The following is a 57671-nucleotide window of genomic DNA, read 5'->3' on the forward strand; positions in this document are numbered from 1 at the left end:
GCGCTTGTATAGTGGTCTGCGACAGGCAATCCGTTGGTATTAACAAAATGCGTATTTTCCATACCAAGCTCTCTTGCTCTTGCATTCATATTCTCAACGAAAATTTCTACACTGCCGGACAAATACTCTGCCACTGCAACACAGGCATCATTTGCGGAAACCATGGAGATCCCTTCCATCAATTCTTCTAAAGAATGCTGCTCACCCGGTTCCATATACATTTGAGAACCTCCCATGGATGCTGCACGTTCAGAGATTGTGATCATGTCGGAGCAAGAGACCCTACCTTGATCGATAGCCTCCATAGCCAGAAGCATGGTCATAACTTTTGTAACAGAAGCAGGCGGCAAAGGATCATCTCCGTTTTGCGAAAATAGAATCGTACCGCTGTCAGCATCCATGAGAACAGCGGATTTTGCGTCCACAGTCATTCCGCTTGGATTAATATCGCCGCTTTTCGATGCTGCATTATTGCTATTATCTTGATTCTGCGAAGGTTGTTCCGTCTTCGCAGTCGTCACACTTTCACTTGCTGCCTTGTCTCTCACGCTATCAACAGCAGCCATGGCCGGTGTTTCGGATAAATTGATCGAACGCTCCTCCGGGATGAAAGAGCTAATACCCATAAATCCGCCTCCTACCACCAAAACTGCCACCATCGCTATCGATAGAAATCTTACGATAGGAAGCTTATATTGACTTTTCGCCACAATGGCTGTTTTTTTCCATCTGGTTAGTCTTTTTTTTATTTTATTCTTATTACCACTTCTATTAAAAATACTCATAATTCCCCTCCCCGTCCCTCAGCTGCTGCTTTAGCTAAGCAGCTACAGGTATGCTATTATTATGATATTTTTAATGGTGGGTTAATATTCACACAATCTTAGCCAAGCGCAGAAAAATAGTGATAATATAAATACAAAAATTGCGCTTCAATGACACTATGATGAACTTCCGTGTTTTCCACCATGATATGAATATCCGGTACATAATCGAAAAGCTCATCTCCATGCAACGTTTTAAATTCATGATAAAGCAGGCAGTCATCAATTTCTTTTACCAATTTTTCTTCCGCCGGCGTCAGCGCAGGAAGCTTCAACGCCTTTAAAATGGTGTTTTGCAAATTTTTTTCATAAACCACATAATCGGAAAGCTGTCTCTTTAAAGGACTAATTACATCTCCAATATAGGCTTCCGATGCGTCATGCATCAGACAAGCCAATTGAACTTCCTTCGAATAACCCCTAGCCTCTGCCTCTTTTGCACAATTGATACTATGTTGTGCGATGGAATAAAAGAGGTTAAAATGTCCGTTCGCTCTGCAAATCAATGACAGGGCATGAGCAATATCCTCTATAAAAATGTCTCCTATTTTCGCTTTCGTAGGGTTAAACCGTTTACCGCTAATGGTTGAAAGATTATGTTTATCTATCATTATTGATTCGTTTCTCCTTATTTTCAAATAAAAAAAGTGGAAATGACGGAATCAAAGATTCCTATTTCCACATGTCGCCTCAAGGGCGACAACGGTTAAGGTGCTTTCTTTGATATTCCGTCAATATCGCTGAAGCGATATTTCCTACATAATAAAAAAGTCCTCTTCGAGGAATCTTTACCTTCAAAATGTTTCTTAATCCATTTGCCTATTATAGCACTTTTTGCTTGTTCCTGCTATGAAGATTTTCGTTTGACCAGCTTTACCTTTTAAAAAAAGAAGCGGAAGTTAAACCGCTTCTTTTTTATAGTTTAGAAAATCATCAACAATAGATTTATCCCTGATTTTTCAGAATATGTTCCACCGTATATCCGCGCTCATTTAGTTGTTTTTCAATCTGATCGGTGTTAATTGTATTCGTACGAATGACTACATCACTCTTTCCATTGGAGCCTCTATACACTGCAATACGAGTAATATTGGAGTCAAAAGATCGGAAGATTTCAGCAATATCTGCAAGGGCACCTGGTGCATCTGCAGCTTGAATGGTAATTCTGCTTCCTACTTCTTTAAATCCTAGCAGGTCAATAAAAGAATCAAAAATATCGCTCTCGGTGATAATACCGACAATCCGATTATCTTTAACCACTGCCAATGAACTGATCCTGTTTTCACGCATGAGTACAGCGGCCTCTTCTAAGAGGGCATCCGGAGATACGGTGATTGCATTTTTCGTCATGGCATCCTTTACCAGCGTTTTAGATAACAAGTAATTTAGTTCATAAATGCTTAAAGTAGTGGCTTTTGTCGGCGACACTTTCTGAATATCGCTGTGAGTGAGCATCCCAACAACTTTCTCCCCGTCAACAACTGGGACTCTTTTTAGGTTCTTTTCACGCATCAGTTCAATGACTTCCGTAATCGGTGCATTATACGCGATGGTGTATGGATTTGCGGTCATTTTGCTTTTTACATACATACTATTCCCCTCCTAAATAAGCTTTTTGAATTTCATTGCTCTTAGCCAGCTCTTCACCGGTTCCGCTTAATACAATAGAACCGGTTTCGACAACATAGGCTCTATGGGCAATAGACAGTGCCATACTGGCATTCTGCTCTACAAGCAAAACCGTAGTTCCTGTACTATTGATATCTTTTATAATTTCAAAAATTTCTCGAACTAATAGTGGGGCAAGACCCATAGAAGGTTCATCCAGTAAAAGAATTCTCGGTCTTGACATCAATGCTCGACCCATTGCAAGCATCTGCTGTTCTCCTCCGGAGAGGGTTCCAGCCATCTGTTTTTTACGTTTCCCTAAAATAGGAAAACGTTTATAGATGTTTTCAATATCTTTTTTTATCTCCGCTTTATCATTTCTTAAAAAAGCGCCTAATTCTAAATTTTCCAGTACACTCATTTGAGGGAAAATTCTTCTGCCCTCCGGTACTTGAGAAATACCCATTACTACCCTTTCAGGCGCAGTGAGTTTGGTGATATCTTTTCCTTCCAGCAGAATTTCCCCGCTGGTTGCTTTATTTAAACCTGAAATCGTACGCAATGTAGTTGTTTTTCCGGCGCCGTTTGCACCGATAAGTGTAACAATTTCGCCAGCGTTTACCGTTAATGAAACATCCTTCAGGGCATGTATTACGCCATAATGTACATTAAGATTTTTTATCTCAAGCATTGTTTACATCCTCCCCTAAGTACGCCTCAATAACTTTTTTATTGGCTCTGATTTCTTCCGGTCTTCCGGAAGCAATCATCATACCGTAATCCAATACATAAATGCGTTCACAGATTTTCATAACCAAGGACATATCATGCTCAATCAAAAGAATAGCGATATTAAATTCCTTACGAATCCATTCGATGGTTTGCGTCAGTGCAGCGGTTTCATTCGGGTTCATACCGGCTGCCGGTTCATCGAGCAGCAGCAAAGATGGCTTTGTAGCCAACGCTCTCACAATTTCTAAGTGGCGCTGCTCTCCATAAGGTAAATTTTTAGCCAGTTCATTTTTTTTATGCGATAAATGAAAAATATCCAGTAATTTTTCTGCTTCCACAACGATTTCATCCTCTTCGCTATGAAATTTATCCAAATGCAAGAACGCAGAAGCAAGTCCATATTTCACATTTTGGTGCATGGCAATACGGACATTATCTAATACGGTTAAATCTTTAAATAATCGAATGTTTTGGAACGTTCTGGCAAAACCTGCTTTTGTTACATTGTATGCCTTTAGTCCTCCGATTTCTTTAATTTGTCCGTCAATATCTGCTTTGATTGTTCCTGATGTCGGTACATACACTCCGGTTAGAAGATTGAATAAGGTGGTTTTTCCTGCTCCATTCGGGCCGATAAGTCCTACCAATTCTCCTTTTTCGATATGCATACTTACATTGGATACCGCTGTAAGACCGCCAAAGGACTTTGTTAATTTGTCAACTGTAAGTAATGACATTATTGGCTCCTCCTTTACCCTATTTTATTTTTTTTGCCGAATTTGAAAAGATCATTGATCTCTTTTGTCCCCATGATACCTTGTGGTCTAAAGATCATAATCAAAACCAAAAGCAATGCATAAACAATCATACGTACCGCAGTAAATGACTGTAAGAAAGTCGTTAAAACAGCAAGTGCTATGGCGGCAATCACCGAACCGGTAATGCTTCCCATGCCTCCTAATACAACGATTACTAAGATGTCAATCGACTTCAGGAAACCAAATAGGTCGGGCTTTAAGAAATAGAAGTAAGAGGAATAAAGGGCACCTGCCACTCCTGCAAAAAAAGCACCGATAGCAAAAGCCATAACCTTATATTTTGTTGTGTTGATACCCATCGATTCTGCGGCAATTTCGTCTTCTCGAATGGAAATGCATGCACGTCCATGAGAGGATTTAATAAAGTTATTGATTAATACAATCGTCACAACCATAAAGAAGTATAACCATAGCCAGTTTGTAAATCTCGGAATACCATTTAATCCGGCTGCTCCATTGGTAATGTCTAAATTTAGGAAAACAACACGAATGATTTCAGCCATGCCCAATGTAGCAATAGCCAAGTAGTCTCCTTTTAATCGAAGCGTTGGAATGCCGATTAAAATACCGACAATAGCAGCTGCTACAGCACCTGCCAGTACGCCAAGCAAAAATCCTGCAGTTGAATTCATCTGCATATTGATGATGGCACAAACATAGGCACCAATGGACATAAATCCTGCATGCCCTAGCGAAAATTGCCCGGTAAAACCGGTTACTAGGTTTAAACTTACGGCTAAAATGATATTAATACAAATTAATGCAATCGTAATTTCATAAAAACTGTTTAAAATACCTACGGACAGCAAGCCCTGTACAATAGCAAAGGTCAATAAAATCGCACCTAGAATGAGTAGATTCTTTTTTGTTAATGATCTCATTTATTACACCTTCTCTCTTGTATTTTTGCCAAGAAGCCCTGCTGGTTTTAGAATCAAAATAATAATTAAGAACGCAAATACTGCTGCATCTCGATACATTGAATTACCGTAACCAGAAACAAGGGTTTCCATAACGCCAATGGAAAGTCCGCCGATCATTGCACCCGGAATACTTCCAATGCCGCCGAATACCGCTGCGACAAAGGCTTTTAATCCCGGCATAATTCCCATAAGAGGGTCGATTGAATTGTAATATATTCCTACTAAAACACCTGCTGCACCTGCAAAAGCAGAACCGATTGCAAAGGTAAATGAAATCGTTTTATCTACCTTAATGCCCATTAACTGAGCTGCATCCTGGTCGATGGATACCGCACGCATGGCTTTGCCTGTCTTAGTTTTATGTACAATAAATTGAAGTAATATCATTAGAGCAACGGCAGTTAAAACGATATAAATCTGCTGCATGTTGATAATAACACCACCTAAATGGAATTTTTGATCCGACAATAATTTCGGATAGGAACGAACCTCTGCTCCCACGAAGAACATCATTACATATTCCAAAAGTAAGGACACACCGATAGCGGTAATAAGTACGGCTATTCTAGAAGAAAGTCGAAGCGGCTTATACGCTATCTTTTCAATCACAACCCCTAAAAATGCACAAGCTAACATGGATATAATAAGTGCTGGTAAAAACCCTAGATTCGCATAAGTAGTAGCTGCAAATCCTATATATGCACCTATCATATACACGTCTCCATGCGCAAAGTTGATAAGTTTAATAATTCCGTAAACCATTGTATATCCTAAGGCAATCAATGCGTAAATACTGCCTAAAGAAATACCATTTACCATCTGTTGTAAAAATTGATCCAAGGTTTGCACCTCCAAAAAAACTTAATGCACTAAACAACAATTAAGTTAGAGCAGAAAAATACTCTAACTTAACTATTATATCTTATACCAATTAAAAAATCAAACAAATATAAATCACAGCGTTGATTTAATTTGAATGGAAAGAAGTGCCTCGCCGTACATGTCCGCCAATAAAAGCTTGTCCATTTCCGACTGGGCACTTGATCTAACTACGTTAGAAATTTTTTTGTCATAATCCTCGATACCTATACAGGTTATGAGTTTTGACTAATGTAAACGGTCACGCCTATTTAGGATCTACCTTAACACTTGTTGACTGAACACCATCTTTTAGTCCGATTACTACGATCGACTTAATTGGGTTATGATCCTTACCCATGCTGAAAGAACCAGTTACACCCGCAAAGTTTTCTGTAGAAGCAAGGGCTTCCTTGATTGCTGTAGGGTCCGTTGATCCAGCACGCTGAATAGAATCTGCAATATATTTTCCAAGGTCATATCCAAGTGCGTTGAATGCATTTGGTTCTTCACCGTACTTTTCCTTATACGCTTTAATAAAGTTCTGAACCATTGGATCCTGATCAAGTGAAGAATAATGGTTGGAGAAGTATACATTGTTTAAAGCGGAAGTTCCTGCAAGTTCAAGAAGAACCGGAGAGTCAAATCCGTCTGCACCTAAGATAGGAGCATCAATGCCAAGTTCACGAGCCTGTTTGATTACAAGTCCAGCTTCCTGATAGTATCCTGGAAGGAAGATTACGTCAAAATCTTTGCCCTTAATGCTAGTAAGAATGGAGTTGAAGTCCTTATCCTTTGTTACATAGCCTACCTTAGCAACGATTGTTCCACCGGCAGCTTCAAATGTCTTCACAAAGTTCTTAGCAAGACCTTCGGCATAGTCACTAGACTTATCCTGAATGATAACAGCCTTCTTTGCCTCTAGATTGTTAGAAGCGAAGTTTGCCATTGTAACTCCCTGGAAAGAGTCATTGAAGCAAAGACGGAACACATAATCATTTACCGTTCCGTTTTTATCTGTCGTAACGCCTTCATCTGCAGTTGCAGAAGCGGAAATGATAGGAACCTTATTTCCCATTGCAACCGGAATGGTTGCCATAAAGTTTCCTGATGTTGCAGGTCCAAGACAAGCTACAACACCTTCTTGTGTCATCAGTCTGGTAGCTAAGGAAGTAGCTTCAGCTGCATCGGACTTATTATCAACCTTTACCGGAACGATTTTCATTCCGTCGATACCACCGGCTGCATTGATTTCATCAAAAGCCATCATAATACCTTTTGCGGAAGCTTCACCATAGGAAGCTACGCCTCCTGTTAATTCATAGTTAAGACCGATCTTGACTTCCTTCGCATCAGTATCACTGCCTTCCGTAGCTTTGCTGCCGCAACCAGTGAATAATCCGGCTACTAAGACAAAGACTAGCGATAAAATAAGAGAACATTTTTTCATCTTTTGTACACCACCTTGATTTAATTTAAAATAACTTAAATACTATATTATGTTTTTTTTAAATAATGTGCAACATTTTTTTTAATTAACCAATGTTTTTTTTATTTTTTTGTATAGTCACACAAAAAACACTCTGGTTCATAAAGATTAATAGTTACTTTCAAATAATTGACTATTCTATAGGTTCGACTACTATGCTTTGTGCAGGGACACCATTTTCTAATTTGATCACATAAATCTGCTTTATCGAATTGTGATCCTCGCCTATGCTAAACATACCGGTTACACCTGGAAAATTCTCTGTTGAAGCCATCGCATTTCTGATCGCCTCCGGATCTCCCGATCCTGCACGCTGAATGGCATCGGCCACAAACCTAGCCGCATCATATCCAAATGCACTGAATGCATTTGGGTCCCTTCCATATTTCTCTCTATAGTCAACAATAAAATCTTGGGTCAATGGATTTTGATCGAGAGGTGAATAACCGCTGGTATAGTAGACATTATTTAAGGCAGATGTCCCGGCCAGCTCAGCTAACATCGGTGAATCGTAAGCATCTCCACCCAAAATCGGTTTTGTAATACCAAGTTCACGAGCCTGTTTAATAAAATCCCCCGCATCTTGATAGTATCCGGGCATATAGATCACATCAAAATCTTCCCGTTTAATTCTGTTAACGATAGGTTCAAAATCTCTACCATTGCCTGTATAATTTATTAAATCTACAATCGTGCCTCCGTTTTCTCTAAAAATTCTCACAAAATTTTGTACAAGATCCTCCGAATAAACGCTGTTTAGATCTCGGAGAATGACAGCATTTTTAGCCTCTAAATTATTGATTGCAAAGTTTGCCATACTCTTTCCCTGTACGGAATCCGTAAAGGTAATGCGAAATACATAGTCATAGGCATCTCCATATCTATCTATAGTAATTGTGTCTGCAGTAGCAGTGGCGGAAACAATAGGAATTTCATTATATACGGCAGCAGGAATGGCCGCTATAAAGTTATTCGATGTAGCCGGTCCAATAACAGCGGCTACCCCTTCTTGTGTCATTAACAGATTTGATAAAAATGCAGATCGAACCGCATCGGATTGATTATCAACTCTAAATGGAACAATTGTTATTCCGCTTAGTTCATCTGCTCGGTTGATCTCTTCAAAAGCCATTAACGCACCCATTGCTTGCTCTATACCATAGGATTCAAGCGGACCAGTCAGTTCTAAATTAAGACCGATTCGTACTTCCTCATCAGATCCATTTATCGTTTGTCTATCTTCCTTAAAACTTTCTATGCAACCCCACAATAAGCCTGCCGCAGCGACGACGATAAATAATATTATAAGAGAATATTTTCTCATGTTCACACCACCAAATTGTTTATTACACGCTCTAATAAAATTTTGAATCTTTGTGATGGAAATAAAATCTTAATAACTGATTTAATAGATTTTTCCAAATAACTGGTTATTGTGTAGACTCTGCTACTATTCTTTGAGTTGGAATACCGTTTTCCAAACCAATTATATAGATCGTCTTAATCGGATTATGTTCTTCGTCCATGCTGAATGTACCGGTCACGCCAGTGAAATTTTCAGTGGACGCCATGGCGTCTCGAATCGCCTGCGGATCGTCTGAACCTGCCCTTTTCATAGCATCCACAATAAAATAGGCACTATCATATCCTCGGGCACTATCCATAAAGGGTTCCACGCCGTATTTTTCTTTATACGCAGCAATAAAGTTTTGAACCTTTGGATCTGGATTTGATCTTAGAAAATCAGTAGTGTAATATACATCATTTAAAACAGATGCCCCTGCTATTTCAAAAAGTTCGGGTGTGTCGTAAGCCTCGCCACCCAAAATCGGTTGTGTTATACCAAGTTCACGAGCCTGTTTAATAAAATTTGCTGCTTCCGAATCATATCCAGGTAAATAAATGATATCAAAGTTTTCTCTTTGAATTCTTCTGAGGTACGGCTCAAAATTTGTCTCATAACTGGTGTAATTTATTAAATCAACAATGTTCCCTCCATTTTCTTTAAATACTTTCATAAAAGTTTGAGCAAGCCCATTTGAATAAATGTTATTAAGCTTTCGAACAACAACTGCATTTTTAGCTCCTAAATTATTTAAAGCAAACTTTACCATCTGATCTGCTTGAGACGAGCTGTTAAAATTAATACGAAACACATAGTCATAAGCATTACCGCTTCTATCAACGGTAATTTCATCAGCAGTAGCAGTAGCCGAAACAGCAGGAATCTTATATCGCATAGCGGCAGGAATTGTTTGAATAAAGTCATCGGATATAGATGGGCCTATCACTGAAACTACCCCTTCTTGAGCTAATATATTTGCTAGAAATGCACTTCTTACCGGATCGGATACATTATCCACTTTCAATGGAACAATTTTTATCCCGTTGAATCCGCCAGCTTGATTAATTTCTTCGAATGCTAATAAAGCACCATTTGCTACTGAAATTCCATAATATTCAAATGTGCCTGTTAATTCTAAATTCATACCAATCTTCACTTCTTCGGCAGAATCATTTACCGCTGCTACATTACTCTTAAAGTTTCCTATTCCCCAAAATAACCCCGCTGCTGCAACAACGATAAACAATATTATAAAAGAATATTTTTTCATATTCACACCACCTAATTTGTTTTATTGTTGAGGTTGAGGTTGAGGTTGTGGTTGTGGTTGTACTTCAACGCTGGTAGTAGGAACTCCATTTACGAGACCTATTACCAAAATTGATTTAATCGGATTATGTTCTGGCCCCATACTGAACGTGCCGGTTACTCCGTTAAAATTTTCAGTAGTCGCGTATGCATCGGTCAGAACTTGAGGATCAAGTGAGCCGGTACGTTCGATTGCATCTGCAATGAAATAGGCTGTATCATAGCCTCGGGCATCGGAAGAGATCGGTTCCGTTCCAAATTTTTTCTTAAAATCTGCAATGAAATTTTGAACCTTAGGATCGGTATTCAGACTCGAAAAGTCCGTTGTCAAATAGACGTTGTTTAAAGCTGAAGGTCCTGCAATCTCCAATAAAACCGGAGTGTCCACCGCGTCTGTAGCAAGAATAGGCTGCGTGATTCCGGCATCCCGAGCTTGTTTGATGATAAGTCCCGCCTCCTGGAAATAAGCCGGCAAGAATATCACATCATACTCTTCTTGTTTAATTTCATTTAACATAGACTCAAAATCTTTATCTCCTTTTTGATAAATTTTACTAGAAGCAATGGTGCCTCCGCCTTCCTCAAAAGCTCTCGTGAAGCTTCTCACAAGGCCTTCGGAATAAACATTATTTTGTTCTTCAATAGTGACCGCTCTTCTGGCACCGAGATTATTTAGAGCAAAGTTCGCCATTGTGGTTCCTTGAAAAGAATCATTAAAAGTCGTACGAAAAACATATGCATAGACGTTTCCGTTTCGATCTACGGTTACTTCATCTGCAGTAGAGTGACTTGCAATCGTAGGAATTCTATTTTCCATGGCCGCAGGAATTGTCTCTATAAAGTTGAAGGAGGTAGAGGGTCCTACAGTAGTAATTGCACCATCTCTTGTTAATAGTCTATTTTGTAGATAAGCCGCTCTAACCGGATCTGATTTATTATCGGTTACAATCAAATTAATTTTCATTCCGTTGATACCGCCAGCTTGGTTAATTTCATCAACAGCCATCGTCATTCCATTCAATGTACCTTCGCCGTAATAAGCAAGCGGGCCTGTCAATTCTAAATTGAGACCAATTTTAGCTTCTGCCTGGGTCGCCTTAATTGTCTCTTTATCTCCTCCACAGCCTGAAAGCAATCCAATTAATAAGACAACGATCAATAATAAAGCAAGAGAATATCTTTTCATGTTTTTTACATCACCTCGATTTTCTGTCAATACTAATTTTATGTTTTCTAAATTATGTGCATTGGCTTTTTCATTTATGTTCAATATTTTCTTTTTATCTCTTATTTATAGTTTATGACAATACAAAACGTCTCCGGTAACGATATTTCCTAGCAGATAAAAAAACTGCTTAATTCTTCTGAATTTAAGCAGTTTTTTTGTGAATCAAAATAATTATATTACAAATGAAATTTCTTTTTCATTTCTCTATACGCTGCATTTCTGTTAAAGGATACAATCCCCGACGTCAATATAATATTGCACGTTATGCAAAGGATGGATGGTATAGCCATTTTTACCAGGTTTAGTGCAATAAGCAGGATGGGAACATATCCTAAAACGTGTACCAAAATGGAATAAATCATATATTCTCTTGGCGTTTTTTTCAAAACGCTGGATAATATAGTCATTAAAATCATTGTCATGCCGCAAGCATAAGGCAGTACGAATTCGATAGACCATCTGTGCCAACCCGTAAAGATATCCCATAGGATGGCAAGTGTGCAAGTAATATATAATTCCCACTGAAGAGTTTTCATTATATTCGCTTTTCTTGGCAGTCCTATGCCGATAATGATCCAGCCGCATAGAATTCCGGCTACTACAAAAATAGACCACCAAGTCCCGGAGAAATCGGCATAATTGATTATTACGCAAATTATCGCTGTAATCGCTGATATCAGCATGGAAATATCCAACAGTGTTTTCATCAAATTTTCATCCACATCAAGTACGGGATAGTTCCTTTGCTTTTGATCTGTTTTTTCTTCCAGTTTGCATTGGCATAACGGACAAACCGTATGAAACCCGGTAATGTGAATTTTACAATGTTTACAGTACAGAATGATCCGCCTCCTTTTCAAGTATGAAGAAACGTCTTCTAATATTCGACATTACTTCTGATTTCTACCTCAACCCCCATTTCCGTGAGGCTGCGGTAAAAATTTTTCTGTATATTGGTATCTAAAAAAACAGAAGAAAACGTAGTACTTAGACTGTCTCTATACGAGCATGTACACAGCTGCAAACCTCCGGTACTAACAAATACATTAATGCGGCGAACATAAGGTTTTAACGGTTCCGGCAATCGGACATTTCCGACATTTGAATATACCGTAGTCTCTTCTAAATCAGACAATTTTCTAGCAATACGTAAAATCCATCCTTTCATAAATAAAGGAATAAGCCTTAAAGCTTTATGATTTTCGTAAGCCATTAATCGGCTCAATCGCTGATTTAATTTCTTTTCAGTCAATTCTTCCGCGAAACCCATTTTAGTCATTCTAATCAGATCTTCAATTTGATCTCCATCTTTGGACACATTATAGGTCACTCTGATATTTCCAAAGAAGTTTCTGGCGGTATCTGACGGGAAATATTTTCTCAAGTCTACAGGCACTGTCAATACAATAGGCTTGTCTTCTTTCGACCGGTGTCTTTCTTTATGAATCGCTTTTATTAACAAGGCGGCTAAAAATACAGTTAGGGTTGCATCATATTTTTTGGCGAGTGTTAAGACCGCTTGACAGGACATGATGCCTTCTATCATCTGATAATTGCCGCTATAAGTCTTTTCTCCTTTAATCCGGTAGGCCTTTAAATGCTTTAAAGATCGAGTACGCTTCTCTACACCATAATATTTTCGGAAACTATCTTCCGTACGACCCGAAAAAGAAGCATTATACGGTTTTACATAAAAAATTTCATTATCAAGTTCAGGATGTAACAGGCTGAAATAATAACAGATTAGAGTCTTTAGAAAATGTAAAACGCCGGTGCCGTCTGAAAGAGCATGATATACCTCAAGATTCATTCTATTTTCGTAAAATGAGACATCGAAAAGTAATCCGTGCATATTTCTATTATAAATCGGACTGCAGATCCCTCTATTTTCTTTATGTACAGTCGGTCTTAAAGGACTGCTTTCAAGATAATACCAGAATAAGCCGCTTCTCAATACACTTAAAAAATGTGGAAATTCTTCTATCGTAAGATTTAAGGCTTTTTGAAGGGTATCTGCTTCTACCGGCTCAAATAATTCACAAGAAAAACGAAATACACTCGTATTTCGTTTTCCGCTTGTAGCCGCAAAAATTTTACCCGCATTATCCAGTTTTAACCAATCTAAAGTCTGTCCTTTATACATGTCCTTCACTTTCATTTAAAAAACGATTTATCAAATCATACGTTTTTTTCACATGTACATACCGAGGTCCTAAATACATATATCCATGTAAAGCATCCTGCATTCGATAAATCTCTACTTCATTCCCTGCCTCTATTAATTTCTTCCCGTATTCTTCACCCTCATCCCGCAATGGGTCAAATTCCGCCGATATGATGAGGGTTCTAGGCTGGTTGCTGAAATCGTCTGCCATTAACGGTGCAAAATAAGGATTGAACAAATCTCTATCCGTACTTTTATAAAGCGTCATATAATCGCATATCTTTTTGGCGGTCAAAATGTATCCGGTTCCGTTCTCCCTAATTGAATCAAAAGGTGAGGATGGACTATGGTCAAAATAAGTTGCCGGATACAGCAATATTTGTACCTCCACATTAAATTCCCCTTTGTCTCTTGCTTTTAAGGCAACAGCTGCTGCTAAATTTCCGCCTGCACTGTCTCCCATAAGAATAATCTTCCCTGGCAAATTTCCAATCTCCGCTTGAATTTGATGTACCTGTTTTGCCACGGCGTAACAATCCTCAAAGCCTTGCGGAAAAGGATGTTCCGGTGCAAGCCGGTATTCAACGGAAATCAATTTGCTCTTTGTGTATGTCGATAAGTTTTTGCAAATATTATTGTAGCTATCAATATTTTCAGTTACCCATCCGCCGCCATGAAAAAATACAATCGTATGCTTTGGAATGTCTTCTTTCGGAGTAAAAACCCGAGTTAATATCTCTCTTTTTCCTTCAAAAACTTTTTGATCCCAGCTTCTGTAGAGAGGGGTCAGTAAAGGTGCTTTTAACTTTTTTAAAGAACGTTCCAGTCGATATCTTTTCTTCACATCATAGCTCGGATGAGAGATGGCTTTTAAAATAGCCCTCTCAAATTTATTAATCGGCATGATTTTCCCCTTTTGATTTTCATTCGATAATAACTTCGTTCATGCTTCCGGTTCGATATCCTTGTAAATCCAAAGATATATATTGAAACCCCAATTCTTTTAACCTATTATTGACCAATTCCCGCATTTCTTTATTCAGAAATCGATCCAATTCAAAAGAATCTGTTTCTATTCTAGCTATATTATGGTGGAGCCTCACCCTCACCTGACGAAATCCTAAATCAAGTAAAAATTGCTCCGCCTTTCCTACTATTTGTAATTTTTCTCGGGTGATCTTCTCCCCATAAACAAATCTTGATGCCAAACAGGCAAAAGAAGGTTTTTCCCATGTAGGCAAACCTAATTTCTTGGATAACTCGCGAATTTCTTCTTTATATAGTCCAACTTGCCGTAATGGACTTTTTATTTCCAATTCGGCAATCGCCTTCATTCCCGGACGATAATCGCCGTTGTCATCCATATTGGAACCTTCTGCTACATATAGTGCCCCATTTTCTTTTGCCAATTTCTTAATTTGTGAAAAAATAGTTTTCTTGCAAAGATAACAGCGATTTTCGGGATTGTTTGCAAATCCTTCAATCTCAAATTCATCCACATCAAATACGATCTGTTTCATATGATATTTTTTAGCAAAATCAAGAGCTTCCTTATGCTCTCTTTCAGGAAATAAATCAGAATTTGCTGTGATTGCAATTGCCCGGTTCCCTAGTGCTTCTTTTGCTGCAAAAAGTAGGAAAGTTGAATCTACACCTCCTGAGAAAGCAATTGCTGCACTTTTTAGTCCGCTTAAGTAATCCTTTAATCTCTCGTATTTTTCTTCCAAATTGCTTCCTCCAAATGGATTCATCCTAACAAAAGCAAATAATGTTGATTTATAGGATAATCTTTTTAATCAAGAGCAGTTTTTCCGGTTCAGCAGCACTGAACGCAAATGCTTTTTCCGCTTCTTCCACGCTGTGTGCCACTTTTTCGGAATCAGTTCCATATACCGTGGCAAGAACTTCCCCCTTTATCACTTTATCCCCAACCTTTTTATGCAGATAAATTCCGGCGGACAAATCAATTTGATCTTCTTTTGTTGCTCTTCCTGCTCCTGCATGCTGTGAAGCAAGCCCAATTATTCTGGCTGCGATCTTATCCACATAGCCGTCTTGTTCACTGATAATGTCCTGTTTGTAAGTATACTGCGGAAATAGGCTGTAATCATTCACTACCTTTGAATCCCCGCCTTGACCTTCAATGAATTGAATTAATTTTTCCAGAGCTTCACCATTTTGAAGAACTTTTTCCGCCATCTGATAACCTTCTTCACAGCTGACCGCCTTGCCTCCTGCAAAAATCATTATTCCTGCTAAAGTTAGGGACAGTTCTGTGATATCTTCAGGTCCGTTTCCTTTTAAGGTCTCAATGGCTTCAATGACCTCCAGACTGTTGCCCACCGCTTTTCCTAACGGCTGGTTCATATCGGTAACGACTGCAATGGTTTTCTTTCCATCTGCGTTTCCGAGATCAACCATCCATTGTGCAAGCTCACAAGCATCCTCAAAGGTTTGCATAAAGGCTCCATCTCCGCATTTTACGTCTAACACGATTGCGTCACTGCCCGAGGCAAGTTTCTTACTCATGATGCTGGCAGAAATCAAGCTCATATTATCTACTGTAGAGGTTACATCACGAAGAGCGTAAATCTTTTTATCTGCCGGTGCGATATGTGCAGTCTGTCCGATGACGGATATTCCTGTCTTATTGACTAAATTGATAAATTTCTCTGCCTCAATAGTAGTTTGAAAGCCCGGTATGGCTTCCATCTTATCTACAGTACCTCCCGTAAAGCCCAGTCCTCTGCCGCTCATCTTAGCAATCGGGACGCCGCACGCAGCCGCAATCGGCGCTACTATCAACGTGGTCTTATCGCCTACGCCTCCGGTACTGTGCTTATCGACCTTTATCCCCTGTATCTGAGAAAGATTTACTACATCACCGGAGAGCTTCATCGCATTGGTCAGCTGATAGGTCTCTTCCTGATCCATTTTCTGAAAAAAGATGGCCATCAGCAGTGCGGACATTTGATAATCAGGAATTTTTCCTTCTGTATATCCTTTTACAAAATAGTCGATTTCTTCTTTGGCTAGCTTTCCGCCTTCTCTTTTTTTATAGATGATATCGTTCATATTCATAGGCTGTTCCTCCTTTATCTTACATGCTCGACCAATTCATCATAGCACTATGATTTTAGAATGTCCTTTAGGAAGCTCTCTCCAATTTCTGTTTTCTCAGCTCCCAATATGTCAACAATAGTCGCGCCGATATCTGCAAAGGATTCTCGAACGCCTAAATCTGTTCCTTGTTTAATTTCTTTGCCAAAAATCACAACAGGAATATGTTCTCTCGTATGATCCCAACCGGAATGGGTCGGATCGTTCCCGTGATCCGCACATAGAATTAACACATCTTCATCGCTCATTGCATCCATCATTTCAGGAAGCCTTGTGTCAAATTCTTCAATGGCTTTTCCATATCCGATCGGGTCTCTTCGATGTCCGAACTTGGAATCAAAATCCACAAGGTTTGTGAAAATAAATCCTTCAAAATCTTGTTTCAAGGCATCGATCGTTTTATCCACGCCATCCATGTTATTATCTGTATGCACTGAAGTCGTTACACCTTTTCCGTTAAAAATATCACTGATTTTGCCGATCGCATAAACCGTTTTTCCGGTTGCTGAAACTTTATCCAAAACTGTTTTTCCGGTTGGAGAGACAGCATAATCTTTTCGTTCGGAGGTTCGAACCCGTTTTCCGTTTTCCATAACATATGGTCTGGCGATCACTCTTCCGCAAGCAACATCTCCGACTAACATTTTTCGTGCGATTTCACAAATTTCATACAACCGCTCCAGCGGAATTACGGCTGTATTGGCAGCAATTTGAAACACACTGTCTGCAGAGGTATAAACAATCGGCTTACCTGTAGCTTCATGCTCCGGTCCGAGTTCCTCAATAATTTCGGTTCCGGAAGCCGCATAATTTCCAAGAGTCTCCACCCCGATGGCTTCCTCGTAAGCCTTCATAAAATCTACAGGAAATCCATCCGGATATGTTTTAAATGGTATTTCGGTGTACAATCCCGCTATTTCCCAATGTCCGGTGATGGTATCCTTACCCTTTGATTTTTCCTTACATTTTCCAAAAGAGCCGATCGGATTTTCTGTAATCAATCGGCCTCCTGCAGCTCCTACAATATTACCAAATCCCAACTTTCTTAGATTAGGAATGTGAAATTCTCCCATGCGGTCTATAATGTGCCCCAAGGTATCTGCACCACGATCCCCATAAATTTCGGCATCCGCCAATTCTCCGACTCCTAAACTATCCATTACGATCAATGTTACTCTTTTCATTTTTTTCATCCCCCTTAAATATTATAAAATCTGAAGTGGTTTGCATTCCAAATAATCCAATGATGTCAAATGGTATTGTACACCATTGAATATTGATTTGATTCCGTTTTTAAATCCATCTCGACCATGAAGATGTCCGTAAACTACAGTCTGTACACCGTACTTTGTGAACAGCTCCGTAAACCCTGAGGCTTGGAGTTTATCGTTTGTAGGCGGATAATGCAGCATCCCGATCATCTTCTCGAATCCCGCTTTTTTTGCAGCGGAAAGAGAAAATTCCAATCGAAGCAACTCTCTTTCATAAATCTTTTTATCATGGGGGCCAAAGTCATCACTGCCCGGACAAGTCCAGCCTCTGCTCCCGCAAATGGCGATGTCACCCGCAGCATAATAATCATTTTGCAAAAAAGTAATATCTTCAAACAATTTATTCAGCCGACCGATTCCGGCCCACCAAAGGTCATGATTCCCTTTTGAAATAATTTTCTTCCCCGGCAGACTATGTATCCACGTCAAATCTGCCATCGCCTCATCCATTTTTAAGGCCCATGAAATATCACCCGCTATAAGTACCAAATCATCTTCCGTAATGGTACTTTGCCAATATTCCTTTAATCGGCTCGTATGGTTCAGCCATAAATCCCCATAGATATCCATCGGCTTTTCAACCGTATCTCCAAACGACAAATGCAAATCTGCAATAGCAAAAATCCTCATGTATATTTATTCCTCATCATTTATGTCATAATCAGTAATTTTAAAATCATCCAGTTCTAAAATTTCTCTGCTTTCCGGTTCCGGTAAAGTAGCTACTCCTCGCAGCTTTCTCTGAATGCTTCTTGTTCTGGTTCCAATTAACTTGTCCAATGCCTCATTTGCCTGCGTAATTCGCTGCTGCGTAGTTGCCAGCACATCACCAAACTTATCAAACTCCGTCTTTACGGCTCCAAGCACATCCCACACTTCACTGGAATGTTTTTGAATAGCCAACGTCTTAAAACCCATTTGTAAACTATTTAATAGGGCTGCCATTGTCGTAGGTCCTGCAATATTAATCTTAAATTCTCTTTGCAGCACTTCCACTAAGCCTCTTCGAACCACTTCCGCATATAAGCCTTCAAACGGCAAAAACATAATCGCAAAGTCCGTCGTGTTTGGTGGTTCCACATATTTTTCATGAATGTCTTTGGCCGCCTTTTTAATGGCTTTTTCCAGGTTCTTCACTGCTTCTTCAATGTCAGTAGGATTGCCCGCTTCATAGGCATCAACAAGTTTCGAATAGGTATCGCCTGGGAATTTAGCATCAATCGGAAGGTAAACGACGCCATCATCATCTCCCGGAAGCTTGATTGCAAATTCTACTCGTTCCGCGCTATGCGGCTTTGTGTTAATATTTTCGGCATATTGTTCAGGGGATAAGATCTGTTCCAAAATAGCACCAAGTTGTATTTCTCCCAAAATCCCTCTAGTCTTAACATTGGACAGCACTTTTTTCAGATCGCCAACACCTGAAGCAAGTGTTTGCATTTCGCCCAGCCCGCGATAAACCTGTTCCAGTCTCTCACTCACCAGTTTAAAAGATTGACTGATTCGATCTTCCAACGTTTTTTGCAATTTTTCATCTACTGTCTGACGCATTTGATCCAGCTGCTTGCTATTGTCCTCCTGCAATGCCGAAATTCTGGTCTCCATCGTTTTCCGGATATGTTCCAGTTTTTGTTCATTTTGCATCATCATATCATTAAATTGACGGTTTAATTCCGCGAGTCTCTTATCTTGAACCTCCGCGGAATCCTTCTGATTGGAGGCAAGCATTTCGCCCAAGGCACCAAAACTCGTTTGAACAAATTGAAGCGTTTCCTGTCGGGAAGATTTTATTTCATTATTTAGTTCTTGTTTCGTTTCTTTAACGTCTTTCTCCAGTGATATGGCAAGTTGAATTTCTTGATTCTGAATGTTTTTCAATTCCGCGATCAGGTCTTCGTTTCCACGACTTTTTAAATCACTTAATTGCCTTTTCAATGAAAAAATCAAACCCAAAGCGATTATTATTAAAATGACAATCAGCATGAAAAGCATTGTTTCTATTGTTCCCATAAAATCTATTCCTCTATTCTGTAACGTCTTTGTTCTGCATATATTTAACATGGTAATTATACCATACAAGCTGCGTCGCCGCATGATTCAATGAACATTTCCTTACAGCAACGTCCCTTTTAGGGACTCCTACGCAAGCTGCGCTTGCTACGCTGTCCGTTTTGCCTTGCCAAGCAAGCTTGGGACAAAAAGGCAACGTCCCTTTTAGGGACTCCTACGCAAGCTGCGCTTGCTACGCTGTCCGTTTTGCCTTGCCAAGCAAGCTTGGGGCAAAAAGGCAACGTCCCTTTTAGGGACTCCTACGCAAGCTGCGCTTGCTACGCTGTCCGTTTTGCCTTGCCAAGCAAGCTTGGGGCAAAAAGGCAACGCCGGATTCAACGGATGTGTTCAGTATAGCACAATTTATGGGAGTTTAAAAAGATAAAAATGAGTATAAGCTATGACACTATGTCACTGATCCAATATATCTTATTTGGAGAATTCGGTCTTTTAACAACGGTTCCGTCTTTCCTCTTTAAAATCTTATTTCCGATTATAACATCCTTCTACCTGTTACAAGCTTTTTTAATAGAGTCTAATTTCTTGGATATGCTTTCCTCCCGTCTCGATAAACCTCTTGGCAAAATCGGACTCTCCAGCAACTCTATTCTTTCTTTTTTTCTTGGATTTGGCTGCATTACAGTGGCATTAGGATCGCTTCAATTAGTCAAGCTTCAAAAAAGGGAACGACGAATTGCCGAAGCACTTTTGTGCATCACGATCCCTTGCTCTGCACAGCTGGTCATCAATACGATCTTAGTATTTAAAGTAAGTCCTCATTATCTCCTAGTTTATATACTGATGATCCTTTTTCTATCTCTATTGATAGGCTGGCTGCTCAATTTTCTTTTTATGCCCGGCAAACAAGCAGAGCGGTCCTTTCATAAACGTGTTCGTCTTCAATTCCCTAATACGTTTCTTCTGATAAAGAATTCTTTTTTGTTAGGCGTTCGTTTTTTAAAGGAGACAGCAATTCCTTTTGCTATAGGAAATGTAATTATATCTGTGCTAAGTTTCTTTGGGTTTATTAAGGCTCTTTGTCAGCTGACTTCACCGCTCATTTGCAATTTTCTACATTTGCCGGAAGAAGCCGCTACTATTTTTATACTTAGTATTATCAAAAAAGATTTGGGTGCTGCGAGTCTGCTGGCTATTTTTGAAAATGGCGTGTTTACTCCTGCCCAAATATTTACTTGTATCGTAATGCTTACGCTATTTGTTCCATGTCTGGCCTCCATGATTGTCCTTTTCAAATACGAGAAATTTTTATTTTCCATGAACATTTGGTTCAGTAGTTTAATACTTTCCATTCTAGTAGGAAAAGGATTATCTCTATTGTTGATGTTGCCATAAATAGGTTATAGTGTTATTATTAAAAGAGTAAATTTTATTTAAAGGGAGAGTTATTATGTACGAGAATTTGAAATTTGAAGTAAAGGAAAACATAGCGTATATTACGATTAACAGGCCAAAAGCAATGAATGCTTTGAATGTTGAAGTATTAAACGAATTATATGAAGCATTTACAGAAGTAGAAAAGAATGGAGAAATCCGGGCTGCAATCGTTACCGGTGAAGGAAAAGCATTCGTAGCTGGTGCAGATATTGCCCAAATGCATGCCATCGACCCTATCGGCGGAAGAACGATGATAGCAACCGGCCATAAAGTGATGAACTACATCGAAGCGATTGAAAAACCGGTTATTGCTGCTATCAACGGATTTGCTTTAGGCGGTGGCTGTGAACTTGCGATGGCTTGTGACATTCGAGTAGCTTCCGAAAAAGCAAAGTTTGGACAACCTGAGGTAAACTTAGGAATTATTCCAGGTTTTGGCGGTACTCAAAGACTGCCAAGATTAGTAGGTAAAAGTATGGCTAAGTATTTGATCATGACAGCAGATATGATTAATGCTGAAGAAGCGTACAGAATTGGCCTTGTCGAAAAAGTAGTTCCTGCAGAAGAACTAATTGACGCTGCTGAAAAAATTGCCAAGACAATTTTGGCTAAAGCTCCTATTGCCATTGCTATCACTAAGACTACCATCAACAACGGATACAATATGGACATGAGAGCCGGAAGTGCTTTAGAAGTAGAAGCATTCACAGCTTCTTTCGCATCACAGGATAAAACAGAAGGAATGAGCGCATTCTTAGAAAAAAGAACACCAAACTTCCAAAATAAATAAGAGCTTACCTTCGTCTATATCGCAAGCGATATTTCCTACATTATAAAAAATAGAAGCCTAGTTCAATCATGAACTAGGCTTTTTTTTATGCTTTCTTTTCTATTGGTTTCAGTTCCGGTATTTTATCTTCCTTTACTAATTCGGCAAAGGATGTCGCCAGACCAGCAATTCCCTGTATCTCAGAAGGAATGATAATCTTTGTTGCCCTACCATTTGCTGCTGCTGCAAAGGCTTCCATGCTCTTAAGCGCAAGAACCTCTTTATTGGGCTGGGATTCAACTAACATCTTAATACCATCAGCAGTCGCCTTTTGAACCATTAAGATAGCCTCTGCTTCACCTTCTGCAGATCTGATAGCTGCCTGTTTCTGCGCCTCAGCTTCAAGAATAACTGCTTCCTTATGACCTTCTGCAATAAGGATTGCGGAATTCTTTTCACCCTCTGCTCTAATGATAGCCTCTCTTCTTTCTCTTTCTGCTCTCATTTGCTTTTCCATAGCCACTTGAATGTCTCTAGGCGGAACAATATTCTTAACCTCTACTCTGTTGATTTTGATACCCCAAGCGTCTGTTGCTTCGTCAAGAACTACTCGGATCTTTGTATTTATAAGTTCACGGCTCGTAAGCGTCCCATCAAGTTCCAACTCACCAATTATATTTCTAAGTGTTGTAGCGGTAAGATTTTCAATAGCCGCCATAGGATTTTCTGCTCCATAAGTATACAGCTTTGGATCTGTGATCTGGAAATATAAAACTGTATCTATTTCCATAGTAACATTGTCCTTTGTGATAACCGGTTGCGGTGGGAAGTCAATAACGTGCTCCTTTAAAGAAACCTTTTTTGAAATCTTATCAATTAGAGGAATCTTAAAGTGAAGACCTACCTCCCATGTTGCATTATATGCACCAAGCCGTTCAACAACGTACGCTCTCGCCTGAGGAACGACTCTAATATTTGTTACTAATAAAACGATCACAATTAACAGTAATATGATTCCTGAAATAAATTCAAACATACTAATTATTCTCCTCTCTCATTTGTGCTGTGCTTTTCCGCTTCTTACTGTTCCGGAACAACTACCAGCTTAACCCCTTCGATTTTTACAGCAACCACTTTTGACCCTTTTTCAATAGTTATGCTCCTATCCTCTGCAATCGCTGTCCATTCTTTCCCTTCCAACTTAACCTGTCCGGTTGAAAACGGCTGAATTGTCTGTGTAACAAACCCTATTTTCCCGATAAGGGCTTCTGCATTTGTTTTTTCCGAGCCAACTTTTAATTTTTTCTGTGCAATTGGCCTGGTAAAATATAGCAATACAAACGATACGATAAGGAACATTGCTACTTGTACACCGATAGGTGCATTCACCATAGCCAATAAGGAGGCTACTACAGCACCTCCGCAAAACCAAATCGTCGTCAGTCCCATCGTAAACGCTTCAATAATCGCAAATATCAAAGCTAAAATTACCCACACGATCGATGGATTGAATGAAGTAATTAAATCTCCTATTGATACTATTGTCATTTCTTTCCCCCTTTCGAAGATACTTCATCTTCTTAGTATATCATAAACATAAATATTGGAAATATTATCTTTATATTACAGATAGTCACCTTTTTTTGTCACAAAACCTCTGCGAGGCGTTTATAGCCCCCATTCGCTCACGGTTTAAATCGTCGCTTTTTATGGAAATCAATATCGTAAACGATATTTTCTATATAATATATAATAACAATAAAAGGAACCCTCTACAAGTTCCTTTTATTTCTGATAACTTATTTATTGATAAATATAAGCCCACCTATACAAAGAGCGATTCCAATCACCTGATTCATAGAGATATGTTCTTTATATACCAACACGCCTACAATGATCAACACGACGGCCAAGACGATGTTACATACCAGAGAACCGATGCTGATATTCCATCCGACTCTATAGAGTAATAGAAATCCAAATTCCAGCCCAACAATCGAAAATCCCAACAGCAAAGAAGCCCAATTTAATTCTTTTACTTCAATTAAAATATTTTTGTTTTGACTTGTCACTAAGAATATAATGAAAGAGATAAAAGCGGCCGTCAAGTATGTTACTATCAAACTGGCAAACGCATTTACTCCTTGAGGTACTGCCTTTGCGCAAATATGATACAGCGTGTTTGCGGCCACAACAACAATAATCGGTACGTAATAATTCAGCATAAAATCCTCCAAGAAAAATCTATCAATGATGCGTTCATTCTATCTATTATAATACGGTTTACAGCTATTTACAATTATCAGCATTAGCCCATTAACAGCCCTATGAAATTACAAGCAAGCTTTGCCCCATAAAAAATGATTACAATCCCGCAGGTTAGATTAATCATCCGAAGAACCCTATTCGTTATTTGTGCACGAAATATGGAGATGATCAACGCAATTCCTAGAAACCATATAAATGAAGCAGAAGCCACACCAAAAATAAAACTGCCATCTTGACCGTTCGGTAACGTTGCTTTAAAGGCGCCGAGCATCATACTGCCATCGATTAGCGCTTGCGGATTAAACCAAGTCACAATACAAGCGGTTGAGACTACTTTATACAGCGGTACATTCACATTCGCAGTTGCACCGAATGTAGATTTCGCTCTTATTAAACCGATTCCTATATAAATGACAAGTATACTTCCGATCAGAAGTATCAGCATCTCCAGCCTCTTTGACTGCTCCATGACCGCACCAACTCCGAAATAACAAGCCAGCGCTAAACTCACATCAAAGAAGATAACAATAAAGGCTGTCATCAGCGTTCTATTTTTACTTTGCGTTAACGCCGTATTAATCACAAATAAGTTCTGTAATCCGATAGGTGCTACGTAAGCCAGCCCCATGGATAATCCTTGCAAATAATAAATCATTTTTTACCCTTTCCAGCATCTTTTTATCCCAACCAAGTTTATTTTTTATAGTATTAATATATGGGAGTTTAGAGCATTTGTACCCATCCAAGCATTGACATTTTATGCAACCAAGTTTACAGTAAATATATCACGATGAAAGGAAAAAACTTATGACAGGCTTAAATGAATTAAATTCTTTTGTTGACATAGACTGGCAGCCCGATAAAACCGCAGCAACGCCTATATACAAGCAAATCATCGAGTATATAAGCAGTAAGGTATCCTCAGGGGATTGGGTTGTCGGTAAAAAATTGCCTTCTCAGAGAAAACTGGCTGAGATCTTCAAGGTAAACCGCAGTACTATCGTTGCGGCTATGGATGAATTAATTTCTTATGGCATGCTTGAAAGCGAATTTGGAGGGGGTACAAAAGTCGCAAGTAATACTTGGTCGATATTGATGGCTGCCCCTCCTGATTGGAATAAATATATTCATTCCGGCTCCTTCAAATCAAACCTGCCTACCATTCAGACCATTAATAAGTTGGAATTCGAATCCAGCTATATCCGTATCGGGACAGGAGAACTTTCTCCGGAGTTATTCCCGCATCAACTGATGAATAAAGTTTTTCGGAAGCTTCCTTCTAAAATTCCGTCATTAAATTATCTGGGTTCCCTTGGACTGCCTGAGTTGAGAAACAGTTTGTCAAAACGTTTAGCAAAACAAGGTATTGATGCCCCTCCGTCTACTATATTAATTACCTCCGGTGCTTTACAGGGACTTCAGCTCATTTCTGTGTGCATGTTAAACCCCGGTTCCACCATCTTTACGGAAGCACCTACTTATTTAAAATCTTTACAAGTATTTCAATCAGCCGGAATGAAGCTCTCAGGAGTTCCGATGGATGGTCAGGGGATAATGTATTGGCAGATAAAAAAAGTCTTGCATGGTTCCTTGCTGTATACCATTCCTACCCATCAAAACCCGACTGGTATTGTTATGCCGGAAGAACGCCGTAAAAGCTTATTTGATTTTTGCAGGGTGAATCGGCTGCCCATGATTGAAGATAACGCGTATGGAGAGTTATGGTTTGACCAAGAGCCTCCAGCACCTATAAAAGCAATGGATAAAAACGGTATGATATTATATTTAGGTACCATCTCTAAGACCTTTGCCCCCGGTCTTCGGATCGGTTGGCTCATTGGGCCCGAATCCGTAGTCGATCGGATTGGTGATGTAAAAATGCAAGTGGATTATGGAGCCAGTTCTGTTTCTCAATGGGCACTGACGGAATTTTTTGAAAGCGGTTATTACGATGATTATATTCTGGATTTAAAGAAGGAACTTCGATCAAGACGAGATTTAGCGATTGATGTTCTAAACAGGTATTTAAGCGATTTAGCAGATTGGAACGTTCCGAACGGAGGATTTTATATTTGGCTGCGCTTTAGAAAAGTGATTTCCATTGATCGGTTGTTTCAGAAAGCCCTGGAAAATAAGATTCTCCTAAACCCGGGCAATGTGTATGATTTCGCAACCAGCAATTCTTTACGGCTTTCCTATGCCTATGCTTCTCCTGCTGATTTTGAAAAAGCTATAAAAATAGTAGCCGATTTAGTAACCTCGCTCATGACCTAAAATAAAATTTATTTTAAACGATGGCAAAAGGGTTGTCCAGATAAATACACAATCTATTTCAAGACAACCCCTTTTATCAGGCTTTATTTTATTTGGTTTGCTTCACTCTGTTTAAGCATTTATTATGCATCTAAGTCCCAATCCCTTAAGCTTGTATGCAGCAGTTCATGCGCCCTTTTTGAATTTGGTTTCTCTAAAAATTCTTCATAGGTTTTTAGCACTGCCGAATTTTCATGGGAAAATCGTATATTCGATGTGCTGTCCAGACCGTAAAGAATTTTCCCTCGATCTTCAGCCAATTCTTCCCCATCGTGAATTGGCTGACCTCCCCCTCCGGTACATCCTCCGGGACAGGCCATCACTTCTACGAAATCATAAGAAGCTTCCCCTTTTTTAATGGCTTCAATCAGCTTACGAGTATTGCCTAGCCCGCTTACAACAGCAACTTTTACAGCAATGCCCTCTATTTCAAAGACAGCCTCTTTCCAGCCTTCCATCCCTCTCACTTTCCGAAAGCTTTCGGTATTCGGATTTTTCTTGGTAAGCAGGAAATAGGCACTTCGCAAGGCAGCCTCCATCACTCCGCCTGTCGCTCCGAATATGACGCCGGCACCAGAGCCTTCACCGAACATTTCATCAAAGGGCTCCTCCTTCAAATCATCCGGCTGTATATGATCCGCTCGAATCATTCGATCAATTTCCCTTGTAGTAAGAACTAAATCAACATCTGCTCCATGACCGGAGGCATTGATTATTTCAACACCTCTCTCATATTTTTTGGATAGGCAAGGCATAATGGAAACAGAGAAAATCTTTTCCGCCGGTATGCCTAGTTTTTGTGCGATATACGTTTTTGACATCGCCCCGAACATCTGCTGCGGTGATTTTGCCGTCGATAAGTTGTCAACCATTTCCGGATACTGAGATTTTACAAATCGAACCCACCCTGGACAGCAGGACGTAAACATCGGCCATTTGTGCTGATCTCCATTTTGGAACCGTTCAAGAAATTCAGTGCCTTCTTCCATAATAGTCAGATCCGCAGAATAGGTCGTATCAAAGATATAATCAAACCCCATTCTTCGGAGTGCACTGACAAGCCTTCCCAAGGTGCTTTCTTCTTTAAATAAGCCGATACCTTCGCCCCATGCCGTTCGAACAGCGGGTGCAATCTGAACCATTGTAATCTTATTCGGATCCGCTAATGCTTCAAACATATCGGAAGTATCATCCCGCTCTCTCAGAGCCCCCACCGGGCAGTGAGTGATACACTGACCGCATAAAGCACAATTTGCTTCTTTGATGTTCTTATTCTCCGATACACTTACAGTCGTTCTGTAGCCGCTTCCCGATATATTCCAAACCTGAAGATTTTGAGTCTTATCACATATCTGTATGCATCTCATACATTTAATGCATTTTGAAGCATCTCGAATAAGAGGATAGTTTTTATTCCACCGATTTTTTTCATGAACCGTTTTATACGGAACGCTTAGGATTCCTAAATCATTGGCAATTTTCTGAAGGCTGCAATTGCCGCTTCTAACACACGTTGCACACTTGCAGTCATGATCAGAAAGAATCAGTTCTACATTGGTCTTTCTGGTGGCTCTTACTTTTGGGCTGTTTGTATGTATGGTCATTCCTGCTTCAACCTTTGTATTGCAAGCTGTAACCAACCTATCTATGCCTTCAATTTCAATAGTACAGACTCTGCAGGCACCGATATCATTTAGATCCTTCAAATAACATAAATGCGGAATATGAATACCTACTTCGAGAGCTGCTTCCAATATTGTCGTTCCTGCCGGAACAGAAATTTTCTGTCCGTCTATCATTAATTTTACCATTGCAATTCTCTTCCTCCCTTAAAGGAACCAAGGCCAAAGTGATCACAGCGCAGACATCTCATGGCCTCCTGCTTTGCCTCTTCCTCGGTCATCCCTTGTTCTATTTCCTCAAAGTCTGAGCCTCTTTCTCCTGCATATCGCATCTTAAGCTCTACTCTTCCGCAAGGTTTTTTATCCAGACTTCCGGCCTCCGGGATTTCGACATCACACTCTATTGCATGGTGATAGCCAAGATACGTGTCAATATTAGCAGCAGCTACTTTCCCTGCAGCAATGGCATTAATTACTGTGGACGGGCCTGTTACACAATCTCCTCCCGCAAATACACCTAAAATATTCTCGATTCCGCTGGAAGCATCTGCTTTAATATTTCCCCTGTTCACAGGGATTCCATATTTTTCAAAGCTTTTTGCATCAATTCCCTGACCGATAGCAGCAATGATAATGTGACATGGGATGCGTTCCGGCTGGGCTTGTGCATCCGCAGGTTTTGGTCTGCCAGAAGGGTCTGCTTCGCCTGCAATCTGAGGCTTTACCCATAAAGCTTTTACCTCTCCGGCTTCGTCACTTTCTATTCTCGCCGGTGCCTTTAGCTGCAATAATTGACAGCCTTCCGCAATGGCTCCCTCGATCTCATCGGGAAGAGCCGTCATATCGTCTCTTCTTCTTCTGTACACAATACTGACTTCGCTTGCTCCTAATCTTTTAGCCGTTCTTGCAACATCCATTGCTACATTTCCGCCGCCTATGACAACAACCGCTTTCCCAAGAAAGTCAGGCATGGTATCATCGCCGATACTTCGAAGCATTTCTACCGCAGATAAGACACCGCGGGAATACTCTCCTTCAATTCCAATTTCTTTATGCGTATGTGCACCAATCGAGATATACACGGCATCATGCTTTTCTCTCAGTTCCGTAATATTTTTAACATCGTTGATATCATAGCCTGTTTCCATAGCAACACCTGCTGACAGGATTGCATCAATATCAAATTGAAGACGCTCTCTCGGAAGCCTGTAACTAGGGATACCATATCGGAGCATGCCTCCCAGGTGATTTCTTTTTTCATAAACAGTTACCTTATGACCCATTATAGCTAAATAATAGGCAGCAGAAAGGCCGCTTGGTCCACCTCCGATAATTGCAACATTTTTGCCTGTGTCATCCATTTTTTCAGGAACCGGAACAGTTCCGCAATGGTCTACTGCATACCTTTTTAAGCCTCTGATATTAACAGGAGCATCAATCAAATTTCTTTTGCATCTTGCTTCACATGGATGCTCGCATATTAAAGCGCATACCGTTGGAAAAGGATTATCTTTTCTGATTAATTTAACTGCATCCGCATATCTCCCCTCGTATACCAGTGCTCCATATCCCGGCACATCCACTCCTGCCGGGCATAAAGCGACACAAGGAACGGGCTGCTTTAGTTTCTGAATGCTTTCAGTACATCTATGCCTTACAATATGTTCTTCATAATCTTCTCTAAATCCGATTAAACCTCGAAGTACCATATTGGCGGCCTCTGTGCCTATCGCACAATCCGCAGAGTCCCGAATCGCTTCCGCTGTTCTCTGAATTAATGGAATCGTATCAAGTGAGACATCTTCACTTAAATCCAAAACTTCGTCAATAAGATTCAATAATTGTCCCAAGCCTACACGGCATGGCACGCATTTACCACATGACTGTGCATGACATAGCTTTAAAAAAGATGCTGCCATATCTACAGGACATTGTCCCGGAGGACTCGCAATAATCCTTCTTTCAAGATCTTTATAAAGACCCTCTACTGCCCTTTGTGCTCTGTCACGGGTTTTAATATCTAGCCTACTCATCTGTTTCACCCCTTCACTTTACTGCTTGCTGATTTCTTATTAATCTCATTAACAATTCTACATAAAAACAATTTGTCCTCTATTTTATTCGGTGACTTTTTATATTTCAAGCGTTATATTTTTAACTTTTAGAATATATAAGCTCTACCTCTATTTCAGGTAGACTTAATATGTTTATTTATTATTTAACTATTATTTTGCTCGTTTAATTTGCTATAGTTTTAAATTATAGGATCATTCGATAATCTTATCTCAGCACTACATCAGACCCTCCCGCTCATGAAGTACAGATATAAAAAACCCCACCGGCAAACGCCGATGGGGTTTTTACGAAAAGCATATTTTTATATTTTACCGTTATTAGATTTCAACTGCCTTTGGAAGTCTTGCTGAAATGATGTTCATTAAATCATCTGTATTTTTCATCGGTGCAACAAATGCTGTATCACCAACTACTACAAACTTCGCATCAACCGGAGCTAATGTTCCGCCGAATACTTCGCCTACTTCGGCATACTTGTATCTTGGAAGAGCATCGTCCATTTCAACTGAAATATCAAATGTATCATCATAACCGAATTCTACTTCGTATACATGAGCGATTTCAGCAGCGATTTCCCAGTTTGTTAAATCAACACCTTCGAAGATAGCAGCAGCTACCGGCAGTAATCTTCTTTCAGTGTTTGTATAGGTTCCGTCTACGCTTGCAAATCCTGTAGCAGGGATGATCACATCAGCCTTCGCAGCAGTATTTGTCATGTAGATGTCACTTACCATTAAGAATTCTAGTCCGCTTACATCAACATCCGGATCTTCACCGAATACTAGAAGTGCTTTTACGCCTTCCATCGCTTCAGCGCCTGCTTTAATTCCAAGATCAATGATACCCTGAGAGTTATTCTTGGATTTCACCTGAAGAATACCGTCTCTTGGTGTACCGATATGGCCGGAAAGCAATGCGATATCAGCGATTAAGGTAGCGGCTTCTGTTGTTGCAAAGTTCTGCTGGAATACGATCATAGCTTTCTTAGCCTTTGCATACAGTTCTGCAATCTGAGCTGCGTCAGCGCCAACCGTTACATCTTTTAAGCTTGCTGCAAATTCATCAAAGCCTTCAATTTTTGAAGTCTTACCCATATCAAGCAATGCCTTTGCGATTTCCTTAAGAACAGAGGTACTATTTTCTGTATATACTACCTTAGTCGCAAACTCAAAATGCTGTTCAAATCCAACAGGGTTCACAAGAATAACTTTTGCGCCGTTCTTTGCAGCCTGTTTAATCTTAAGCTGAATTACTGGATTTAATACTGTGTTAAATCCTGTTACTAGAATCACATCGGTTGATAGTAATTCGTTAATGGTATTTGGAGAAGCATCCTGTCCAATAACAGAAGCGATACCGCTCTTTCGGTTATTGAAGCAAAGAGTCTTTGCTCCGATTTCTGCTGCCATCTTTTTAATCGCATAAGCTTCTTCATTCGTATATCTGTCGGAAATTGCTACTGCTACTGCATCCTTGCCATATCTTGCAGCAATAGATTGAGCCTTCTTTGCAATAAGAACTATTGCTTCATGATAATCAGTAGTTCTGAAGCCTTCGCCGTCCTTAATCATCGGCTCAACGATCTTGTCTTCAAGCATGGAGCAATCAAATCCCCACTTACCCTTACCGCAAGCAAGACCTTCATTTACGATGCCTTCTTTTGCAGGGTTCGCCTTAACAAGTAGGTCTCCATAGGTTTCAAGATCAAGAGTACAGCCAACAGAGCAGTATGAGCAAGTAGTTTCTGTGCATTCTGTATCAAGTGGAACAGCCTTTGTCATGGTTACTCTTTCCTGAATTGCACCAGTTGGACACACGCTTACGCACTGACCACAAGATACACAACCGGATTCAAGCAATGGCTTTTCAAGAGTAGGTTTTACTACTGTATCAAAACCTCTGTGAACAAGTCCCAATGCGCCAACGCCCATTACTTCGTCACAAACTCTTACGCAAAGTCCGCAAAGAATACACTTGTTTGGATCTCTAAGAATGAATGGATGATCATCTTCAAATTCAATCTTATTCTTATCTCCTGCAAACCGTGCAGGCTTTACTCCGTATTCGTTAGCAAAATCAATCAACTTACACTCGAAATAGTCATGGCATCCGCATTCCAAACATCTGGAAGCATCAGCAATAGCCTGTTCTTCACTGTATCCGAGGACAACTTCAGTAAAGTTATCTTTTCTTTCATCGGCATGAAGATGTTCCATTTCAGGCCTGCACTGTCTTTCTCTATCTTCGAAAGTCTTCTCGTTAATATCGTCTCTTTCTACTACGTAAGGCTTTTCATACTTTACTACTTCTCCATCAAGATAAGCATTGATAATAGCGGAAGCCTTTTTCGCATCTGCAATCGCTTCAATCGCAATAGAAATTTTATCGTTACCGCAGTCTCCGCCGGCAAATACACCAGGGATGCTTGTCATGAAGGTATCCTTATCATAAGCGATACCATTCTTTCTTGTCTTATCAACACCTTCAAATCCAGCAGTGTCTACAGCCTGACCGATCGCAAGAATAACGGTATCTACATCAAGCAGTTCAGTCTTGCCTTCCACTGGCTTTGGCGCTCTTCTTCCGGATGAATCCGGTTCACCTAATTCCATTACCTGAAGAAGAATTTGCTTTACACGTCCGTCATCCCCTGAGATGATTTCGATTGGATTTGTTAAGTTCTTAAAGATTACGCCTTCTTCGTCTGCTTCAATGATTTCAATCTGGTCAGCAGGCATTTCATCCTTTGTACGTCTGTAGATATTGTAAACTTTACTTGCACCAAGTCTTACGGCAGTTCTGCAAGCGTCCATAGCCGTGTTACCGCCTCCAACGATTGCCACATTGTTACCAAGCTTGATTTCTTCGTTTCGAACCACTTTTCTTAAGAAGTCGATACCGCCGATAACACCTTCCGCATCTTCGCCCTTGCATCCAACACCAGTGGAAACCCAAGCACCGATACCGATAAGCACCGCATCAAAATCTGCTTTGATTGTTTCGAACTGGATGTCTACGCCAATCTTTGTGTTTGGCAGAAGTTTAACACCCATTTTTTCAATTAAGAAGATTTCTTCGTCTAAAACTTCCTTAGGAAGTCTATATTCAGGAATCCCGTAGCGAAGCATACCGCCTAGCTTAGGCATAGCTTCAAAAATGGTTACATCGTGCCCTTTCTGTCTTAAGAAATAAGCAGCTGATAATCCAAGAGGACCTCCGCCGATGATAGCTACATTCTTCCCTGTCTCCGGTTCGATATCCGGCATAAACGGATCTTCTCCGAACATATCTTGATCCGCAGCAAACCGCTTTAACCATTGGATGGAGATCGCACCGTCTTGTCCATCGATTAGCTTTCTTCTGCATTTTTCTTCGCATGGATGAGGACATACTCTTCCGATTGCACCAGGTAGAGGAATCTTTGATTTTATCATTTCTATAGCAGCTTCAAATTCACCATTTGCAATTAATCCTACATATCCCTGACAGTCAGTCTGAGCCGGGCATGCAAGTACGCAAGGAGGTCTGCAATCTCCTATGTGATTGGATAATAATAGTTCTAAGTTTGTCTTTCTGGATTCCAATACTCTTTCCGTATTTGTCTTAATTACCATGTTTGGAGCGATTTCAGTAGCACAAGCCTTTACAAGCTTAGGATTTCCTTCAACCTCACAAACGCAAATTCCGCAAGAACCATATATTTCAGTTCTCTCATCAAAACAAAGAGTTGGAATAAAAATATCATTTTCTTTTGCAACTTCCAAAATAGTCTGTCCAGGAACTGCATAAACTTCTTTTCCGTCAATGTTTAGTCTAAACTTTTTCATATCTTTCTCCCCCTCTCTTAGTTTTTCTCAATAGCGCCGAACTTACAAGTTTCTAGGCACTTTCCGCACTTAATACAGGTAGCTTGGTCAATTACGTGTAGTTTTTTCACTGTGCCAGTAATTGCTTCCACCGGACATTTTCTCGAACATAAAGTACAGCCAACACACTTATCAGTGATCGTAAATGTAAGAAGTGGCTTGCAGGATTTAGCCGTACATTTTTTATTGTAAATATGATCTTCATATTCATTTCTAAAATATTTAATCGTTGTAAGAACTGGGTTTGGAGCAGTCTGTCCAAGTCCGCACATGGAACCATCCTTAATCTTGTAAGCTAATTCTTCAAGAAGTTCAATGTCTCCGTCCTTCCCTTCGCCTCTTGTAATTCTTTCAAGAATTTCAAGCATTCTCTTTGTACCTACACGGCAGTAGTTACACTTACCGCAAGATTCTTTTCTGGTGAAGTCAAGGAAGTATCTTGCCATGTCAACCATACAAGTATCTTCGTCCATAACGATCATACCGCCGGAACCAACGATAGCACCAGTCTTATTGATATCTTCATACGTTACAGGAGTATCAATTAATTCTGCAGGGATACATCCGCCGGAAGGTCCGCCCATCTGAACAGCCTTGAATTTCTTGTCATTCTTAATACCGTCACCGATTCCAAAAATAACATCTTTAAGCGGAAGACCCATAGGTACTTCAACAAGTCCGCCCTTTTTAATCTTACCAGCAAGCGCAAATACCTTTGTACCTTTACTCTGTTCAGTACCCATTGCACCAAACGCAGCTCCGCCATTCACAATAATCCATGCAACATTTGCAAAGGTTTCTACATTGTTAATGTTTGTAGGCATCTGCCAGTAACCCTTCTGTGCTGGGAAAGGAGGCTTCAATCGAGGCATACCTCTTTCACCTTCAAGGGAAGCGATAAGAGCCGTTTCTTCTCCACATACAAATGCACCGGCACCAGCTTTAATTCTTAAATCAAAGTTGTAGCCGCTTCCAAAAACGTTCTTTCCTAAATAACCCTTTTCTCTAGCCTGAGCCATAGCAATTTCCAGTCTATGGATGGCCAGTGGGTATTCCGCACGAACATAGATCACGCCTTCGGTTGCGCCCATAGCAAAACCGCCGATAATCATACCTTCGATTAAGGAATGGGGGTCCCCTTCCAGAACGGATCTATCCATGAATGCACCTGGATCTCCTTCGTCTGCATTACATACGATATATTTATCTTTTCCTGGATTTGATTTTGCAGCATTCCACTTAAACCATGTAGGGAATCCAGCGCCGCCTCTTCCTCTAAGTCCAGAAATCTTTATTTCTTCAATTACTTCATCAGGTGTCATAGAAGTAACCACTTTTTTCGTTGCTTCATATCCACCAACAGCAATATATTCTTCAATGTTTTCAGGGTCAATTAGACCGCAGTTTCGAAGAACTACTCGCTGCTGCTTTTCAATAAATTTTTCATCTATCTCTGAAATCGAAGATGTAGAAACAGCTTGTCCACCAACAAGATGCTTTTCAACAATTTCAGCTACCATACCAGGCTGTACTTTTACGTATCTGGTTAGTTCCCCATTGTCAGCATAAATGTCAACAATCGGTTCAAGATAACAAGTACCAACACATCCTGTAAGGCCTACTTCAACATTTAAATTCTTGTCAGCAATCTGCTTTACGAATTCATCAGCTGTTTTTTTAGCTCCGGTTGCAACACCGCAGCTTCCTTGTCCAACTATTACCTTCATTGTTACTCCCCTCCTATGCTCTTTCTCTAATTTCAGCAAGAATTTCCTTCACGCTGTCCTTAGTAAGGTTTCCATAAGTTTCATCACCTTCAGCACTTTTAACCATCATAACAGGCGCAAGAGAGCAACAGCCAAGACAGGCTACATTGTTCAATGTAAAAATACCGTCTTCTGTTGTTTCACCATCATTGATATTTAAGAATTCTGTGATCGCTTCTTCAATAATCTCTGAACCGTTTACATGACATGCTGTACCTTGACATAACATGATTAGATATTTACCGATAGGCTTTAATCTAAACTGTGCATAAAATGTAGCAACACCATAAATTTTAGCAGGCTTTATTCCCGTCTGCTGAGAGATATAATTAATAGCATCCATGGATAAATATCCATAAATGTCTTGAGCCTTCTGCAAGATTGTAATCAAGCTTCCCGGCACTTTTCCATACTTTTCTAGAACTGGAGCAAGCTCCTTAAAGTCCATAGTATGGTCGTGGTCATGACCACCGCACTTATCACACATAATAATCCTCCTACTATTCTTATTGTGAAATAATATAAATTATTTTTACAATATTAAGTAACCCTCCAACCTATCGCTCATCGCACTAGGTAAATGATGTATAATTACACTTACTTTAATTATACATACTCTACTATTATACTGAAAAGATTCTTAAGAGGCAATACTAAGAATCGCCAAAATGCCGCATATTTCGAAGTTTATATTTTCCATATTTTCAGATTATTTCACTAATTTTTCAGCCTTTGCGCTTCCTCATCTACAGCAAATTCTTCCTTGTCCTCCGGCAGCGTTTTTCTCTTTAAAAAAAATGCGGAAAAATTAATTTCCATAATCAAAATTCCTGCCATTAATAAACATGCACCAACGTACGCTCGAGGATACAATCTTTCGTTGGCAAAGAAAAACGCCACGATGCCTGCGAAAACCGGTTCCAATGCAAATATAATCCCTACATGAGTGGCGGATGTATACTGCTGCGCTACCACCTGTACGATAAAGGCAATTCCAGTACAAAAAATAGCAAGAAATAACAGGGCTATCCATACACCTGTTGTTGACGGTAATACCGGTTTTTCTAAAGCCAAAGACATGACGAACATATATAGCCCCGTAAATCCCAATTGGTAAACACCCACTTGAAATGCGTCGACATGTTCTTTATGTACGGCAGAATCTACAATTAATAAATCAATCGCGTAAGCAAAAGCACATAAAATACAGAGCAAATCCCCAAGCGCAGGCTTTAACTGTTCATTTAAAGTCATCATCCCTATTCCAATCAAACAGAGGCCTAACACCAAAAGCATTTTTTTACCGGGTCTTTCCTTTTTCATAATAAACGTTAAAATAGGGGTAATTATTACCGTTAAGGCACATAGAAAACCCGCATTGGATAAGCTGGTATAGAGCACCCCATACGTAACGCCAAGGTAAACAAATAGCAAGGAAAAACCAATAAGCGCACTGTATTTTAGGGTTATTTTATTGACATTTCTCAATTTAGGAAAGGCAACAATCAGAGCCGCAAAAAATGCTATTAAAAACCGATAGGCATTTAATGTTAAGGGGCCCATTTCTGTCAAACATAAATTCAACAACAAATACGATACGCCCCAGAAAAGGGTTACTAAAAGCAGCATAAAGTCTGCTCTTAATTGTTTTGACATAGAGTTCATCCTCCTAAATCTGGGCAATAAAAAGTTCTAATGCTAAGGACTGTTCCAACAATCCGGTTTTGATACTTCTATCTATTTCATACACTTTTATCAAGATTCGTTTCAGACTTTTTATAGAGTATCGATCGGCAAATGACATCGCTTTTTTTATTCTGAATTCGTGAATCTGCAAAATCGATTGAATTTCTGCAAGATTCTTTCCTTCTTCCTTCAATTCCTTCACTTCTAATATCGTTTCAAATTGAGAAGCGATTAAAGAAAGAATCATGTATAAGTTTTCGCCGGAAGTTAAAAGGGAATTCAACAGGATATAAGCTTCATTCTTTCTTCCTACACTGATGGCATCCAACATCGCAAAGACACTAGTTTCCAAATTCCCGGATACGGTAGCCAATACATCCGATAAAAGAATTTCTTCCCCTTCACTGTAGGCGATCATTTTTTTTATATCGTTTTCAAGATTATATAAGGTGTACGTTGCTTCTTTATGAAAATAACCGCTGTTATTCACGAACTCGTGGATAACAGAAGGCTTTGCCATTTTCTTCGAAGCGCGAAAACGTTTTTCAATAAAAGATATTAAATCTCTTTCACTCAACAAATTAAATTCATAGGTCTGTCCGTTTTCACTGATCGCTTTATACAGCTTTTTTCTTTTGTCTGCCGTATTCGCTATCAAAATCACCATGCATTCGCTTGGTACCTTTTTAATATACTCAATCAACTGCGCTTCTTCATCTTCCGAAAAGGTTTTCATTTTAGAGCCTTCCAGTAAAGAAAAACTTTTTATCAATACAACTCGTTTGGCTGACATCATAGTAAAAGTCTCACAACTTTCTTTAATCGAGTCCAACGAAGTCTTTTCCCCTTCCAATATGGATAGATCCATCTCCTTGCAAGCCGGATTTATATATTTTTCTACAATTTGTTCTGCTGCCCAATGAACTAAATATTGCTCTCGGCCGAAAAGGGCTACCACTGGTCCGATTTTATCCGCTTTTAAATCTTTACTTATTGTCTGAAAGGCATGCTCCTTCTCCGTTTGTTTACGATAGGCCATTTACTATTCTCCTCTATACAGCAACACTGAAGTTTAATCCATAAAGTTCATTATATCATTTTTTTGTTGATTTCGTAAGCATTTATCAAATAACCATTTTACACTTTTATTCCTATAGGTCTTCTGATATCATTTGCATCACTTCAATGTTCCCGTCCTTTTTCACCTTAATCCCCAATGCGCCATTCTTATCATTGCGAAATACAGAAGTTCCGTTTTGCTCCAATCGCTTAATAATATCTGCATTTGGGTGACCGTAATTGTTCTTTCCTACCTGAATGACAGCAATTTTCGCAGAAACAGTTTTCACAAATTCTTCCGAGGTGCTGTATTTACTCCCATGATGTGCTACTTTCAAAATATCTGTCTTTAATGGTATTTTCCCGGTATTAGAACGGATTAACTGCATTTCACCATCACAATCTATGTCGCCTGTCATCAGCGTTGATACGCCATTGAACAAGATTCTAAATACTAAACTGCTGTCATTTTCATTTCCCTCTTGTCCGGCCATCTCCTTATAGGTTTCTATTGATTTCTCGGGTGGATACAGCACTTGAATTTCCACGCAGTCGCCTACTTTAATGGATTGACCTTGCACTAAATAGATAAACTCATTTTTGCTGATTCCTATCATTTCTTCCACATTTTTTTCAATAACTTCGTTTCCTTCATATAGACATAGTTTCTCTACATCTATATAGGAGGTCAGCGTTTGAAGTCCGCCAAAATGATCGGTATGTAAATGAGTAACGAATGCCAAATCAATCTTTTTGACACCGTTTTTTAGAAAATAAGGCAAAAGAATTGTCTTACCTATATCTTTTGTTGCACTTCCCCCGCTGTCAATCAAAATATTCTTTCCATCGGGTGTTTTTATGTGGAGGCAATCCCCTTGACCAACATCTATAAAGACCATCTGGGCTTTATCAAAAGGTTCTAGAAAACAATTTCCAAATAAAAAAGATACTGCTACTAAGAGAATCAGGATTTTCCCAATGCATTTGTATTGTTTTCGTTGGAAACAAATTCGGAAATATTCCGAGCAGCAGAAGAATAAAAACGAATAATATAAAATCAGCTGCCAAAGGGTTGGGCTGACCACATAAATAAATGACACTTTTTCAATATAAACCAAGTCGTTCACATACAACAGGAGTTTGCAAAGAAATTCTGCCATGACAGAGACAATTTGAAAAAAATCACCTAACTGCACGGAATACAGTCCGAATCCTCCAAGTATGGATAAGAGCAAAAGAAACATGCTGATTGGAATCAATATCCCGGAAATAAATATGACCGGAATATTTGCCACAAATGCACTAAAGGAAAAATAGTTAAATACATAGGCCGATATCGGTGCAATACCTACCTGTGCTACCATTGCAGCTGTAATCGTACTTTCATAAATTCGATTCGCAGCCGGTAAAATGACAGCTAGCGTAAAAATCGCCAGAAATGACAATTGGAATCCGAGATTTAACAACGAAAGTGGATTAAAAAACAGCATCACGGCCATGGTGATTGCACTGCCGGTAAACATATCGTATTTGCAATACATATATTTTGCAAAAATATGAAGGGAAATCATCACTACCGCACGAATGACTGGCGGACAAAAGTTAGAAAGGGCAGCGTAAATCAACAATAAAAATAAAGTCAGCAAGTTATAACATACATGTCTTCGACCGCCAAACAACTTATTCACACAAACATAAAGTGCTGCTACATGTAAACCGCTAACGGATAGAATATGACAAATCCCATTCTTCTGAAAAGAATCATATAAGTCTTCTTCCAATCCGTTGCTGTCTCCGAAAACCATCCCCAAGATTAAACCTGCAATCTCTTTATCAAAGATTTGATATAAATTACGTTTATAGTCATATTTTACTACCGAAATCCAATGCGCAATCGAATTAGCAGCTTTCGCTTCCGGTTCATAATTGCTTCCGTTAACCGTCATGATTACAAATATATTTTTTGTACTTAAATATTGACGGTAATCAAAACATCTTGGATTCCGCTTAGGCGACGGTAAGGAAAGAGTTCCTGAGAATCTAGCATTTTTTCCTTGAAAATCATAGTAATCCGGACATTCTCCATAAATATTAATAAGGACTTTTTCCTGATTGATTTCCCCTATACTCTCGATTTGAAAGACTTTCACAATCGCTCTGTAATATGCTTCATCCTTTTGTTCAATGGAAACGATTCGGCCATATACCGTCAAATACTCTCCGGCATGCTGCGATAAAATCTCCCGATGATTTTGCGCGAAGCTAAATTGCAATAAGCCGAAAATAAATAAACCCACTAAAAACAGACTATATCGATTTTTCTTCCAATATAGTCTGTTCTTCTGATGCGCCCATGCAAAAATAATCGATGTAAAAATAGCAGCGATTACAAGGTTCTTTTCGTTTATATCTAAAAAAAATTCCGTTGCCATTCCAAGGATATAAGTTCCACAGGCAACAGCGGCTGGTCTTCTCAAATTTTATCCCTCTTGACCTGCCAATTTTTCTACCCCATTCTATTTTACCATATTTTTACATTTTGTCAATTCTCATGTCTTCTTTTTATAGCAAGCAACCGATGCAATTATTGAGAAACCGAACAAAAAAATGTTTGTTAACGGATTCTTGATAAAAGCGGCGGCAGAAATCATCCAACTGCTGAAAGGAAAGACCCACATCTTCTTTGAAGAGTTCCTCGCACCAAATTAATTCTTTAATATATCCTCCCACCTCATACGTATCAAAGAATATTTGAATGCTCCACTCTACTTCTTTGCCGGACCAGAATGCATTGAATTTTCGACAAAATTGCCGGACAGAATGAAGGCTTTCTTGTTGCTCCATATCCCAAAACCCGTCTAATTCCCATGCAAAATCAACCATCTGATGCTTATCCTCCCATGAGCTTTCCTTTATATAATCCAAAAACTCTTCAAAAGAAGAAACAGGCGTATAGATGTCTTCCCTTTCTGTGTTGATCATATAGTAGGAAACAGTAGGAAGAAAAACATACTTAATGAACCCAAGTAAAGCATTTGCATCCGGATAGCAGGCCCAATTATTATCAATCAGGCCGCTGTCTTTATCAATGAGGCAAGCATTGATAAAGACCGGCTCAGACATTTTATCCGGCGGAACCAGCATATCTTTCCATACATCTTCTCGGCCGAGAAGCTCTTCCCAATAATAGGATTTATTGTATTTGCTGTTGCGACGCTTCATCGGTTTACCTTGAATAAAATTCTACGACCAACTGATCGTTGACTTCAATGGGAATTTCCTCCCTTTGAGGGCTTCTCAGCAGCTTACCGCTGAAATGATCGAAATCTCTTTCAATATAAGGAACCGCAAAACCCTGCCAATCCAGGAAATTGCTTTTAAATGCAGCGATGTCTCTTGATTTTTCTTTTAAAGAAATAATATCTCCTTCTTTGACTGTGTAGGAAGGAATATTGACTTTTTTTCCATTGACCAGAATATGACTGTGGGTAACCTGCTGCCTTGCAAGGCGTATGGAATTAGCAAAGCCGATGCGGTATACCAAATTGTCCAGACGGCACTCCAATTTTTTCAGCAGAGCGTCACCGGTTTTCTCTTTTGATTTGAGAGATTCTTTATAATAGCGAACCATTTGTCTTTCAAATATTCCGTAATAAGCTTTTACTTTTTGCTTCTCTGTAAGCTGCAATGCATATTCGGATACTTTTCTTTTCGGTCTAAATGCAGGTGAATCGGCTCTTTTCATTGCGTTGGGATGTCCATATACATTGACGCCCAATCTTCTGCATTCTTTAAATCTTGCGGATCTTTTTGTAGCCATTTTTTCTCCTTCCGTTTTTGAGGTATATGATTTATTTAAGCGCGAACGCTATAATACATGTTGAGTTAGCATTAGCTAACTCAACATGTATTATAGCAAACTACCCCAATAATGACAAGAAAAACCGCAAAAATAATTTTAGCAAACTTTTCATTATATGTACGCTGCAAGATTCATTCTTTTTCTTCAAGCATTCAGCTAAATATAGAAATATAAGCACTAAAAATAGACCCTATCGATTTTTCTCTCAATAGGGTCTATGCTTCTTATTCATCCTTCATTTCATTGAATGGGGCTGATTATTATCTGCAAGAAATCGTTCGGTGCCCTAAACCGACAACAACCTCATTTAAATACATCATTCCAATGCTCATAAAAATGCAAACACTGATATGTTCTCCACTACGGCAAACAGCGATTTTCCCTCCGCCATTCAATCCGATTGCCTTTGCAACAATCTGGGCTTGGGCTTCTCTTGCAGCTCCGGCAACGGCACCATCCTGTGCATGCTCTTCGCGGATAATGCCTGCTTTCCGTGCAACAAAAATCGCTCTTTCAATCACAATATGTGTTGCATTTATAACATCTCCGCCTACATCCACAGCTGTTGCCTGAATATTTTTTGCAGTCAATTCAGCGATGAGCTTTTCCTCCTCTGAACGATTGGGGGTTATGGCTAACGAAATGGCTGCTCTTGCTATATCTATACTATCATACATAAGAATAGTTCCCTCCTAATCCGCTGATTTTCCGCGTATGAATTATAATCATAGAGGTATTATATTCTGTTTGATGGAACAAATCAAGAATTTAGCCTGTCTAAAAAAGAAAGATTATGGTTTGCTATGGTCTTTATCTGCAACTCAGATTGGCCGAAATAGCAGAAACTGTTTTAATTTCAAAGTATTTTATGGTATAATGAACGCATTGATTAACGCGGCGTTGCCGCAAGGAAGCGTTCATTGAATCACACTGCGACACGCTTGTGTGGTATAATGAAATGAATTTTCATAAAAAATCGACTTTATACGAGTATTTATGAAAAGTCTATGACTGAGTATCGTTTAAGAACAGTATACTCCGTTAATAATCTCTATTATGAGGCAGGTGATATTTTGTCAGACGAATTTAATAAGGATAGTAAAGAAAATCAGGATAAATTAAAAAAAATAGATGATTTTTTTAGCCAATTTGAAGAAAAACAAAATGATAGCCATACCGATATTGATGACTTTCTTTCCAAATTTGATGAGATGGAAAAAAAGCAACATGCTGAAAAAGAGGCTATAATTGAACAACGAAGAACCAGAATGGACAGGCTGAATGAGAAAAAATCTAAAAAAGATGATTCTCCTTTCACAAAGCTTGGTTCTGTTTTTAGTTCCAGGACTTCAAAAGAAGAAGAGGCAAACGAACAAATGGAAAACAGCAAAACTACCAAAAAGGGAAAAAAGAAACACCGCTTAAACATTAAGAAATTCTTATTGTTTTTGTTTGGTGCCTGTGTGCTTGGAGGTATTACTTTAGTTGCCTTTACTATATCTGTTATTGCAGAGGCACCAGAAGTCAACCCAGACAACATTTACACTTTATTGAACGAAAGTTCTGTATTGTATGATGATCAAGGCAACGTCATAGAAAATGTTTTTGCCTCCGGTGAAGGGGCCAGAACCAACGTTACTTATGATGAAATTCCGGATAATGTAATCAATGCATTTGTTGCACTTGAAGATAAAACATTCTGGAAACATCACGGATTCAACTTTATCCGTATTCTAGGCGCCATTAAAGAAGGTATTTTGTCCGGTGACAATATCAGTGGAACCAGTACGATTACACAGCAATTGGCAAGAAATATTTACTTAACGGATATTAAATCCGAGCATTCCCTGAAACGAAAAATTAAAGAAGCATATTATACGGTTTTATTAGAAAAACACCTCACAAAAAAGCAAATCATTGAAGCTTACTTAAACACGATTTATTTAGGCGGCGGTGCTTATGGTGTTCAAGCTGCTTCAGAAGCTTATTTTTCAAAAGATATAAAAGATTTAGATCTTCTTGAAAGTGCTTCATTAGCGGCTCTTCCACAGGCGCCTCATTCCTATGCACTTATCAAGAAACTGAATCCTGAAGACGTGGAAGATCCTGAAAGTGATAACATTTTACTTAAGGGGGATGTTTTTACTTATGTATTTAACGACATCTCCAAAAGCAGACGTGAATTATGCTTAAAATTCATGAAAGAACAAGAATATATTACAGAGGAACAGGAATCCGATGCATTGAAAGAGAACCTGAGAGATCACTTAAAGTCAAGTGCCGCTGCTTCTTCCGACATTTCATCGTACTTTGCAGATTATGTACTGGATCAAGTAACGCAAAGTCTAATGGACGAGATGAATATTTCCTACGAGGAAGCAACACAGCGAGTATATAGCAGCGGACTTCAAATCCACACTACACTGAACTCCGATATCCAGAAGATTGCGGAAAAAGAATTTTCCAATAAAAGCAACTTTCCAGGTGTAGCAAACTTAAAAAAAGATAAGAGCGGAAATGTTATCAGCGACAGCGGTAATATCATGTTGTACAGCTATAATAATTATTTCAATGAAAACGGCAACTTTGTGCTCAATAACGACGAATATAAATTTAATAGCGATCACAGCTTAACTTTGTATAAAGGTAAGAGATTGACTTTCTCCAATATTAAATCAAATAATAAAATGGATTACAGCATTGATTTTAAAAACATGTATACCATTGACGATGGCATATTTTACAGCATCGGAGGCGGTGTGATCAGTATCCCTCAAGAATACAAAAGTAAGGATACAGACGGCAATTTAGTGATTTCCGCCCAATTCTTTAAAGATAAGCCAAATGTCTTAGATTCTTCTAGTAATGGGATCACCGTGAGCAGTGACTATTATACATTGCGTCAAAAAGTTGTACAGCCGCAGTCTGCAATGGTTATTACAGATCCATATACCGGAGCCATTAAAGCAATGGTAGGCGGACGAAATACGGTTGGTAAACTACTGTTTAACCGTGCTACCAGTACAAGACAGCCTGGTTCGTCGATCAAACCGATTTCCGTATACGGTCCGGCTCTGCAGTACTCTGTAGATTCTTTAAATAGCGGAACAACATTAAACTATAAAGATTCTTCCGGCGTATCAAAATTATTCGGAGATTACTTCACAGCAGCAAGCGTCATAGATGATACCCCGTTAACCATACAAGGGAAATTATGGCCTAAAAACTGGTATTCCGGATATAAAGGTCTTTACACCCTCCGAACTTCTGTGGAGCAGTCGGTAAATGTAAATGCCGTACGTATCTTCCAAGAACTTGGGGTACAAAGGAGTTTAACATTTTTGAAGAAGCTCGGTGTCACCAGTGTAGTAGAATCCGGAGACTCCAATGATATGAATGCGGCAGCTCTTGCGCTTGGCGGAATGACCCATGGTATATCTCCTCTTGAAATGTCTGCTGCCTATGGAGCCTTTGTCAATGACGGAAAATATACAGAGCCAATATCCTTTACAAAAGTGACCAATAAAAGAGGGGAACTGCTTTTAGAAAATGATGCTAACTCCACTCAGGTAATGGATCCGGGTGTTGCCTTCATCATGAGAGATATTTTATTAGGAGTCGTATCTCACGGACTGGGTTCCGGAGCATCGATAAGCACCCAGCCTGCAGGCGGTAAAACCGGTACGACCACTGATAACTATGATGCTTGGTTTGTGGGTTTCACCCCACAATATTCCGCATCTGTATGGATCGGAAACGATGTAAACATCGAATTGAGCCAAGGAAGTGCGTCTGCCGCAAAACTTTGGGGTAAAATTATGGGGCAAGTCGGTGCAAGAACTCCGAAAGAAACCTATCATGGAGCACCAAGTAATGTCATAAGCGTCGGAATAGATATGAAGAGCGGTAAACTTCCGTCCGAGTTGAGTTATCTAGACCCGAGATCAACTGTGCGCAATGAATACTTTATTGCCGGTACGGAACCGAAAACAACCGATAATGTACACACCTATGTAACGGTATGTACTGAATCCGGTTATCTAGCTACCCCGGCATGCCACTCAACGAAAACTGTACTGGGCGTAAAACGACCTTATGGAATAAACCGAGCGGTTGGAGATTCCTCCTACGAAGTACCTCATTATTATTGTAATATTCATAACACGAATACCGGTGCTTATCCAATAGATCCAAACGCCAACGGATCTTATACTTTCGAAGGGGTACAGCCTCCTGCAACGCCAGGTGATACCGAGCAAAATCCGGATGAGAATCAAAATCCGAACGGGAACTCTGATCAAAATCATTCTGGAAACGGTAATGGGAACGACGGGAACACCGATGAAAATGGAAACAGCACGATCCCTGATTGGATTCGTGTAAATTGATCAATTATCCAAACAGGCTGTCTGATTAACCTTCAGACAGCCTGTTTTTTTATTATCGAATTGATTTTGGATTAAACAATAGTGCCACAATATATCCAAATACAATCGCTACAGTGATCCCTGCGGCGGTTGCTTTCATCCCGCCAATAACTGCTGGCAGAAATCCTTCTTTTGCTCCTTCCATTGCCCCTTTAGCAAGAGCATAACCAAAACCGGGCAAAGGAACCGTTGCTCCGTCTCCCGCCAAATCTACAAGAGGCTGATATAAATTTAATCCTTGTAATATAGCTCCTAATACCACAAAGAGTACTAAAACCCGTGGTGCTGTGAGCTTGGTGGTGTCTAATAATATCTGTCCGATTACACATATTACTCCACCTATTAAAAAACAGTATACATAGTCCATAATTGCTATCCTTTCCAACTCCATTTATATTTATAAACGAACAGACTAACAGATTTCAACACATATGCCGTGAGCGATTCCCGGGATAGACTCCCCTTGGAAGGGACTGATTGTCGATAATAGTGCACCGGTGGATACCAGCAACGCTCTTTTAATCTCACCTTTTTTCATACGTTTATAAACATAACCCGTAAAAATACTTGCGGAACAGCCGCAGCCGCTTCCTCCTGCATGAACATCTTGCTCCTGTTCATACATCATTGAACCGCAGTCGTCATAACGATCAATTAAATCTTTTTGATTCAGTCCGGCATCTTTCAATAAATCTATCGCAATCTGCTTTCCAATATTGCCTAAATCTCCACTTAAAATCAAATCATAATCCGTTATATTTCGCTTGGTATCTTCTAAGTGGTTCAACACCGTATCTACAAAGGCAGGAGCCATAGCTGCACCCATTTGGTTTGCATCCTTTAGACCTGTGTCAATGATTTTACCTAAGGTGCCATGGGTAACGCAAATGTCTTTTTTTACATTGATAACACTTTTCGGATTCAATTCATGTCCCATAGGCCTTTCGATCAACATGGGTTCTTCTCCATAATTTTTTTCGTCAGACAGTACAAAAGCTCCTGCAGCTGTTGCCGTCCATTGTGCTGAAGGAGGTCTCTGGTTCCCATGTTCCAACGGCAATCTAAATTGACGTTCTGCTGTACAATAATGACTGGATGCGCCGGCTATAATATTGCTTCCGTAGCCGCCATCAATAAATACGGAGCCCATTAAAAGAGATTCTGCCATCGTCGAGCATGCCCCATACAATCCAATAAAAGGAATCTGTAAATCTCTGGCCATAAAGGCAGAAGACATCAACTGATTAAGTAAATCTCCGCTTAGTATGGAATCAATCTGTGTTTTTTCTTTTCCGGATTTGTTTAAAGCTGTGACGATTGCTTCTTTCAACATCTTACTTTCGGATTTTTCCCATGTTTTTTCGCCAAAAGTATCGTCTTCCAATATCCTATCAAACCAAGTGTTCATTGGGCCTTGCCCCTCTTTTACCCCAACGATAGAGCATGCACTGATAATTTTCGGCTTATTATTAAACACTAATGTTTGCTTTCCTATTTTATTTTTAGTCACTATGCTCACCAAGCCTTTCCTATTAACCAATATATAATTCCGATGATCGTAGCCGTCGTAGTACCCAGAACCAAAACAGGACCAGCCAGCGAAAATAGCTTCGCACCTGCACCCAGCACGATACCTTCCTTTTTATATTCTATTGCCGGGGCTACCATAGAATTGGCAAAGCCTGTAATCGGTACAATTACTCCTGCACCTGCAAACTTTGCAATCGTATCAAAAAAACCAAGCCCCGTTAACAACTGAGCGGTGCATATCAATATCATGGTTACATATGTTTTAGCTGTCTCTTCTTTGATTCCATCAGCTATTAATCCATTTTGAATAGCCAAAGCAATGGTACAAACCAGACCACCTACAATAAAGGCTTTCAAACAGTTTGAAAAATATTTAGGTTTTGGCGTAAATTGATCCGCATATTTTTCATAAGCTTTAGCAACTTTTTTCTTTTGTTCTTCTTTTGTATCCACTCGCAAAACTTCCTTTCTTAATTTCTTTTTACCCAAAATCTATTATTTCCAAGAATACAAATAATACACAATGCAAAAATAGGCATGATACAAAAAGAAGTCTTTTTGCGTAATATTTACTTGAAACTGAATTTTTTCGAGCTTAAAATAGAAAAGTGACTATAATACATGTAAAAAACAACAATCTAACGTAAGGAGAACTATCATTTATGAATTTAAATCAAATTATATTGGCTTCCTCTTCTCCTCGAAGAATTGCAATGATGCGCCAAAACGGAATTGAACCCATCATCGTGCCCGCCGATGTGGATGAAACGATACCTGAAGGCTTGAGTATGGAAGAAGCAGTGATGTATCTCGCTCTTAAGAAAGCCTTATTCGTAGAAGAAAAGTGTTTTGGCTCTTCTATTGAAAATAAAATATCAGGCACAGCCGTCGTCAACGGCACTTTACTGGAAAATCCATTGATTATCGCTGCTGACACCGTGGTTTTTAGAAATAGCATTATTGGAAAGCCAAAAGATCGAGAAGATGCTTTTAACATTTTACTTGATCTTAAAGGGAAATCCCATGATGTCGCGACAGGAGTAGCTATCATAAGAGCAGGAATGCCTGTTAGAAAGGTTTTTTATGAAGTTACCAAGGTATACGTCAAAGACTTCTCTTTAGAAGAATTAAATGCCTATTTAGATACGGATGAGCCTTATGATAAAGCCGGTGCTTATGCTATTCAGGGAGTTTTCAATCAACATATTGATCGCATTGAAGGCGATTTAAACAATGTTATCGGATTCCCTTGGGATCGCATACAAAGAGAACTCGTTAATCTAAAATAAAAATGATATTTCTGATAGATTTTTACTAGTTCAAGATCAGCAAAGGAATTACTCGAGTGCCCTTTCAATAGTTTTATAAAGTTCCTATAATTTGAGGTGATTTTATTGAATGAAATAGAAAACAAGAAGAAAAAACTTTATCCGCGGCCAGGAAGCTTGGACATGATTGAAAAATACATTCCCCACCTTGACTGTGAGCTTCACTACTGGTACCACAAGGGGAACCGTAACAGCTATGTGTTCCTTCTGCATGGGGCGGGATGCGACCATCGTATGTTCGATCATCAACTGCCTTTATTTGATGGGAACCATCACATTATCGTGTGGGATGCCCGTGGGCACGGGCGCTCGACCTTAAAGATGGGAAAGCCGTTTCTGTTTGACGAAATGCTGAGTGACTTACTCAAGTTGTACGAGGTGCACGGCATCGAGCAGGCGATTTTAATCGGGCAATCCATGGGCGGCAATCTGGCACAAGAACTTGCACACCGCCATCCGGAAAAAGTGGAAAAGTTAGTGCTGATTGACTGCACACGCAACACAGGCTGTCTAACATGGACTGAGCATATGATACTGAAATTCACTCGCCTGATATTCGGGCTATATCCATGGAAGACACTGATTCGTCTAAGTGCGGATGCCTGCGGCACGGCCATGAGTACGCGTGAATATGTACGTGAGTGCTTTGGGCGCATGGAGAAACGTACCTTCGTGGACGTGATGATGTCACTGATGACGTGTTTGCACGAGGATCCCAGCTTTCGCTTCAGCGTGCCTGTACTGCTGTTGTGCGGAAGTGAGGACAAATCGGGAAATATACGTAAAATAGTACAATCGTGGGCCGAAAGTGAGCCACACTGTGATATGTATTTCATCGACGGTGCGGGTCATAATGCCAATCAGGACAGGCCGGACCTTGTAAATAAATATATCAAGAAGTTTATTGAAATATAGAAATTTATTGAAGAAGGTAAACGTTGCGGAATTTTCATGCCAGAGGCATCCGAGGCTGCCATTGAAATATACATTGATATGATTCAAACCTATTTGTTCCATAATAAAGAGCAATACTCAACAAAAAACCTTGCAGAGTTTTCTGCAAGGTTTTTAATTATTGGATTTTTATATTTTATTATAATTTGTTTGCTGCATCGAAAAGCTTTTCAGCATTTTCCCATTCTTCGACGATCTGAGGAACGATCTTATAAAGATCTCCAACGATACCGTAGTCAGCTACTTCAAAGATTGGAGCATCCGGATCCTTGTTGATTGCAACAATGATGTCAGAAGTCTGCATACCAGCTAAGTGCTGAATAGCTCCGGAGATACCGCAAGCAAAGTAAATCTTAGGCTTTACAGTAGTACCGGTCTGTCCAACTTGGTGAGAGTGATCAATCCAACCAGCGTCAACAGCAGCTCTGGAAGAACCAACAACACCGCCAACCTTATCAGCAAAGTTCTTGATTAGAGAGAAACCGGAAGAATCTCCAAGTCCTCTACCGCCAGAACAGATAATCTCAGCATCCGTTAAGGAAACCAGTTCTTTTGCAGATTTTACGATTTCTACAACCTTTGTTCTGATATCAGAATCAGAAATGGAAGATGCTACTTTAATTAATTCGCCTTTAGCTCCTTCAACCTTTTCTCTCTTCTGCATTACGCCAGGTCTTACAGTTGACATCTGAGGTCTAGTCTTAGGGCAAACGATGGTAGCCATCAGGTTACCGCCGAAAGCAGGTCTTGTCTGCTTCAGGCCTTTGTTTCCATCTTCAGGATCAAGTCCTGCTGTATTTGCAGTCGTATTTAATTCTAGGTAATTTTTGTAGTTACCAGTGTTGATGTCCAGTCTTGTACAGTCCGCAGTCAAACCGGTATCTAATCTTGCAGCAACTCTTGGAGCAAGGTCACGTCCGATGTGTGTTGCACCAAAAATCACGATTTCTGGCTTATACTCATTGATTGCATCTGTTAAAACTTTTGCATATCCATCTGTTGTAAAGTTCTCAAGTAAAGGATCTTCAATTAGATAAACTTGATCTGCGCCATAAGCATATAGCTCATCAACCAAATGATCTACTTTATTTCCGATAAGAACTGCACAAACCTTTGTTGTATCACTAATTTCTCTAGATAGACGATAGCCTTCTCCAACAAGTTCTAAAGCAACATTCATTAGCTTGCCAGCTCTCTGTTCTGCATATACCCATACGTTTTTGTAATCTGAAAATTCTATATTAGACATGATTCATCCCCTCCTTTAAATAATGTGCTTGGCTTTTAAAGCCGTCAGGAGATTTACTGCCAATTCTTTTTCTGTATCCCCTGCAACAAACGAACCTTTGCCTTTTGGCTTCGGTGTAAATGATCTGAATACATTGGTCGGTGATGCTTTTAATCCTACAATTGTAAGATCTACACCGATATCTGCTGCGGACCATATTTTTACATCTGCCTGCATTGCTTTATAAATTCCGCTGATTGACATATATCTAGGTTTGTTCAATTCTTTGATAGCCGTCAAAACACAAGGCATCTTAAGTTTTAGAACTTCATAACCATCTTCTAAAGCTCTGTGTACTGTAATTTCGTCGCCGTCAATTGCGAATTCTTTTACATAAGTTACCTGTGCTACGTCTAATTTTTCTGCGATCTGAGGACCTACCTGTGCAGTATCTCCGTCGATTGCCTGTCTTCCTGCAAAGATAATATCAAATTCACCGATTTTCTTGATTCCTGCAACCAAAGCATTAGAGGTTGCCCAAGTATCGGAACCGCCAAGAGCTCTGTCAGAAAGAAGGATTGCATCATCAGCACCCATAGCAAGGCATTCTCTCAGCATTTCAGTTGCCTGAGGAGGTCCCATTGTTAATACGGTAACCGTTGCATCAGGATTTTGATCTTTCAATTTTAGAGCTTCTTCCAGCGCATTTGCATCATCAGGATTTAGAATGCTTTGTACACCATCTCTGATAAGCGTACCTGTTTCTGGATTTATTTTAATTTCGTTAGTATTCGGTACTTGCTTTACGCATACTATTATTTTCATTAAATTACTCCTCCCATTTAGTAGTTTTTATTCTACAATTATGCTGTTCAATTATCTTTCAAGCTTATTTCTTGAACACGGATGCAGCGATTACGATTTTCTGAACTTCTGAAGTACCTTCATAAATTTCAGTGATCTTCGCATCTCTCATCATTCTTTCTACCGGATAATCTTTTGTATAACCATAACCACCATGTAACTGTACAGCTTTGGTTGTCACATGCATTGCTGTTTCAGCAGCAAACAATTTTGCCATTGCTGATTCCGGTCCATATGGAAGGCCTTTATTCTTCATATCTGCTGCTCTATAGATCAAAAGTCTTGCAGCTTCGATTCTTGTTTTCATGTCCGCAATTTCAAACTGAAGGCCCTGCATCTGAGAAAGGTTCTTGCCAAACTGTTTTCTTGACTTCATGTATTCTACGGTAACATCAAATGCACCCTGTGCAATTCCAAGAGCCTGAGAAGCAATTCCAATACGACCTCCATCTAAAGTGGACATCGCAACTTTAAAACCTGCGCCAAGTCCTCCAAGTAAATTTTCTTTTGGAACTTTACAGTTCTGGAATACTAGCTCTGTAGTGGAAGAAGCGCAGATGCCCATCTTATCTTCTGTCTTACCAATAGAAAATCCTTCAAAGCCCTTTTCAACAATAAATGCACTGATGCCTTTTGTTCCTTTGGATTTATCTGTCATTGCCATAACTACAAAAGTATCTGCATATCCACCATTTGTGATAAATACTTTTGCACCGTTAAGAAGCCAATGGTCGCCCATATCAACGGCTCTTGTTTGCTGTCCTGCAGCGTCAGTTCCTGCATTTGGTTCAGTCAGACCGAATGCACCAAGATGTTCACCCTTTGCAAGCGGAACCAGATATTTCTGTTTCTGCTCTTTTGTACCCCATGCATAGATTGGCCAAGCACAAAGAGAAGTGTGTGCAGAGCAGATAACACCTGTGGATGCGCATACTCTTGATAATTCTTCAACTGTGATCGCATAAGAAATATAGTCCCCGCCGGAACCGCCGTACTCTTCTGAGAACGGAACTCCAAGCAAACCATATCGCTTCATTTGCTCTACTGTTTCTACCGGAAACCTATGCTCTTTGTCAATGTCTGCAGCGATAGGCTCAACTTCGTTAACAGCAAACTCTCTTACCATTTTTCTTACAAACTCTTGTTCTTTCGTTAGTTGAAAGTTCATGTAAATGCCTCCTTAAATCATTAATAACGGCCATGTTCTCCATAAAGGCCGCAATTGGTTTCGCTTACAAATTCAGACAAAATTTCATCTAATTTCATAAGCTTATGTTAGTTAAATATATAACAGCATATACTATACATTTAACAATACTTTCTTCAGTTTTGCAAGACTTTTTTTAGTACTTTACGTAGTGTTTCAATAAAATATTTTGTTTTTAGTTAATAGTCAAACAATTCAGCAAAATAGCGGATTAATAGCATTTAATCCAGAGTAAAAATACAAAATTTATTGAATTTTTAATTAATTCTAGGCGGATTCTTTCTATAACATGAGGAATAAGTTCTTTATAAATTTGCTACCTTTTTCACAAAAACGTAATTTATTTAATTTGTGTTTGACACACAATTTTTAAATAATCTTCTTTCATATTTCGTTTTTATTCTTCCGCCTAGCGGCTAAATCAGACAAAAACAGAGCTAATTATTTTAGCTCTGTTCCAATACTTTTTTTATTCAGATGCAGCAGTCCGTATTCCTTCTAAAACTCTTTTCTCAATCCTGGACACCTGTACTTGTGATATGCCTAACAAATCAGCAATTTGCTGTTGAGTCATATCCCTAAAATACCGTAATATAATAATTTTCCTCTCTTTCTCAGCAAGTCTTCCGATAATATTCTTTAGGTAAATGGCATCCACTAAATTGGATTCTTCATCATGATATCCTTCCCCGCTGCTGCCTGTGCTGTATTGCTTGGAGCTTTCAGGATCGTCAATACTCGCTACATTATATAAGGCATCGGCAGCCTCTATCAATTCAAGCACTTTTTCACTTGGGATGCCCATTTCTTTTGAAATAACGCTCAATTTAGGATAAACACCATGCTGATTGTAATAGTCATCCCTGATTTGATTCATCTGTTTAATTTCTAATTTCATTTGACGGCTGACCTTTATCCGGCCGTCATCTCTTATGTACCTTTTTATCTCGCCTAATATCATCGGCACCGCATAGGTAGAGAACATGACATCGTAGCTTGCATCAAACCGTTCAATGGATTTCAATAGTCCCATATACCCGATTTGTACCAAATCCTCCAGTTCGTATCCTGTTCCTAAATATTTTAATGCAAGGCTTTTCACCAGACCGGTATTTTGCGAAACCAATAATTCTCTTGCTTCCTCATCCCCGTTTTTGGCCCGTTCTATCAACGCATAGGTATCCTCTTTGTTAATATTATAACTATAACTCATACCCAGCATCCAGACTCTTTATCATTAAAACTTTAGTGCCAGAACCTAATGCAGATTCTACCTCAACCTTATCCATAAAGCTTTCCATTACGGTAAAGCCCATGCCCGCGCGTTCTTCTTGATTGCCGGTCGTAAATAAAGGTTCCCTCGCTTTATTGACATCTTCGATTCCTATGCCTTTGTCTTCCACTATAATAGAAAGTTTTCGGTCTTCATTGATTCTGCATTCAACCACAACGATTCCGTCTTTGATTCCTTTGTATCCGTGAATAATTGCATTGCTCACCGCTTCAGAAACCCCTGTTTTAATTTCCGCAATTTCTTCAATGGTGGGATCTACTTCGGCAAAGAATGCCGCTACTGCTGCTCTGGCAAAACTCTCATTAGCGGATAACGCCATAAATTCTAACCTCATTTTATTTTCCATCCTCTGCACCCTCCAATTCTTCATCATTATCCTTTGTGCTTATCAATTCCTGAAATGCTTCATCCAAGCTGTCACGGCTGGACACGATCGTAAAGATTCCTGCCATCTCTAATATCAGCGTTACATACTTTGAGCAACCGATTAGGACAATATTTCCTCCTTTTTCTTTCACTTTATTATATCTGCCCATAACAACCCCGATTCCGGAGCTATCCATAAATTCAACTTTTGAAAAGTCCATCACTAAATGCTTCGTTTTAAAGGTATCAATGGTTTTATCTATTTCCTCACGGGCCTGAGCTGCTTGATGATGATCTAAGTCCCCTGCAATATCCACTACCAAAACATCATCTTTCATTTTAAAGTCCAAATATGTTTGCATAAAAAAACCCCCTTCTCTTTTGTAAGCCTACTCCATTCATAATTATAGTACGTATGAATAAGCTTGTCCTTAAGAGAATAAGGGGTTTTCATTCTATTTTTGTCGAAGTTCCAATAAATCCCTCGATAAATTCACTAATCTCTCGGATAAATCGTTATCGTTTTCGTGGATTCCACCGCTGCATTGATTAACCCTTCTGCATCCAAGCGACTTTCCGAATTCAAAATCTTATCCAGTTTTGGCTTTGTCGTCGGGTGTTTTGGCAAGAAGACGGTGCAGCAGTCTTCATAAGGCTGAATGGAGGTTTCAAAGGTTCCTATCTCTTTTGCTTTGTCCATAATATCCACTTTGTCCATTGCAATGAGAGGTCTCATGACAGGCATCTTCACGGATGCATCCGTTACCACAAGTGCCTCGGCTGTTTGACTGGCAACTTGCCCTAGATTTTCACCGGTAATCAGCATGGTGCAATCTTTTTCCTGCGCAATTCGTTCTGCAATTCGCATCATAAACCGGCGTACAAGAATAGTCGTTTCTTCTTCCGGACAATGCTGCACAATCTCCTCTTGGATCGGTAACAGATTAATCACATGCATTTTAAACCGTCCGCAATAGCTCGCTACAATACTTGCCAGTTCCTCCACCTTCTCCTGAGCTCGCTCACTGGTATACGGATAGGAATGAAAATGGATCGCTTCAATCAGCATTCCTCTTTTTGCCATCATCCAAGCGGCAACCGGGCTGTCAATCCCGCCGGAAAGCAGAATCAAACCTTTACCGTTTGTTCCAAGCGGCAAGCCGCCGAACCCCGAAATTTTCTGTTCATAAATATAAGATTGATCTCTCCTGACATCTACAAACAATAGACAATCCGGATGGTGAACATCTACTTTCAACACCTTACACCCGATGAGTACTTTACCTCCGATTATTTTCCCAATATCGGGCGATTGAATCGGAAAGGTCTTGTCGGCACGCTTTGCCTCTACTTTAAAAGTATGGATTCCTTTCTCTTCAATCAGCTTCAGCATATACTCCACAGCAGCTTCTCCGATCCGATCTATATCTGATTCCACTTCCACAGCCGGACTGATGGAAGCGACACCAAAAACCTTTGATATCTGTCCGATAATTTCTTCTGCTGGGATCTTTTGATCGGCACGAACAAAAATAAGCCCCTCATGTCTTTTCACTTCAACATGATCGTATTTTTTCAGCATTTTTTTTATTCGTTCAACCAACATTCGTTCAAAGTAAGGCTTATTTAATCCTTTTAAAGCAACCTCGCCGCATCTTACTATATATACTTTTCTATCGTCCATTATTCCCTCCGCTTATTTACATGATATTTATCTAAAACTGCCTAATTTCCTAAATTTCGTTACAGCAGACTTTACATGCTCCAATACATAGTCCATTTCCTCCATGGTATTGAATTCATTAAAGCTGAAACGTATGGCTGATTCAATTTCTTTACTGTTTAAACCCATTGCCTTCAGCACATGACTCTGCCCGTTCTTATTAGAAGAACATGCCGAGCCGATGGAAACATAAATGTCTGCCTGTTCCAACGTATGCAGGATCACTTCTCCCCTCGTGCCCAAAAATGAAATATTCAGCACCGAAGGGCTGCACAAGCCGCTCTCACCCGACAAGGTGTCTTGTTCTACACCATTCACCTTGATATCCTTT

51 protein-coding genes (2 of these 51 cut by a window edge) are annotated in these 57671 nt (G+C 39.6%); 6 read left to right on the forward strand and 45 right to left on the reverse strand.

The genetic code is table 11. The annotated features are described in order from the left end of the window. The 19 genes from JYB65_RS05015 to JYB65_RS05105 form a co-directional block, all read right to left on the reverse strand. A protein-coding gene (locus tag JYB65_RS05015; RefSeq protein WP_206581494.1) for a D-alanyl-D-alanine carboxypeptidase family protein crosses the window boundary here: on the reverse strand, nucleotides 1-785 show its 5' portion. 655 nt of this gene lie to the left of the window's left edge; 785 of the gene's 1440 nt are visible here — the first part of the coding sequence; it begins with the start codon at nucleotides 783-785; its stop codon lies off the left edge, out of view. Between the two features lie 98 nt (nucleotides 786-883). Continuing rightward, nucleotides 884-1435: an HD domain-containing protein gene (locus tag JYB65_RS05020; protein WP_206581495.1), complete on the reverse strand. Its 552-nt coding sequence runs from the start codon at nucleotides 1433-1435 to the stop codon at nucleotides 884-886. A 334-nt stretch (nucleotides 1436-1769) separates the two neighbouring features. Further along, complete coding sequence (locus JYB65_RS05025) at nucleotides 1770-2414, reverse strand: CBS and ACT domain-containing protein (protein ID WP_206581496.1); 645 nt, start codon at nucleotides 2412-2414, stop codon at nucleotides 1770-1772. Between the two features lies 1 nt (nucleotide 2415). After that, the gene (locus JYB65_RS05030; protein WP_206581497.1) at nucleotides 2416-3123 is read right to left on the reverse strand and encodes an ABC transporter ATP-binding protein; all 708 of its coding nucleotides are present in this window, start codon (nucleotides 3121-3123) and stop codon (nucleotides 2416-2418) included. Continuing rightward, nucleotides 3116-3901 (reverse strand): ABC transporter ATP-binding protein, encoded by a 786-nt coding sequence (locus tag JYB65_RS05035; protein WP_206581498.1) that lies wholly within the window; start codon nucleotides 3899-3901, stop codon nucleotides 3116-3118. The genes JYB65_RS05030 and JYB65_RS05035 overlap by 8 nt, the downstream gene beginning before the upstream one ends. 14 nt (nucleotides 3902-3915) lie before the next feature. Continuing rightward, nucleotides 3916-4863 carry a branched-chain amino acid ABC transporter permease gene (locus tag JYB65_RS05040; RefSeq protein WP_206581499.1) on the reverse strand — a complete coding sequence of 316 codons (948 nt, stop codon included), beginning with the start codon at nucleotides 4861-4863 and terminating at the stop codon, nucleotides 3916-3918. Between the two features lie 3 nt (nucleotides 4864-4866). Continuing rightward, nucleotides 4867-5745, reverse strand: coding sequence for a branched-chain amino acid ABC transporter permease (locus JYB65_RS05045; protein WP_206581500.1), 879 nt, complete (start codon nucleotides 5743-5745; stop codon nucleotides 4867-4869). Nucleotides 5746-6031: 286 nt separating this feature from the next. Next, entirely contained in the window at nucleotides 6032-7213 is a 1182-nt protein-coding gene (locus JYB65_RS05050; protein ID WP_206581501.1) for an ABC transporter substrate-binding protein, read from the reverse strand. Nucleotides 7214-7385: 172 nt separating this feature from the next. Beyond that, the gene (locus JYB65_RS05055; RefSeq protein WP_206581502.1) at nucleotides 7386-8576 is read right to left on the reverse strand and encodes an ABC transporter substrate-binding protein; all 1191 of its coding nucleotides are present in this window, start codon (nucleotides 8574-8576) and stop codon (nucleotides 7386-7388) included. 106 nt (nucleotides 8577-8682) lie between these two features. Further along, nucleotides 8683-9867 (reverse strand): ABC transporter substrate-binding protein, encoded by a 1185-nt coding sequence (locus JYB65_RS05060; RefSeq protein WP_206581503.1) that lies wholly within the window; start codon nucleotides 9865-9867, stop codon nucleotides 8683-8685. A 21-nt stretch (nucleotides 9868-9888) separates the two neighbouring features. After that, complete coding sequence (locus tag JYB65_RS05065; RefSeq protein WP_206581504.1) at nucleotides 9889-11091, reverse strand: ABC transporter substrate-binding protein; 1203 nt, start codon at nucleotides 11089-11091, stop codon at nucleotides 9889-9891. Nucleotides 11092-11309: 218 nt separating this feature from the next. Next, a complete protein-coding gene (locus JYB65_RS05070; protein WP_280634478.1) occupies nucleotides 11310-11993 on the reverse strand; it encodes a DUF6320 domain-containing protein in 684 nt (227 codons plus the stop codon). A gap of 17 nt (nucleotides 11994-12010) precedes the next feature. Continuing rightward, nucleotides 12011-13276: a hypothetical protein gene (locus JYB65_RS05075; RefSeq protein ID WP_206581506.1), complete on the reverse strand. Its 1266-nt coding sequence runs from the start codon at nucleotides 13274-13276 to the stop codon at nucleotides 12011-12013. Further along, a complete protein-coding gene (locus JYB65_RS05080) occupies nucleotides 13269-14201 on the reverse strand; it encodes an alpha/beta hydrolase (protein ID WP_206581507.1) in 933 nt (310 codons plus the stop codon). The genes JYB65_RS05075 and JYB65_RS05080 overlap by 8 nt, the downstream gene beginning before the upstream one ends. Nucleotides 14202-14220: 19 nt before the next feature. Then, complete coding sequence (gene larE, locus JYB65_RS05085) at nucleotides 14221-15024, reverse strand: ATP-dependent sacrificial sulfur transferase LarE (protein ID WP_483413776.1); 804 nt, start codon at nucleotides 15022-15024, stop codon at nucleotides 14221-14223. A gap of 49 nt (nucleotides 15025-15073) precedes the next feature. Next, nucleotides 15074-16378 (reverse strand): pyrimidine-nucleoside phosphorylase, encoded by a 1305-nt coding sequence (locus tag JYB65_RS05090; protein WP_206581509.1) that lies wholly within the window; start codon nucleotides 16376-16378, stop codon nucleotides 15074-15076. Between the two features lie 47 nt (nucleotides 16379-16425). Next, the gene (locus JYB65_RS05095) at nucleotides 16426-17601 is read right to left on the reverse strand and encodes a phosphopentomutase (protein ID WP_206581510.1); all 1176 of its coding nucleotides are present in this window, start codon (nucleotides 17599-17601) and stop codon (nucleotides 16426-16428) included. 21 nt (nucleotides 17602-17622) lie between these two features. Beyond that, entirely contained in the window at nucleotides 17623-18318 is a 696-nt protein-coding gene (locus JYB65_RS05100; protein WP_206581511.1) for a metallophosphoesterase, read from the reverse strand. A gap of 6 nt (nucleotides 18319-18324) precedes the next feature. Further along, nucleotides 18325-19698, reverse strand: coding sequence for a DNA recombination protein RmuC (locus JYB65_RS05105; protein WP_245156574.1), 1374 nt, complete (start codon nucleotides 19696-19698; stop codon nucleotides 18325-18327). A gap of 426 nt (nucleotides 19699-20124) precedes the next feature. Here JYB65_RS05105 and JYB65_RS05110 point away from each other — a divergent pair, with 426 nt between their 5' ends. Continuing rightward, nucleotides 20125-21090: a nucleoside recognition domain-containing protein gene (locus JYB65_RS05110; protein ID WP_206581512.1), complete on the forward strand. Its 966-nt coding sequence runs from the start codon at nucleotides 20125-20127 to the stop codon at nucleotides 21088-21090. 52 nt (nucleotides 21091-21142) lie between these two features. Next, nucleotides 21143-21922, forward strand: a complete 780-nt coding sequence (locus JYB65_RS05115) for an enoyl-CoA hydratase-related protein (protein ID WP_342366631.1) — start codon at nucleotides 21143-21145, stop codon at nucleotides 21920-21922. An 85-nt stretch (nucleotides 21923-22007) separates the two neighbouring features. Here the strand turns inward: JYB65_RS05115 and JYB65_RS05120 are convergent, their stop codons facing one another. The 4 genes from JYB65_RS05120 to JYB65_RS05135 all read right to left on the reverse strand — a co-directional run bounded on the left by JYB65_RS05120 (nucleotide 22008) and on the right by JYB65_RS05135 (nucleotide 24824). After that, complete coding sequence (locus JYB65_RS05120; protein WP_206581514.1) at nucleotides 22008-22937, reverse strand: SPFH domain-containing protein; 930 nt, start codon at nucleotides 22935-22937, stop codon at nucleotides 22008-22010. 44 nt (nucleotides 22938-22981) lie between these two features. After that, nucleotides 22982-23449: an NfeD family protein gene (locus JYB65_RS05125; protein ID WP_206581515.1), complete on the reverse strand. Its 468-nt coding sequence runs from the start codon at nucleotides 23447-23449 to the stop codon at nucleotides 22982-22984. A gap of 251 nt (nucleotides 23450-23700) precedes the next feature. After that, nucleotides 23701-24126: an EamA family transporter gene (locus JYB65_RS05130; protein WP_206581516.1), complete on the reverse strand. Its 426-nt coding sequence runs from the start codon at nucleotides 24124-24126 to the stop codon at nucleotides 23701-23703. An 83-nt stretch (nucleotides 24127-24209) separates the two neighbouring features. Next, nucleotides 24210-24824, reverse strand: a complete 615-nt coding sequence (locus JYB65_RS05135; RefSeq protein ID WP_206581517.1) for a LysE/ArgO family amino acid transporter — start codon at nucleotides 24822-24824, stop codon at nucleotides 24210-24212. 152 nt (nucleotides 24825-24976) lie between these two features. Between JYB65_RS05135 and JYB65_RS05140 the strand changes: the two genes are divergently transcribed. Continuing rightward, nucleotides 24977-26443, forward strand: a complete 1467-nt coding sequence (locus JYB65_RS05140) for an aminotransferase-like domain-containing protein (protein ID WP_206581518.1) — start codon at nucleotides 24977-24979, stop codon at nucleotides 26441-26443. A 122-nt stretch (nucleotides 26444-26565) separates the two neighbouring features. Here the strand turns inward: JYB65_RS05140 and JYB65_RS05145 are convergent, their stop codons facing one another. The 11 genes from JYB65_RS05145 to JYB65_RS05195 all read right to left on the reverse strand — a co-directional run bounded on the left by JYB65_RS05145 (nucleotide 26566) and on the right by JYB65_RS05195 (nucleotide 43096). Then, nucleotides 26566-28293, reverse strand: a complete 1728-nt coding sequence (locus tag JYB65_RS05145) for an NADH-dependent [FeFe] hydrogenase, group A6 (protein WP_206581519.1) — start codon at nucleotides 28291-28293, stop codon at nucleotides 26566-26568. Continuing rightward, entirely contained in the window at nucleotides 28287-30137 is a 1851-nt protein-coding gene (locus tag JYB65_RS05150) for an NAD(P)-binding protein (protein ID WP_206581520.1), read from the reverse strand. Before JYB65_RS05150 ends, JYB65_RS05145 begins: the two co-directional genes overlap by 7 nt. A 360-nt stretch (nucleotides 30138-30497) precedes the next feature. Then, nucleotides 30498-34007 carry an FAD-dependent oxidoreductase gene (locus tag JYB65_RS05155; RefSeq protein ID WP_206581521.1) on the reverse strand — a complete coding sequence of 1170 codons (3510 nt, stop codon included), beginning with the start codon at nucleotides 34005-34007 and terminating at the stop codon, nucleotides 30498-30500. A 17-nt stretch (nucleotides 34008-34024) separates the two neighbouring features. Continuing rightward, the gene (locus JYB65_RS05160) at nucleotides 34025-35773 is read right to left on the reverse strand and encodes an NADH-quinone oxidoreductase subunit NuoF (protein ID WP_206581522.1); all 1749 of its coding nucleotides are present in this window, start codon (nucleotides 35771-35773) and stop codon (nucleotides 34025-34027) included. Between the two features lie 13 nt (nucleotides 35774-35786). After that, nucleotides 35787-36299, reverse strand: coding sequence for an NADH-quinone oxidoreductase subunit NuoE (nuoE, locus tag JYB65_RS05165; RefSeq protein ID WP_206581523.1), 513 nt, complete (start codon nucleotides 36297-36299; stop codon nucleotides 35787-35789). A gap of 230 nt (nucleotides 36300-36529) precedes the next feature. Next, nucleotides 36530-37468 (reverse strand): DMT family transporter, encoded by a 939-nt coding sequence (locus tag JYB65_RS05170; RefSeq protein ID WP_206581524.1) that lies wholly within the window; start codon nucleotides 37466-37468, stop codon nucleotides 36530-36532. A gap of 13 nt (nucleotides 37469-37481) precedes the next feature. Then, on the reverse strand, nucleotides 37482-38537 hold the full coding sequence (gene holA / locus JYB65_RS05175) for a DNA polymerase III subunit delta (protein ID WP_206581525.1): 1056 nt from the start codon (nucleotides 38535-38537) through the stop codon (nucleotides 37482-37484). Between the two features lie 112 nt (nucleotides 38538-38649). Continuing rightward, entirely contained in the window at nucleotides 38650-41034 is a 2385-nt protein-coding gene (locus tag JYB65_RS05180) for a DNA internalization-related competence protein ComEC/Rec2 (protein WP_206581526.1), read from the reverse strand. 85 nt (nucleotides 41035-41119) lie between these two features. Then, a complete protein-coding gene (locus tag JYB65_RS05185) occupies nucleotides 41120-41779 on the reverse strand; it encodes a hypothetical protein (protein WP_206581527.1) in 660 nt (219 codons plus the stop codon). Between the two features lie 4 nt (nucleotides 41780-41783). Further along, nucleotides 41784-42377 (reverse strand): 30S ribosomal protein S4, encoded by a 594-nt coding sequence (gene rpsD / locus JYB65_RS05190; protein ID WP_206581528.1) that lies wholly within the window; start codon nucleotides 42375-42377, stop codon nucleotides 41784-41786. A gap of 302 nt (nucleotides 42378-42679) precedes the next feature. After that, entirely contained in the window at nucleotides 42680-43096 is a 417-nt protein-coding gene (locus tag JYB65_RS05195; protein ID WP_206581529.1) for a HutP family protein, read from the reverse strand. 396 nt (nucleotides 43097-43492) lie between these two features. On the opposite strand from JYB65_RS05195, the gene JYB65_RS05200 reads away from it, so the two are divergent. Further along, complete coding sequence (locus JYB65_RS05200; protein ID WP_206581530.1) at nucleotides 43493-46807, forward strand: transglycosylase domain-containing protein; 3315 nt, start codon at nucleotides 43493-43495, stop codon at nucleotides 46805-46807. A 52-nt stretch (nucleotides 46808-46859) separates the two neighbouring features. On the opposite strand, the gene spoVAE is transcribed toward JYB65_RS05200, so the two are convergent. Genes spoVAE through spoVAC form a run of 3 tightly spaced genes read right to left on the reverse strand, consistent with a single transcriptional unit; the run spans nucleotide 46860 to nucleotide 48829 of the window. Beyond that, a complete protein-coding gene (spoVAE, locus tag JYB65_RS05205) occupies nucleotides 46860-47213 on the reverse strand; it encodes a stage V sporulation protein AE (RefSeq protein WP_206581531.1) in 354 nt (117 codons plus the stop codon). A 45-nt stretch (nucleotides 47214-47258) separates the two neighbouring features. Further along, nucleotides 47259-48356, reverse strand: a complete 1098-nt coding sequence (locus JYB65_RS05210; protein WP_206581791.1) for a stage V sporulation protein AD — start codon at nucleotides 48354-48356, stop codon at nucleotides 47259-47261. Nucleotides 48357-48361: 5 nt separating this feature from the next. Continuing rightward, complete coding sequence (gene spoVAC, locus JYB65_RS05215) at nucleotides 48362-48829, reverse strand: stage V sporulation protein AC (protein WP_342366621.1); 468 nt, start codon at nucleotides 48827-48829, stop codon at nucleotides 48362-48364. A 209-nt stretch (nucleotides 48830-49038) separates the two neighbouring features. On the opposite strand from spoVAC, the gene JYB65_RS05220 reads away from it, so the two are divergent. Continuing rightward, entirely contained in the window at nucleotides 49039-49665 is a 627-nt protein-coding gene (locus tag JYB65_RS05220) for a Maf family protein (protein ID WP_206581533.1), read from the forward strand. A 105-nt stretch (nucleotides 49666-49770) separates the two neighbouring features. Beyond that, entirely contained in the window at nucleotides 49771-50619 is an 849-nt protein-coding gene (locus JYB65_RS05225; protein WP_245156575.1) for an alpha/beta fold hydrolase, read from the forward strand. Nucleotides 50620-50797: 178 nt separating this feature from the next. Here JYB65_RS05225 and JYB65_RS05230 read toward each other — a convergent pair whose 3' ends face one another. The 8 genes from JYB65_RS05230 to JYB65_RS05265 form a co-directional block, all read right to left on the reverse strand. After that, a complete protein-coding gene (locus JYB65_RS05230; RefSeq protein ID WP_206581534.1) occupies nucleotides 50798-51907 on the reverse strand; it encodes an electron transfer flavoprotein subunit alpha/FixB family protein in 1110 nt (369 codons plus the stop codon). Nucleotides 51908-51922: 15 nt separating this feature from the next. Then, entirely contained in the window at nucleotides 51923-52711 is a 789-nt protein-coding gene (gene etfB, locus JYB65_RS05235; protein ID WP_206581535.1) for an electron transfer flavoprotein subunit beta, read from the reverse strand. A gap of 64 nt (nucleotides 52712-52775) precedes the next feature. Then, complete coding sequence (locus tag JYB65_RS05240) at nucleotides 52776-53918, reverse strand: acyl-CoA dehydrogenase (RefSeq protein ID WP_206581536.1); 1143 nt, start codon at nucleotides 53916-53918, stop codon at nucleotides 52776-52778. 508 nt (nucleotides 53919-54426) lie between these two features. Then, a complete protein-coding gene (locus JYB65_RS05245) occupies nucleotides 54427-55170 on the reverse strand; it encodes a sigma-70 family RNA polymerase sigma factor (RefSeq protein WP_206581537.1) in 744 nt (247 codons plus the stop codon). Then, nucleotides 55160-55597 (reverse strand): anti-sigma F factor, encoded by a 438-nt coding sequence (gene spoIIAB, locus JYB65_RS05250; protein WP_206581538.1) that lies wholly within the window; start codon nucleotides 55595-55597, stop codon nucleotides 55160-55162. Before spoIIAB ends, JYB65_RS05245 begins: the two co-directional genes overlap by 11 nt. Continuing rightward, on the reverse strand, nucleotides 55587-55979 hold the full coding sequence (spoIIAA, locus tag JYB65_RS05255) for an anti-sigma F factor antagonist (RefSeq protein ID WP_206581539.1): 393 nt from the start codon (nucleotides 55977-55979) through the stop codon (nucleotides 55587-55589). The genes spoIIAB and spoIIAA overlap by 11 nt, the downstream gene beginning before the upstream one ends. A gap of 134 nt (nucleotides 55980-56113) precedes the next feature. Continuing rightward, nucleotides 56114-57301: a tRNA uracil 4-sulfurtransferase ThiI gene (gene thiI, locus JYB65_RS05260; RefSeq protein ID WP_206581540.1), complete on the reverse strand. Its 1188-nt coding sequence runs from the start codon at nucleotides 57299-57301 to the stop codon at nucleotides 56114-56116. A gap of 27 nt (nucleotides 57302-57328) precedes the next feature. After that, nucleotides 57329-57671 carry the 3' portion of a cysteine desulfurase family protein gene (locus JYB65_RS05265; protein WP_206581541.1) on the reverse strand. It continues 845 nt past the right edge of the window, so the window shows 343 of its 1188 coding nt (coding positions 846-1188); its start codon lies off the right edge, out of view — the gene reads right to left on this strand; its stop codon occupies nucleotides 57329-57331.

Source organism: Clostridium aminobutyricum, assembly GCF_017255415.1.
Classification (GTDB): domain Bacteria; phylum Bacillota; class Clostridia; order Peptostreptococcales; family Anaerovoracaceae; genus Aminipila; species Aminipila aminobutyrica.

Bases quoted from the DNA above. Each gene is read 5' to 3' on its own strand.
- JYB65_RS05020 (WP_206581495.1), bottom strand. From the start codon at position 1,435: ATGATAGATAAACATAATCTTTCAACCATTAGCGGTAAACGGTTTAAC.
- JYB65_RS05025 (WP_206581496.1), bottom strand. From the start codon at position 2,414: ATGTATGTAAAAAGCAAAATGACCGCAAATCCATACACCATCGCGTAT.
- JYB65_RS05030 (WP_206581497.1), bottom strand. From the start codon at position 3,123: ATGCTTGAGATAAAAAATCTTAATGTACATTATGGCGTAATACATGCC.
- JYB65_RS05035 (WP_206581498.1), bottom strand. From the start codon at position 3,901: ATGTCATTACTTACAGTTGACAAATTAACAAAGTCCTTTGGCGGTCTT.
- JYB65_RS05040 (WP_206581499.1), bottom strand. From the start codon at position 4,863: ATGAGATCATTAACAAAAAAGAATCTACTCATTCTAGGTGCGATTTTA.
- JYB65_RS05050 (WP_206581501.1), bottom strand. From the start codon at position 7,213: ATGAAAAAATGTTCTCTTATTTTATCGCTAGTCTTTGTCTTAGTAGCC.
- JYB65_RS05055 (WP_206581502.1), bottom strand. From the start codon at position 8,576: ATGAGAAAATATTCTCTTATAATATTATTTATCGTCGTCGCTGCGGCA.
- JYB65_RS05060 (WP_206581503.1), bottom strand. From the start codon at position 9,867: ATGAAAAAATATTCTTTTATAATATTGTTTATCGTTGTTGCAGCAGCG.
- JYB65_RS05065 (WP_206581504.1), bottom strand. From the start codon at position 11,091: ATGAAAAGATATTCTCTTGCTTTATTATTGATCGTTGTCTTATTAATT.
- JYB65_RS05075 (WP_206581506.1), bottom strand. From the start codon at position 13,276: ATGTATAAAGGACAGACTTTAGATTGGTTAAAACTGGATAATGCGGGT.
- JYB65_RS05080 (WP_206581507.1), bottom strand. From the start codon at position 14,201: ATGCCGATTAATAAATTTGAGAGGGCTATTTTAAAAGCCATCTCTCAT.
- JYB65_RS05090 (WP_206581509.1), bottom strand. From the start codon at position 16,378: ATGAATATGAACGATATCATCTATAAAAAAAGAGAAGGCGGAAAGCTA.
- JYB65_RS05095 (WP_206581510.1), bottom strand. From the start codon at position 17,601: ATGAAAAGAGTAACATTGATCGTAATGGATAGTTTAGGAGTCGGAGAA.
- JYB65_RS05100 (WP_206581511.1), bottom strand. From the start codon at position 18,318: ATGAGGATTTTTGCTATTGCAGATTTGCATTTGTCGTTTGGAGATACG.
- JYB65_RS05105 (WP_245156574.1), bottom strand. From the start codon at position 19,698: ATGGGAACAATAGAAACAATGCTTTTCATGCTGATTGTCATTTTAATA.
- JYB65_RS05110 (WP_206581512.1), top strand. From the start codon at position 20,125: ATGAGTATAAGCTATGACACTATGTCACTGATCCAATATATCTTATTT.
- JYB65_RS05120 (WP_206581514.1), bottom strand. From the start codon at position 22,937: ATGTTTGAATTTATTTCAGGAATCATATTACTGTTAATTGTGATCGTT.
- JYB65_RS05125 (WP_206581515.1), bottom strand. From the start codon at position 23,449: ATGACAATAGTATCAATAGGAGATTTAATTACTTCATTCAATCCATCG.
- JYB65_RS05130 (WP_206581516.1), bottom strand. From the start codon at position 24,126: ATGCTGAATTATTACGTACCGATTATTGTTGTTGTGGCCGCAAACACG.
- JYB65_RS05135 (WP_206581517.1), bottom strand. From the start codon at position 24,824: ATGATTTATTATTTGCAAGGATTATCCATGGGGCTGGCTTACGTAGCA.
- JYB65_RS05140 (WP_206581518.1), top strand. From the start codon at position 24,977: ATGACAGGCTTAAATGAATTAAATTCTTTTGTTGACATAGACTGGCAG.
- JYB65_RS05145 (WP_206581519.1), bottom strand. From the start codon at position 28,293: ATGGTAAAATTAATGATAGACGGACAGAAAATTTCTGTTCCGGCAGGA.
- JYB65_RS05150 (WP_206581520.1), bottom strand. From the start codon at position 30,137: ATGAGTAGGCTAGATATTAAAACCCGTGACAGAGCACAAAGGGCAGTA.
- JYB65_RS05155 (WP_206581521.1), bottom strand. From the start codon at position 34,007: ATGAAAAAGTTTAGACTAAACATTGACGGAAAAGAAGTTTATGCAGTT.
- JYB65_RS05160 (WP_206581522.1), bottom strand. From the start codon at position 35,773: ATGAAGGTAATAGTTGGACAAGGAAGCTGCGGTGTTGCAACCGGAGCT.
- nuoE (WP_206581523.1), bottom strand. From the start codon at position 36,299: ATGTGTGATAAGTGCGGTGGTCATGACCACGACCATACTATGGACTTT.
- JYB65_RS05170 (WP_206581524.1), bottom strand. From the start codon at position 37,468: ATGTCAAAACAATTAAGAGCAGACTTTATGCTGCTTTTAGTAACCCTT.
- holA (WP_206581525.1), bottom strand. From the start codon at position 38,537: ATGGCCTATCGTAAACAAACGGAGAAGGAGCATGCCTTTCAGACAATA.
- JYB65_RS05185 (WP_206581527.1), bottom strand. From the start codon at position 41,779: ATGAAGCGTCGCAACAGCAAATACAATAAATCCTATTATTGGGAAGAG.
- rpsD (WP_206581528.1), bottom strand. From the start codon at position 42,377: ATGGCTACAAAAAGATCCGCAAGATTTAAAGAATGCAGAAGATTGGGC.
- JYB65_RS05195 (WP_206581529.1), bottom strand. From the start codon at position 43,096: ATGTATGATAGTATAGATATAGCAAGAGCAGCCATTTCGTTAGCCATA.
- spoVAE (WP_206581531.1), bottom strand. From the start codon at position 47,213: ATGGACTATGTATACTGTTTTTTAATAGGTGGAGTAATATGTGTAATC.
- JYB65_RS05220 (WP_206581533.1), top strand. From the start codon at position 49,039: ATGAATTTAAATCAAATTATATTGGCTTCCTCTTCTCCTCGAAGAATT.
- JYB65_RS05230 (WP_206581534.1), bottom strand. From the start codon at position 51,907: ATGTCTAATATAGAATTTTCAGATTACAAAAACGTATGGGTATATGCA.
- etfB (WP_206581535.1), bottom strand. From the start codon at position 52,711: ATGAAAATAATAGTATGCGTAAAGCAAGTACCGAATACTAACGAAATT.
- JYB65_RS05240 (WP_206581536.1), bottom strand. From the start codon at position 53,918: ATGAACTTTCAACTAACGAAAGAACAAGAGTTTGTAAGAAAAATGGTA.
- JYB65_RS05245 (WP_206581537.1), bottom strand. From the start codon at position 55,170: ATGAGTTATAGTTATAATATTAACAAAGAGGATACCTATGCGTTGATA.
- spoIIAB (WP_206581538.1), bottom strand. From the start codon at position 55,597: ATGGAAAATAAAATGAGGTTAGAATTTATGGCGTTATCCGCTAATGAG.
- spoIIAA (WP_206581539.1), bottom strand. From the start codon at position 55,979: ATGCAAACATATTTGGACTTTAAAATGAAAGATGATGTTTTGGTAGTG.
- thiI (WP_206581540.1), bottom strand. From the start codon at position 57,301: ATGGACGATAGAAAAGTATATATAGTAAGATGCGGCGAGGTTGCTTTA.